This is a genomic window from Ectobacillus sp. JY-23 (genome assembly GCF_023022965.1).
Lineage (GTDB): Bacteria > Bacillota > Bacilli > Bacillales > Bacillaceae_G > Ectobacillus.
Genome location: NZ_CP095462.1, coordinates 114209 through 171879, shown reverse-complemented (window position 1 = coordinate 171879; position 57671 = coordinate 114209). Strand labels below are relative to the sequence as shown.

58 protein-coding genes and 2 pseudogenes (2 of these 60 running past the window's edge) are annotated in these 57671 nt (G+C 38.3%); 5 read left to right on the top strand and 55 right to left on the bottom strand.

Annotation, left to right across the window (positions count from 1 at the left end):
- Positions 1-87 carry the final stretch of a transglutaminase TgpA family protein gene (locus MUG87_RS00865; RefSeq protein WP_247084668.1) on the top strand. Its footprint begins 2085 nt before the window's first position, so 87 of the gene's 2172 nt are visible here — the last part of the coding sequence; the start codon falls outside the window, past its left edge; its stop codon occupies positions 85-87.
- A 139-nt stretch (positions 88-226) separates the two neighbouring features.
- On the opposite strand, the gene MUG87_RS00860 is transcribed toward MUG87_RS00865, so the two are convergent.
- The 5 genes from MUG87_RS00860 to MUG87_RS00840 form a co-directional block, all read right to left on the bottom strand.
- Positions 227-466, bottom strand: coding sequence for a hypothetical protein (locus MUG87_RS00860; protein ID WP_247084666.1), 240 nt, complete (start codon positions 464-466; stop codon positions 227-229).
- Between the two features lie 136 nt (positions 467-602).
- Positions 603-1235: an aminoglycoside phosphotransferase family protein gene (locus tag MUG87_RS00855; protein WP_247084664.1), complete on the bottom strand. Its 633-nt coding sequence runs from the start codon at positions 1233-1235 to the stop codon at positions 603-605.
- A gap of 49 nt (positions 1236-1284) precedes the next feature.
- Entirely contained in the window at positions 1285-2334 is a 1050-nt protein-coding gene (rsgA, locus tag MUG87_RS00850) for a ribosome small subunit-dependent GTPase A (protein WP_368042552.1), read from the bottom strand.
- Positions 2335-2607: 273 nt separating this feature from the next.
- Positions 2608-3282 (bottom strand): beta-phosphoglucomutase, encoded by a 675-nt coding sequence (pgmB, locus tag MUG87_RS00845; RefSeq protein WP_247084662.1) that lies wholly within the window; start codon positions 3280-3282, stop codon positions 2608-2610.
- A 117-nt stretch (positions 3283-3399) separates the two neighbouring features.
- Complete coding sequence (locus tag MUG87_RS00840; protein ID WP_247084660.1) at positions 3400-5550, bottom strand: DNA topoisomerase III; 2151 nt, start codon at positions 5548-5550, stop codon at positions 3400-3402.
- A gap of 205 nt (positions 5551-5755) precedes the next feature.
- Here MUG87_RS00840 and MUG87_RS00835 point away from each other — a divergent pair, with 205 nt between their 5' ends.
- Both MUG87_RS00835 and MUG87_RS19655 read left to right on the top strand, forming a co-directional pair.
- Complete coding sequence (locus tag MUG87_RS00835) at positions 5756-6364, top strand: YczE/YyaS/YitT family protein (protein ID WP_247084658.1); 609 nt, start codon at positions 5756-5758, stop codon at positions 6362-6364.
- Between the two features lie 92 nt (positions 6365-6456).
- Positions 6457-6546 carry a CRISPR-associated DxTHG motif protein gene (locus MUG87_RS19655; protein ID WP_368042581.1) on the top strand — a complete coding sequence of 30 codons (90 nt, stop codon included), beginning with the start codon at positions 6457-6459 and terminating at the stop codon, positions 6544-6546.
- Here the strand turns inward: MUG87_RS19655 and MUG87_RS00830 are convergent.
- Positions 6520-7077: pseudogene (locus MUG87_RS00830) on the bottom strand (HAD family hydrolase); the annotation flags it as partial. The gene MUG87_RS19655 and the pseudogene MUG87_RS00830 overlap by 27 nt on opposite strands.
- A 368-nt stretch (positions 7078-7445) precedes the next feature.
- Between MUG87_RS00830 and MUG87_RS00825 the strand changes: the two are divergent.
- Positions 7446-7847: a hypothetical protein gene (locus MUG87_RS00825; protein WP_247084654.1), complete on the top strand. Its 402-nt coding sequence runs from the start codon at positions 7446-7448 to the stop codon at positions 7845-7847.
- Between the two features lie 310 nt (positions 7848-8157).
- Here MUG87_RS00825 and MUG87_RS00820 read toward each other — a convergent pair whose 3' ends face one another.
- The 49 genes and pseudogenes from MUG87_RS00820 to MUG87_RS00600 all read right to left on the bottom strand — a co-directional run bounded on the left by MUG87_RS00820 (position 8158) and on the right by MUG87_RS00600 (position 57232).
- Positions 8158-8664, bottom strand: coding sequence for a GNAT family N-acetyltransferase (locus MUG87_RS00820; RefSeq protein ID WP_247084652.1), 507 nt, complete (start codon positions 8662-8664; stop codon positions 8158-8160).
- A gap of 103 nt (positions 8665-8767) precedes the next feature.
- Positions 8768-10726 (bottom strand): Ig-like domain-containing protein, encoded by a 1959-nt coding sequence (locus MUG87_RS00815; RefSeq protein ID WP_247084649.1) that lies wholly within the window; start codon positions 10724-10726, stop codon positions 8768-8770.
- 251 nt (positions 10727-10977) lie between these two features.
- A pseudogene (locus MUG87_RS00810) lies at positions 10978-11560 on the bottom strand (D-serine ammonia-lyase); the annotation flags it as partial.
- A 25-nt stretch (positions 11561-11585) separates the two neighbouring features.
- Positions 11586-11714, bottom strand: a complete 129-nt coding sequence (locus MUG87_RS19575) for a hypothetical protein (protein WP_281503668.1) — start codon at positions 11712-11714, stop codon at positions 11586-11588.
- Positions 11715-11784: 70 nt separating this feature from the next.
- The gene (locus MUG87_RS00805; RefSeq protein ID WP_247084647.1) at positions 11785-12765 is read right to left on the bottom strand and encodes an LLM class flavin-dependent oxidoreductase; all 981 of its coding nucleotides are present in this window, start codon (positions 12763-12765) and stop codon (positions 11785-11787) included.
- Positions 12766-12985: 220 nt separating this feature from the next.
- A complete protein-coding gene (locus MUG87_RS00800; protein WP_247084645.1) occupies positions 12986-13963 on the bottom strand; it encodes a phosphotransferase enzyme family protein in 978 nt (325 codons plus the stop codon).
- A gap of 64 nt (positions 13964-14027) precedes the next feature.
- On the bottom strand, positions 14028-14525 hold the full coding sequence (locus MUG87_RS00795) for a hypothetical protein (RefSeq protein ID WP_247084643.1): 498 nt from the start codon (positions 14523-14525) through the stop codon (positions 14028-14030).
- A gap of 54 nt (positions 14526-14579) precedes the next feature.
- Positions 14580-14936, bottom strand: coding sequence for a hypothetical protein (locus MUG87_RS00790; RefSeq protein ID WP_368042580.1), 357 nt, complete (start codon positions 14934-14936; stop codon positions 14580-14582).
- 95 nt (positions 14937-15031) lie between these two features.
- Complete coding sequence (locus MUG87_RS00785) at positions 15032-15271, bottom strand: hypothetical protein (RefSeq protein ID WP_247084639.1); 240 nt, start codon at positions 15269-15271, stop codon at positions 15032-15034.
- A gap of 102 nt (positions 15272-15373) precedes the next feature.
- Positions 15374-15694: a hypothetical protein gene (locus tag MUG87_RS00780; RefSeq protein WP_247084637.1), complete on the bottom strand. Its 321-nt coding sequence runs from the start codon at positions 15692-15694 to the stop codon at positions 15374-15376.
- A gap of 116 nt (positions 15695-15810) precedes the next feature.
- Positions 15811-17637: an ABC transporter ATP-binding protein gene (locus MUG87_RS00775; RefSeq protein WP_247084635.1), complete on the bottom strand. Its 1827-nt coding sequence runs from the start codon at positions 17635-17637 to the stop codon at positions 15811-15813.
- A 16-nt stretch (positions 17638-17653) separates the two neighbouring features.
- The gene (locus tag MUG87_RS00770; RefSeq protein ID WP_247084633.1) at positions 17654-18811 is read right to left on the bottom strand and encodes a nucleotidyltransferase domain-containing protein; all 1158 of its coding nucleotides are present in this window, start codon (positions 18809-18811) and stop codon (positions 17654-17656) included.
- A gap of 18 nt (positions 18812-18829) precedes the next feature.
- Positions 18830-19282, bottom strand: coding sequence for a lasso peptide biosynthesis B2 protein (locus MUG87_RS00765; RefSeq protein WP_247084631.1), 453 nt, complete (start codon positions 19280-19282; stop codon positions 18830-18832).
- A gap of 15 nt (positions 19283-19297) precedes the next feature.
- Positions 19298-19585, bottom strand: a complete 288-nt coding sequence (locus MUG87_RS00760) for a lasso peptide biosynthesis PqqD family chaperone (protein ID WP_247084629.1) — start codon at positions 19583-19585, stop codon at positions 19298-19300.
- On the bottom strand, positions 19582-20502 hold the full coding sequence (locus MUG87_RS00755; RefSeq protein ID WP_247084627.1) for a phosphoenolpyruvate carboxykinase (ATP): 921 nt from the start codon (positions 20500-20502) through the stop codon (positions 19582-19584). Before MUG87_RS00755 ends, MUG87_RS00760 begins: the two co-directional genes overlap by 4 nt.
- 139 nt (positions 20503-20641) lie before the next feature.
- Positions 20642-20797 carry a paeninodin family lasso peptide gene (locus tag MUG87_RS00750; RefSeq protein ID WP_247084625.1) on the bottom strand — a complete coding sequence of 52 codons (156 nt, stop codon included), beginning with the start codon at positions 20795-20797 and terminating at the stop codon, positions 20642-20644.
- 14 nt (positions 20798-20811) lie between these two features.
- The gene (locus MUG87_RS00745) at positions 20812-22746 is read right to left on the bottom strand and encodes an asparagine synthase-related protein (RefSeq protein ID WP_247084623.1); all 1935 of its coding nucleotides are present in this window, start codon (positions 22744-22746) and stop codon (positions 20812-20814) included.
- 357 nt (positions 22747-23103) lie between these two features.
- Complete coding sequence (locus MUG87_RS00740; RefSeq protein ID WP_247084621.1) at positions 23104-23460, bottom strand: helix-turn-helix domain-containing protein; 357 nt, start codon at positions 23458-23460, stop codon at positions 23104-23106.
- A 352-nt stretch (positions 23461-23812) separates the two neighbouring features.
- On the bottom strand, positions 23813-24973 hold the full coding sequence (locus tag MUG87_RS00735; protein ID WP_247084619.1) for an aminotransferase class I/II-fold pyridoxal phosphate-dependent enzyme: 1161 nt from the start codon (positions 24971-24973) through the stop codon (positions 23813-23815).
- Between the two features lie 2 nt (positions 24974-24975).
- The gene (locus tag MUG87_RS00730) at positions 24976-25617 is read right to left on the bottom strand and encodes an acetyltransferase (protein WP_247084617.1); all 642 of its coding nucleotides are present in this window, start codon (positions 25615-25617) and stop codon (positions 24976-24978) included.
- A gap of 7 nt (positions 25618-25624) precedes the next feature.
- Positions 25625-26221: a sugar transferase gene (locus MUG87_RS00725; RefSeq protein WP_247084615.1), complete on the bottom strand. Its 597-nt coding sequence runs from the start codon at positions 26219-26221 to the stop codon at positions 25625-25627.
- Positions 26222-26451: 230 nt separating this feature from the next.
- Positions 26452-26757, bottom strand: coding sequence for a class I SAM-dependent methyltransferase (locus MUG87_RS19650; RefSeq protein ID WP_368042579.1), 306 nt, complete (start codon positions 26755-26757; stop codon positions 26452-26454).
- Positions 26758-27140: 383 nt separating this feature from the next.
- Positions 27141-27398: a DUF3473 domain-containing protein gene (locus MUG87_RS19645; RefSeq protein WP_368042578.1), complete on the bottom strand. Its 258-nt coding sequence runs from the start codon at positions 27396-27398 to the stop codon at positions 27141-27143.
- A 207-nt stretch (positions 27399-27605) separates the two neighbouring features.
- Positions 27606-27845, bottom strand: a complete 240-nt coding sequence (locus MUG87_RS19640) for a polysaccharide deacetylase family protein (RefSeq protein WP_368042551.1) — start codon at positions 27843-27845, stop codon at positions 27606-27608.
- Between the two features lie 73 nt (positions 27846-27918).
- Positions 27919-30318, bottom strand: a complete 2400-nt coding sequence (locus MUG87_RS00720; protein ID WP_247084613.1) for a right-handed parallel beta-helix repeat-containing protein — start codon at positions 30316-30318, stop codon at positions 27919-27921.
- Between the two features lie 187 nt (positions 30319-30505).
- Complete coding sequence (locus MUG87_RS00715; RefSeq protein ID WP_247084611.1) at positions 30506-32059, bottom strand: lipopolysaccharide biosynthesis protein; 1554 nt, start codon at positions 32057-32059, stop codon at positions 30506-30508.
- The gene (locus MUG87_RS00710) at positions 32049-32942 is read right to left on the bottom strand and encodes a glycosyltransferase family 2 protein (protein WP_247084609.1); all 894 of its coding nucleotides are present in this window, start codon (positions 32940-32942) and stop codon (positions 32049-32051) included. Before MUG87_RS00710 ends, MUG87_RS00715 begins: the two co-directional genes overlap by 11 nt.
- A gap of 111 nt (positions 32943-33053) precedes the next feature.
- Positions 33054-34238, bottom strand: a complete 1185-nt coding sequence (locus tag MUG87_RS00705; RefSeq protein ID WP_247084608.1) for a glycoside hydrolase family 88 protein — start codon at positions 34236-34238, stop codon at positions 33054-33056.
- A gap of 25 nt (positions 34239-34263) precedes the next feature.
- Positions 34264-35451, bottom strand: a complete 1188-nt coding sequence (locus MUG87_RS00700) for a glycosyltransferase (RefSeq protein ID WP_247084606.1) — start codon at positions 35449-35451, stop codon at positions 34264-34266.
- A gap of 11 nt (positions 35452-35462) precedes the next feature.
- Entirely contained in the window at positions 35463-36650 is a 1188-nt protein-coding gene (locus MUG87_RS00695; RefSeq protein ID WP_247084604.1) for a glycosyltransferase, read from the bottom strand.
- Between the two features lie 13 nt (positions 36651-36663).
- On the bottom strand, positions 36664-37824 hold the full coding sequence (locus MUG87_RS00690) for a polysaccharide pyruvyl transferase family protein (protein WP_247084602.1): 1161 nt from the start codon (positions 37822-37824) through the stop codon (positions 36664-36666).
- Positions 37825-37840: 16 nt separating this feature from the next.
- Positions 37841-38863: a glycosyltransferase family 2 protein gene (locus MUG87_RS00685; RefSeq protein ID WP_247084600.1), complete on the bottom strand. Its 1023-nt coding sequence runs from the start codon at positions 38861-38863 to the stop codon at positions 37841-37843.
- Entirely contained in the window at positions 38856-40091 is a 1236-nt protein-coding gene (locus MUG87_RS00680; protein WP_247084598.1) for a glycosyltransferase, read from the bottom strand. Before MUG87_RS00680 ends, MUG87_RS00685 begins: the two co-directional genes overlap by 8 nt.
- Positions 40092-40104: 13 nt before the next feature.
- Complete coding sequence (locus MUG87_RS00675) at positions 40105-40716, bottom strand: acyltransferase (RefSeq protein WP_247084596.1); 612 nt, start codon at positions 40714-40716, stop codon at positions 40105-40107.
- Entirely contained in the window at positions 40716-41444 is a 729-nt protein-coding gene (locus tag MUG87_RS00670; protein WP_247084594.1) for a glycosyltransferase family 32 protein, read from the bottom strand. Before MUG87_RS00670 ends, MUG87_RS00675 begins: the two co-directional genes overlap by 1 nt.
- Before the next feature lie 27 nt (positions 41445-41471).
- Positions 41472-42539: an EpsG family protein gene (locus tag MUG87_RS00665; RefSeq protein ID WP_247084592.1), complete on the bottom strand. Its 1068-nt coding sequence runs from the start codon at positions 42537-42539 to the stop codon at positions 41472-41474.
- Between the two features lie 25 nt (positions 42540-42564).
- Entirely contained in the window at positions 42565-43467 is a 903-nt protein-coding gene (locus tag MUG87_RS00660) for a glycosyltransferase family 2 protein (RefSeq protein ID WP_247084590.1), read from the bottom strand.
- A 22-nt stretch (positions 43468-43489) separates the two neighbouring features.
- Positions 43490-44593, bottom strand: coding sequence for a glycosyltransferase family 1 protein (locus MUG87_RS00655; protein ID WP_124562907.1), 1104 nt, complete (start codon positions 44591-44593; stop codon positions 43490-43492).
- Positions 44594-44604: 11 nt separating this feature from the next.
- Positions 44605-45621, bottom strand: coding sequence for a glycosyltransferase (locus MUG87_RS00650; protein ID WP_247084588.1), 1017 nt, complete (start codon positions 45619-45621; stop codon positions 44605-44607).
- 13 nt (positions 45622-45634) lie between these two features.
- Positions 45635-46795, bottom strand: coding sequence for a glycosyltransferase family 4 protein (locus tag MUG87_RS00645; RefSeq protein WP_247084586.1), 1161 nt, complete (start codon positions 46793-46795; stop codon positions 45635-45637).
- 38 nt (positions 46796-46833) lie between these two features.
- Positions 46834-48648 (bottom strand): polysaccharide biosynthesis protein, encoded by a 1815-nt coding sequence (locus MUG87_RS00640; RefSeq protein WP_247084583.1) that lies wholly within the window; start codon positions 48646-48648, stop codon positions 46834-46836.
- Positions 48649-48978: 330 nt separating this feature from the next.
- Entirely contained in the window at positions 48979-49602 is a 624-nt protein-coding gene (locus MUG87_RS00635; RefSeq protein WP_247084581.1) for a CpsD/CapB family tyrosine-protein kinase, read from the bottom strand.
- Complete coding sequence (locus MUG87_RS00630; RefSeq protein ID WP_247084579.1) at positions 49592-50290, bottom strand: YveK family protein; 699 nt, start codon at positions 50288-50290, stop codon at positions 49592-49594. The genes MUG87_RS00635 and MUG87_RS00630 overlap by 11 nt, the downstream gene beginning before the upstream one ends.
- A gap of 306 nt (positions 50291-50596) precedes the next feature.
- Positions 50597-51565, bottom strand: coding sequence for a sugar phosphate isomerase/epimerase family protein (locus tag MUG87_RS00625; protein ID WP_247084577.1), 969 nt, complete (start codon positions 51563-51565; stop codon positions 50597-50599).
- Positions 51566-51579: 14 nt separating this feature from the next.
- Positions 51580-52596, bottom strand: coding sequence for a Gfo/Idh/MocA family protein (locus MUG87_RS00620; protein WP_247084575.1), 1017 nt, complete (start codon positions 52594-52596; stop codon positions 51580-51582).
- Positions 52593-53615, bottom strand: coding sequence for a Gfo/Idh/MocA family protein (locus tag MUG87_RS00615; protein WP_247087832.1), 1023 nt, complete (start codon positions 53613-53615; stop codon positions 52593-52595). Before MUG87_RS00615 ends, MUG87_RS00620 begins: the two co-directional genes overlap by 4 nt.
- Before the next feature lie 20 nt (positions 53616-53635).
- Positions 53636-54346 carry a ThuA domain-containing protein gene (locus MUG87_RS00610; RefSeq protein ID WP_247084573.1) on the bottom strand — a complete coding sequence of 237 codons (711 nt, stop codon included), beginning with the start codon at positions 54344-54346 and terminating at the stop codon, positions 53636-53638.
- Positions 54347-54362: 16 nt separating this feature from the next.
- Positions 54363-55373 carry a LacI family DNA-binding transcriptional regulator gene (locus tag MUG87_RS00605; RefSeq protein WP_247084571.1) on the bottom strand — a complete coding sequence of 337 codons (1011 nt, stop codon included), beginning with the start codon at positions 55371-55373 and terminating at the stop codon, positions 54363-54365.
- Positions 55374-55735: 362 nt separating this feature from the next.
- Positions 55736-57232 (bottom strand): alpha/beta hydrolase, encoded by a 1497-nt coding sequence (locus MUG87_RS00600; protein ID WP_247084569.1) that lies wholly within the window; start codon positions 57230-57232, stop codon positions 55736-55738.
- A gap of 225 nt (positions 57233-57457) precedes the next feature.
- On the opposite strand from MUG87_RS00600, the gene MUG87_RS00595 reads away from it, so the two are divergent.
- A protein-coding gene (locus MUG87_RS00595; RefSeq protein ID WP_247087830.1) for a DUF350 domain-containing protein crosses the window boundary here: on the top strand, positions 57458-57671 show its 5' portion. 173 nt of this gene lie beyond the right edge of the window; 214 of the gene's 387 nt are visible here — the first part of the coding sequence; the start codon lies at positions 57458-57460; the stop codon falls past the right edge of the window.

The window sequence follows — 57671 nt, the reverse complement described above, 5'->3', positions numbered from 1 at the left end:
CATGTACCTGCTCAAATTAAACAACATTGGGTTTCTGTTTTAAAGCAGACTACTTCTCCAATCAAAAAAGATTTAGACAAAGCCTGAAAATAGAGAATCCTACATGGGATGCTTTATTTTAATTTTACTAGCATATCTTCCATTACTTTTAATGGATACTATCATTTTTCGCTATTAAAGAATAACAGCGCCATCCTTAAGGATGGCGTTGTGTATTGTTCTTATGTTAATAACCATACTGCGAATAAGGATAATATGGCGTGTAAGGAACTGGGTACGGTGCAGGAACGGGATATGGTGCAGGATAAGCTCCGAATCCAGGTGATAACAACGCTCCTGTTGCTAAGCCTGCCGCAAAGGGTACGCCTCCCCAAAAAGGCGGACGACCAATACCAAATCCAACTGGATGACCAACGCCAAACCCAACCGCTGGATGGCCTACACCACCTACATGATAACGGTTCATACTTTAGTCTCCTTTCGTCTTTATTTGTTCTTTATTACCTTATTCATGAGTGCCATGAAGGGTCAGTTATTTGGCATACTTATACAAAATTTATCTAAAAAAGGAAAATTTACGGATTTGCTCTTTTTTACACGAATTAAAACTTGTTTCCTAATTCACTTTTAAATGTTTGTAACTCTTGTATGTACCACTGAGGCATGCATTGCTTAAAGTCATGATGATCTTGCAGGATTGTCATTAAACGCTGCTTTGTTTCCTCTAATAGATGCGGCGTATGCACAGATGACCACACCACATCAGCAACAACACCAAACGCTGCATACAAAGCATAATACAGCCAAAACTCCTGAGGAGGCTCTCCATCAAAATAACCGTGTATTTGCCCCGTTGCAAACGCAGGACTTACGTTTCTCGTAAATAAAGCAATCTTGTAAAAATCATGATAAGGGTCTCCCCATTCATACCTTCCAAAATCAATAACCGCTTCTAATTTATTAGTAGTGAGTATTAAATTGCTTGGATAAAAATCATCATGTAAAAAAACGATAGGTCGATTTTTCAATAATTGCTTATGGTTATCAATGAAATCCAAGGCATCTATAATAGGTACGAGAGATAGATTTAGCTCTTGAGAGCGTTTCGTATAGCGCTCATGCTTGGAAATACGATACTCTTCCAATGTCCTTTCGTTATTGGGTTTCACCAACGAATGAATTTGTAATAACGCTTTTCCCGCTAGCTCTGGTATACGATGCAAAACCTCCCTCATATCTATTCTCCTCGCAAGAAAATACCTCGTCTTTCGACGAGGTATTTTCCTATTTCTGTTTACCTTTTCTCATACTTTTCGTAATTTGTTTCCATTTATTGCGTTCTTCACGAGCGAGGACTGTACTTTGCTTACGAGCCGCATAGGCGATTTCTCGCTGTAGTTTATTGTAGCTGGTAAGTCGCTCTAGTTCGAGGGTTCCCTCATCTATAGCAAGACGCACTGCACATCCTGGCTCTGTTTCATGCTTACAGTCTGAAAATCGACACACTTTTGAAAGCTGCTCAATATCAGTAAATGTAGCCTCCACAGCACTGCTTCCTTCCCATAGCTGCAATTCTCTCATGCCAGGCGTGTCGATTACAAGACCACCTCCCGGGAGCAAGAACAACTCACGATGAGTTGTTGTATGGCGACCTTTGTCATCACCCTCACGAATGCCACCTGTTTTACTAACTTCTTCACCAATAAGAGCATTCAAAAGAGTTGATTTTCCTACTCCTGAAGAACCTAATAACGCGACTGTTTTTCCATCTTTAATAAAGCTTTTCAGCTCTTGTATTCCTGTTCCGCTTACACTATCAACAGCGAACACATCTACGCCAAACGCAATGCTTCTTGTTTCTTCTATAAGAACATCAACCTGTTCACATAAATCCTGCTTTGTCAGCACAATAACCGGAAGTGCTCCGCTTTCATATGCAAGTAGGAGATAACGCTCTATACGACGTAAGTTGAAATCTTTATTTAAAGCGTTTACAAGAAACACATAATCAACATTTGCTGCAACAATCTGTTCTTCGGTTTTTTCGCCGGCAGCCTGACGAGAAAACGCACTTTTTCTTGTTAGTACACCATGAATAACCGTTTTTTGTTCATTTGGAAGCTTTGTAATCCAAACCCAGTCACCCACTGCAGGATAATCACTTTTTACGCTTGCTTCATGTCGAAACTTACCTGCCAATTCCCCTAAATATTCACCGTCATCGGACACGATTCGATACATATGTTTATGCTCAAGCACAACTCGCCCAACCTCATATGCCTTCGTACGTTGTGATCCGAAATAAGCGTCCCAACCTAAATGATTCAATGTCAATATAATATCCTCCCTTTTATATGGAAGGACACGGCGACAATTATCTCGTTCGGCCCGTTCCTTCCTCACTCTTTTGGTTCATATGTGCAATTAACATAATGCATCACTCCGATCTGTTTAGAATTACTTTTAATTATATGTAAGAGAGGAAGAAATGTCCATATGTGTGTACAGATATGTTTGCATTCATTGCTATTTATCTGATATTGGTACATATTCTTATGCAAAACAAGCGAGAACATTTCAGTCCTCGCTTGTTTTGCATATGCTGTTTTATTTTGTTTGCTGGAAACGGGCAATAATTTCATCATATCTCAGCTCGCTCGTTCCAGAAACAACATAATCAGCTTTCGCCATAGACTCTGGTGTTCCTACACCAACAGCAAACATACCAGCTGCTTTAATCGCTTCAATACCTGCCTCTGCATCCTCTACTCCAATACAATTTTCATAAGGAACACCTAATGCATCCGCAGCCTTTAAAAATATTTCAGGGTCTGGCTTACCCTTTGCCACTTTTGCCGCGTCTACAATGTAATGAAAATGTTCACCGACACCAAGACGATCAATCACAACAAATGCATTTTTACTAGCCGAGGCCAAGCCTACCTTTAGACCATGCTTGCGAATATCTGCAAGAAGATCTGTGATACCTGGTAAGATATCTGCTTCTGTAATACCTTTAATCAACTCTTTATAATGTTCATTCTTCTTTGTAGCGAGCGCTTCCTTTTCTTCTGCTGTAAAATCATGTTGACGATTGCCAAGCGCTAAAATACGCTCTAATGAATCCATGCGGCTAACGCCTTTTAACTGCTCGTTAAACTCCCGATCAAACGGAATATGTAACTCTTGCCCTAGTTGCTTCCAAGCTAAGTAATGGTGTTCTGCACTATCTGTGATGACACCATCTAAATCAAAAATAAATGCTTGTACTTGCTTTGTCATATTGATTTCCTCACTTTCGGTATCCTACCATTCTATGCTATCACTTTTGTACAAAGATTGGAATGGAAACCTTTCCATAAAAGACAAAAGGGGAAACAGCTAAGACATTAGACTTTTTTATTTTTCAAATATGAATTGGATTTTGTTATCTGTAAACCCGAGCTTAGCATCAAACACTTTATCCCCTTTTTTAAAGCCCTTGATTAAGCTTGTCGGCTCCCCTTTTAGTAGCTTCTTTGCATTTGCCTGTGAGATGGTTTTACCTAGAATTTTTTTAGAAAGCGTAAAATCGCACTTTGTTTTGGTGTAATTCGAACACCCGTAAAATGTGCCCTTATCTACAATTTGTCCCTCGCATTTTTTACACGCCCCAATCGGTGTAAACTCTTTTTTGCCCGGACGCCTTGACTGATATTGTTCTTTATCAATTTGACTAAAGTCCCATGTAGCTGACTGCGTTACTGCATGCTCTACAATCTTAGCAGCCAGCTTTTTCGCTTGCTCCATAAACATTGCCGCATCCGCCTGCCCCTGGCCAATTTCACCGAGGCGCTGCTCCCAGCGTGCTGTCATTTCCGGCGAAGCCAGAATTTGATCCCCAATTGCTTCAACGAGAAGTATGCCTTTCTCTGTTGCAAATACTTGGTTCTTTTGAACTGAAATATAGTTACGATCTTTTAGCATCGTAATAATGCCAGCACGTGTGGCTTCTGTACCAAGTCCTTCTGTTTTATGAAGCACCTTTTCTAGCTGCTCATCCTCTAGTACTTTCCCAGCCGTTTTCATCAGCGTGATAAGTTGACCTTCCGTATAACGCTTAGGTGGCTGCGTTTTTCCTTCTTTGACGGTTGCTTTTTCAACGTAACCTGTTTCACCCTTTTCTAAAAGAGGGAGCAATACGTCTTCCTCTTCTTCCTTTCCTTCTCCATATAATACCCTGCGCCAGCCTTCTTGTATTTGTTGCTTTCCTTTCGAAATAAAGGTTGCACGCTCATCTACGAGGGTAGACACCGTTGTATAATCAAATATAGCAACAGGATAATGAGCTGCAATGAGCCTCTTTGCAACGAGGTCATATATTTTGTATTCATCACTACTTAGCTTTGCCACATTCGGTACCTGTTCCGTTGGAATGATGGCGTAATGATCAGTGACCTTCTTTTCATTTACATAACGCTTATTCGTAAGGATAGAAGCGATTGGAGTTGGAAAATACGACTGATATGTCGTTTGCTGACTGAGCTGCTCCAAAATATGTGGAAACCCTGCCGCTTCACCTTTTGTGACAAAGCTTGAATCAGAGCGCGGATACGACAAATATCCTTTGGTATATAGACTTTGGGCAACATCTAACGTTTTTTTAGGAGAAAACTTGAAAGCACGGTTTGCTGTCGCTTGCAGTGAAGACAGATTGAATAGATACGGAGGTTGAAACTCCTTTCTTTCAATCTCTAACTCCTCTACCCGTGCCGGCTTTCCTTGACAAAACGCAGCAATTTTTGCTGCCATTTCCGCATGATCAATGCGCGTTTCCTGTTCTTTATGCCATTTTCCTTCGTATCGCTTTCCATCTATATTAAACTTAGCAATTACTTCCCAAAACGGCTTTGAGACAAACGCAGCAATCTCCTTTTCTCGCTTCACAACTAAAGCTAACGTTGGCGTTTGCACACGCCCTGCTGAAAACACATCCGAAATGCCATGTTGTTTCATTAAGATTGTATACACACGGGAAGCATTCATTCCAACTAACCAATCCGCACATGCCCGACTGTATGCTTCCTCGTATAAATTGCGTGTTTCTTCCTCAGATCGTAAATTCGCGAACCCTTCCTTCACAGCTTTCTCTGTTAAAGATGAAATCCAGAGCCGTTTCATAGGTTTGCGGACACGTGCTGTTTGAATAATCGTTCGTACAATTAGCTCTCCTTCTCGTCCGGCATCACCAGCATGAATAATCTCCTTTATTTCTGGCCTTTTGAGCAACCCTCGAATGACGTTGAATTGCTTAGCTTTTGATTTTGTGACCTTATAGTGAAATGCTTGCGGAATCATAGGGAGCGTGGTAACGCTCCAGCGTTTCCAGGAAGCATCGTATTCTTCCGGAGCGAGTAGCTCACAAATATGCCCTACCGCCCATGTAAAGTACGCACCGTTTGGAAAATAAGAATTAGGTGACACTTCTATGTAGCCATCACGTTTTTTATAAGTAAACGGAGCCGCTAGCTTCATGGCTTGATCTGGCTTTTCTGCAATTAAAACCTTCATTACAACACCTTCCCTTTGTTTACCCTTCTATTATAACCGTTGTTATCATTGCCCTTCAATCTTGGCATGAAACAGTTGCTGCAAGCTCATACTATAGACTGTCATAAAATTTATGTTGCATTTTGAAAGCACTTTCCGTATGATTTATATAGAATTTCATCAGACGTCTGACATCAAATACATCATATATGTAAGGAGCATATGTATGAAAGAGAGACTTTCTTTTTTTACGCTTGGACTTTTAGTTCTAACCTTGGGTGTAGCACTTATTATTAAATCGAATTTAGGGGCATCTGCATGGGATGCACTTGCAGTTGGAGAATCTAAGATGTTTGGGTTAACAGTCGGAACATGTGTATTTATTAATGGTATTATTCTTATTTTCATCAACGCAGCTCTGTTGAAAAAACGTCCGGAAGTGTTGGCCGCCGCTACCATTTTTGTAATTGGTATGTTAATTGATTTTTGGCTTCTCATTGTTTTAAAAGACTTTTCGCCACAAGCAGCATTGCTGCAATATACATCCTTATTGTCTGGTATTTTAACAATGGGCATCGGTGTTGCTGTTTACTTACAAGCAAAGTTTCCTTCTAGTCCAATGGACACGTTAATGGTTGCTATTCATACGCGTTTTAACTTAAATCTGCGCACTTCTCGTATTATTAGTGAAAGCTTTGCGCTATTACTTGCTTTTTTATTTAAAGGAGCCATCGGCATCGGAACGATTATTGTAACACTCTCTCTCGGCTTCGTTGTACAGTTCTTTTATCCGATGTTTGAACAAATGTTAAAAAAGCGCAGTTTTCAGCAATAGCCCAATTTTCATTGGGCTATGCTTGTTTAAGTTTACATACCAAAAGATGATTACCCATCCTATATAGGCAACAACTGTAAAACATGTTTTAACTGATAGTCACTCATGGATTCAATTCGATGGCTGTAATCCACAAATGGCAGATGTGCCGTTACCGAGTTAGGAACAATTACACAATGTAAACCGGCTGCTCTTGCTGCCATTAACCCGTTTAACGAGTCTTCAAATGCTACGCACTCATGAGCCTGTAAACCAAGCGCTTCGTATGCTTGTATGTATAATGCAGGATCAGGCTTAACGTGTTCTACGTCTTCTTTTGTTTTCAGCACTTCAAAATAGTGAAGAACACCAAGGCGTGTCAAAAATCCTTCAATCCATGCGCGTTTTGAACTCGAAGCAAGTGCTATGCGAAGACCACTTTCTTTTGCTTCCTCTAAGTACTCTACAACACCCGCGCGAAGAGAGGGCTCACCCATTTTCATTCGAAAGATATCGTCCACTTCTTGTAGCAAAACCTCTCTTTCCACAGGCTTCTTTGTACCCTTTTCAATCATTTCATATAACTCAGCGTCATGCGTACCAATTACTTTAGAAAACTGTTCCACGGTTAAATCCATTCCATACGCTTGAAGCGCTTCGCGAAATGCTTCAAACCAAATACTTTCTGTGTCAACCAAAAGGCCGTCAAAATCAAAGATAACACCTTTTATCATCTCTCCACCTCCACCTCTATTTTACCATTATTTTCATACCGCGAATATAAAAATAGCCACCACGAGTCTGTTCGTGTCAAAAGCTGTCTTAAATAAGTGTGTCTACTTTTTCAAGTCATAAAAAAAAGACGCAATTGCATCACATTTCCTCACAAGCTTTTCATTATAACGAATCTCATAAAGTTATCGCAATAGATATAAAAATAGTCGAACTAGAAAAAAATTCTTATTATCTATCTAATATTTCTCTATAGTATTCCATAGAAAAGAGCGCTTATTCGCGCTCTTTTCTACAATCAAGCTTTTATCTCTATTGATCAGCTTGCAATAAGCTGTAACTTATTACATCTCTTCTTGCAGTGTTGCTTTTGACATCTTGTCAGCAGCTCACACAAGAGAATCCACCCCAGGCAGTCATTATAATTGGAGAACATTCCTATAATACAATGGTTGGTTCTTATTGCTGGAAGCATATATGCGCTGACACCGAGGCGCCGGCTGAACTGTTAAAAGGCAAAGCACCTATCATTATAAAGGGCAGCGAACAGATAAAGCTGCAGATTGATTATCAAGCGAAGCCTGATGAAGTCATTCTATCTAAACATGTATCCGGCTACGACTATGAAACAGTTGCAGAAAAATCAGAGTTTCAAGCGCCGATTGAAACAGGCGTATACTATTACGAAGACAGTGTGCGTTGGTTTGATAAAAAGAATGCGGAAATTCCAAAGGGCGATGTCGTGTATGCATTTGTGTTGAAGGTAAGGTAAAGTGTGACTTTTATCACTATAGAAAAAAACATATTTTACGTAAATCAGAATATAACGCTTTTACGGACAAATACAGTGTACAAGAAAGTTCACGGACTTGACTCGCTGATAAGATTTTAACCATCAGAATATCGGGGGGTGCCTATTCTAAGTTACCAAACCCATGAAGCTGCACCCATTTGAATTCCGCATACTTCCTTGTCTTGAAATCACCAGCTACAATATACGTTTCCATTTTCAAAACATAGCAACATATATGTACTCCGTGACGCTTATAAGAGAGTTTATCTACTATCTTATACGGTAATTTTTACTTAGCTATACGTACCAGCCACTTATTCCGCTTAAGCTGGAAATACACTAAACCCTCCCGCATTTCTTCAGCCCTGTCAAATCCCAGCTTTTCCAGTAAGCGAATTGACCTACTGTTACCCGGTTCCACGGTCGCATCTATAGTATGATATCCTAGCTCTGTGAATCCTCTCTGAATCAAAGCTTGTACTGCTTCATTCATGTAGCCGTTACCCCAATAGGCCTTTGCTAAATCAAACCCGATTTCAGCAGTAATGTGTTTATGCGTACTTTGGCGCAAATAGTGAAAACCGCACGTACCAATAAATACACCTATTTGGTTGTATATACCATATCGGCATCCACTGTCCATCATATGAAACCGGATGATTTCCCTAGCTGTCTCGATATCTTTGCACGGCTCAATATCCATAAATTCTGTCACTGCCGGATCTGCAAAGTGTTGCCATACATCGGCTGCATCCTCCAAAGTTAACAGACGTAACCATAATCTGTTTGTCTTCATCACAATTTCCCCTTAGTACACGTATTTTATGTAAGTTTCATCAAACTACACAATATCAGTGTAACGCAAAAATTCAGTCACACTGACTAATTTTTACTTGTATTTAATGATTTGCAATCACAATCGGCACGTTCGACAACGTTACCACTCGATTGTTTTTACCCCGCTCTCGAATTGTTAGGGTATGATTACCATTACTGAATTTTTTCGTATCCAATACAAATCGGTAGCCGGCATTTAAGTTGTTGTACTGCGGATATACTTGCTGTACGTCAAATCTTGGCTGGCCGTATACCGCGTTTCCTACCATAGCACCGTCTATTAACACTTCAACTCTTCCTACACCTGCCCGATCTAAAAACCAACCGGACACTGTGTAGTTACCGCTGATTGTTTCTTTTGCATCAGGCGCATCAATATAACTGTGTGTGTTTGTTACCGTGACAGGAGCAGCAGGAAGTGTTGTGACGCGACCTGTTTTACTTGTTTCTCGTACGGCGATGTTATGCTTGCCTTCTTTTAAAGTCATTGTATTGAGTTCATAGACGTAGCCAGCATTTCCATTTTTGGATTGTGGATATGCCCGCAATACATCTGGTCTTTCCTGCCCGTACACAGCTTGGCCAACCGCAGCACCGTCTACTAATACTTCAACCTTCGCGACACCGCTCTCATCCAAGAACCAGCCGCCGATTTTATGAATACCGCTTATTGTCATATTAGAAACTGGATTATCGAGAACACCTTTAACATTCGCAACTGTAATCGTTCGTTCTGGTAATGTTACTGTTTCCCCGTTTTTACCGACCCCTCTAATCGTTACCTTATGAACCCCCTCAGAAATTGTTTTTGTGTCTAATGCATAATGATAGCCAGCATTTCCGGTTTTATATTGAGGATACGCACGTTGTACATCAGGTCGCGCATCTCCGTACACAGCTTGGCCGACCACAGCTCCATCCACTAATACTTCAACTCTGGCAACACCACTTGCATCTAAGAACCAGCCCACGATGTTGTGAATACCGCTAAGCTGCATATTCGGTGTAGGTGTGTCCATCATCGCAATGGCATTGGATACTGTGACGGTAGAACCTGACAATGTAACCGTCTTACCATTTTTCCCCGTACCTCTTACGGTAATCGTATGCACACCGTTACTCAAACGATTTGTATCAAGAGAATACTGAAAGCCTGCATATCCATTGTTATACTCAGGATATGCACGTTGCACATCCGGACGGGCGTTTCCATATGTAGCTTGTCCCATCACTTGACCATCTACCAGTACTTCCACCTTTGACACGCCGCTTTCATCTAAGAACCAACCGGAGACATTGTGAACGCCACTTAAGCTGCTTCCTTGCGCTGGACTGTCCATCATGATTTTAGACGAACCAAAAGTAACTGCTTGTCTACCAAACTGTTCCCAGCCACGAATAAATGCGGCTTTTGATACGCGACGATTTTTCACATTTGCAAGTGGGTCATTAAAATATACATATGTACTATCATATCCCGTTAGCAATACACTGTGCTCGCGGAACGTCATTGTAAGCGGTCCGGTCGGCGTTTGAATGGTTTGCCACTCGTTCCAAGGTACGGTGTCAAAAATACTTGTCGAAATTACCCAGACCGGTTTACCTCGATCTAACTGCTTTGTTACTTCCTTAAATGATTGACCTGTTATGTCGATTGCATTGGTATACTTATTCGCTAACGCATAGATAGGGCCGTGATAAACTGCATAACCGATAGAACGCCCTGTAATATCTCCAACGAATCCAGTATTAGGATTTCCCCAATAAATTGTATTTCCCACTTTTCGATACGGTGTAAGATCTTTTGCGACTTCATGTGCCAATGTCATTTTCCCAACAGGTACACCACCGTATTGTAGCATCATGGCTAAACTCGTAACTTCGCATCCGTTATTGAGTTCCGGCTTTTGAGAAATCAATGGCGCATTTAAAAGCGTACCGTTAGCCTGTGTAGACGATGAAAATACTGTGGTAAACATCCCCACTGCTCCGAGCAACAAAGTCGCTGCTTTTATTTTCATTTTATACCCTCCCCTGATGATAAACATACCCCTAGAACTATTATAATCTAACAATATTTTTCATACATTACTAAATCAAGATAATTCTAGATTAGAGGTTTCTTTTCCTTTATTATAATACGTCTGCATCTCTTCCTGCCGTACCATACTTCCCCCTGTAGCCCAAACGATGTGTGTTTCCTGATCTGATCATTGGGAACGTGTATAGGTCCAAGCATGCCCGCCAGAGCAGACGGTTCCAAGTAAATTGATTCATATTCAATGACTGTTACACCTTTTTGACGAAGTAACTTTTTCTTCCATGCTTTGGCATCGACTGACATATGTACCGTTACATGAAAACCAAGCATTGCTCCCATTATGCCGATGCTGAGTCCTAAATTCCCCGTAGAGCCGACTGCGATGCGGTATTGTGAGAAAAATGTACGAAACACTTCGCTATCTAGACGAGAATAGCAATCTTCCAATGCCAACCTCCCTTGCCTTACTGCCAATTGCTCTGCATGCTTCAGCACCTCATAAATACCGCCCCTTGCTTTAATCGACCCGGAAATTGGTAAAGTGGCTATCACATTTTAATAATAACTTCCCTTTTACTTGCAGGTGCTTCTGCATAGTTGGTATTGCAATGAGAGGTGATTCAATAACACCATTGGTTTGCGGAAATACCTTCGCAATATATGGCTCAAATCTGCGTAAACGCTCTTCCACTGCTTTCACATTTTCCGCTGTAATACGTGCGTTGTGAATTGCGGTCGCAAACAGCAGGAGGTATGGGTTACGCCATTGCACCTCCTCTGTTTCTTTTATTCTTGCAAGCAATTCCGCTGTCATAGCATCCCCCCTATCTCACAATCTATTACTCTTGCTTTTGCGGCATTTTATATTCTGCTGGAAAATCATCAGGTGATACACCGAACCAATCAAACACGCGTATTACCGCTAAAGCAAGTAGTGCTAGCAAAATTAATTTGTAACGAACTTTCATGTGTACTTCCTCCGCTGTCTTTCTTGCTCTCTAGTATATCAAAGAAAAAAACCCTCCGGTGAGAGAGTTTTTACCTGCTTACAATTTCAGCTAACATTTCATAAGAATGTAACCGGTCATCGTGATGAAAAATGTGCGCGCTCGCAATCACTTCATCTGCACCGGTCATGTTCACAAAGTCTTCAAGCTTTGCTTTTACAGTTTCACGACTGCCAACAATTGCTGAACCAAATTGACGTTCAAGCGCTGCCTTTTCATATTCGCTCCACAAGTAATCCATGTTTTCTACTGGTGGCTGCAGCGGTGCTGTACGGCCACGAATGAGATTGAGGAATTGTTGCTGCTGCGATGTTGCAAGATAGCGCGCTTTTTCATCCGTTTCTGCCACAATCACATTGGCACCTACCATGACGTATGGTTTATCCAATACTGGTGATGGTGTAAACGTACTGCGATACGCTTCAATAGCAGGAAGTGTATAGTCAGGAGAAAAATGACTGGCAAATGCAAATGGTAAGCCCAGTTGTCCCGCTAAACGTGCACTGAATCCACTTGAGCCCAGAAGCCATATCGGTACATCTAGTCCTTCACCTGGCACTGCTCGAACATTTTCTACATCGCCGGCGAAGTACGCACGTAATTCTTCTAGTTGCTCCGGAAAGTCGTCAGCATTTCGTAAATCACGGCGCAGCGCGCGTGCTGTAAGCTGATCTGTTCCCGGTGCGCGTCCAAGTCCAAGATCAATACGACCTGGGTACATAGAAGCCAGTGTACCAAATTGCTCAGCGATGACTAGTGGTGCATGATTAGGAAGCATGATACCGCCTGAGCCGACACGAATGCGAGATGTGCCGCCTGCCACATAACCAATTACAACAGAGGTAGCTGAACTCGCAACACCAGCCATATTATGATGTTCCGCCAGCCAGTACCTGTTATATCCCCATTTTTCCGCATGCTGCGCCAAATCCAGTGTATTACGAAACGAGTCTGTCGCCGTACCTCCTTGGACAATGGGTGCTAGATCTAATACAGATATTTTTATATTCATTAACACACCTTCTTTGTATCAAATTCCATGTAAGAAAGATTCTTACAAAACATTTCATTATGTGTAATAATGAAGCCTATTATATAGTCATACCCTTCTATTCGTCTAATCATTTGCTTAGAAGCTCCATAAGTTTACTTAACGAGAAATGACTTTTTTCCTTTTTGGTAGCTCTTCTCATCCTGCAAAAAAGGATTCCATGACATATGGAACCTCTTTCTTAATAACGACGTATTTGACTAACATCGATTTGTACACAAGGTTTTTTTGCACGAATTTCTTCCTTCATGCTTGCTAAAAAACGCTTCTCCCCCTCGGACATATTGTGACCACGCTTACCAATGAGATATACATAAATACATAAGTCGCGTAAACGGATAAATATAGGAAGTTTTTCGATCCAATGAAAATCTAAGTGATACTCACTATAATAGCCTTCTAAAAAATCGTTTAAAAATTCCTCTACTGTATATACAGAATCTGTATCAGCAACAAACCATGAGGCTGCACGCACTGCATTGCCAATATCATAGGCAAACCAATGATACTGACACTCATCAAAATCAAATGGATGAATTGTACCATGATGAATGAAGAAGTTGCCGTCCTCAAAATCAGAGTGAATAATACCATAGACGCTCTCATCCTTCGGTAAAGCCTCTAGATCACGGATGAGCTGCCGCTGCACTTCAATCAAATCAGGCTCACCGTACGTATGAATCGCTGTAATATTATATTCATTCTGCCACATTGGACGCTTGGTTGTATAATCGAACAAGACTGCTGCTTTATGCATAGCACCCGTTGTTCTACCCCATTCTATAAAAAAGTCGCGCTTCCAATCATGAATATTTGGATGCCGCCCGGGCGCCTTTTCAAACACCGTCACAAAAAACTGCCCTTCTTTTGTAGGAATCTCCTCTATCACGTTACTATGTACAGAGAGAACAGGGCGTGAAGCTGGCACACCTTGTGAAATTAAGTGTGCAATCCATTCCATTTCACCTTCAATCTCTATTGCGGAACGATGGGAGCTATGTGTGATACGTAATATCATCTCTTGTCCTTGACAAATACAACTATAAATAAAGCTTTCAGATGTACTGACCTTTTCTAGTGAATTCCGTTCTATCTGAAACCGTTCAGCAGCTGTAAATAACAAATCTTCGTTAAATAAATCGTAAATAAATGCTTCCATTTCTCCCATCCTCTATTCCATTTTATATAACAGCATATACCTGCAGCATGCTGAACCTTTTCTATTATCTCTTACGCATTTGATAAAAAATAGCTCCTGCTAAAATGACCATGACACTACATAGGATCCAAAAGCTAAATAGCGTGACGTGCAACCACATGGCATTACCTTTTTCATATATCGAGTTTGCCTGAGTATGTGATTTCTTGGTAATTGAATGAACTGTACGATCTTTTACGTAGGTCTGGATATCTGACCTTGCTTGCCCTGTAAACGTGTCTGTCACTATCGCATACCATGCATTAGACTTCAAATTATTCCATGTTGCCCTTGCAATACCGCCGCTATTTACACGTTCTACTTTGCCAATTACATTGTCTGTATAGACATTTACTGCAAAATAATCTGTCGCGACTTGTTTTTTCTGCGGCGTTAAATCTAAGTTCATCACAAACTCATCTTTTGCAGGATACACATTTGTATCATAAAAATTATAGTCGTTTAGGTATGGTGAATACGTATTTACAATAATACGATTTCGTATCGTATCAAAATGCAACAAGCGCATATCCCCCTGTCCGCCCTCAGGGCCAGCTTGATAGTCGGCAAGTAATTGCTATACTTTCCGATCTGCTTTTCCATCTCCATCATCATCTATTTCATCAATAAGCTGCTGACTTTCATGATAATGACCAGAGAGTACCGCAAACACATTAGGATGTTTTAACATGATCTCTTGATACAATTTCTCTCCGAGAGGGTGTCTTGTTCCTGTCGCAAGCATATACTCATGAAAATGTAAAATTGCCTTTCGATCAGGGTGCGCAGCAAGTACCTCACTTATCCATGCAATACCATCGGCATCCATACTCCAACCTAGATATACCATGATATCATCATTGCCGCCTACTGAAATCAAATCATAATGACCGCGGTTATTTTTATACGTTCCCCCGTAATAAGACTTACTTATGTAAAATCAGAGGCTACAGCTTCTGCAGGGATGTCCGCTTGATATACAGAGTCTGTTCTTTGCATAGAAAATCTGTATCGATGTCCCTTCACTCTTTACATATAAAACAGCACGTGTAATGTCGCGCGCACTTGTCCTTTTAGCCGCATAACCTGATAAGCATTTGTAGAAAGTACCGGTGTATGTGCCACAGCCGGAGCCAGTGTATCTACAGCTATAGGAACTTGCTCCATTACAGATACATGGGATGTTTGCTTTACTACAAGGCCAAGTATGCCCCAACAACATAACATAAAAATACCTACATATAAAAGTCTCGATGTTTGATGCTTCATATGGTTCTCCTCTATGAGACAATTTTTATGAAATTTAAATTTATTATATCGTATGAAGATTCAGATAAAAAAGCTTCACTGCATGCAGCGAAGCTCATGTTCCTATTTCTTTTTTCCCCATAGCCATTCGTACCATTTACAAAACCATTCCCAGTCCCAGTTACAATACCAATCTCTCCAAATATCAATGGAATCCTTGTAATCGTCATAGCAATCATACCTGTATGTATAATGACTGTTTCCTTTTGAAGAAGAGTAATAGTTTGTTTGTTTACTAGTGTCGTAATACGTTTTCACCTGATATACGTATGTTTGATATGTGTTTTTTTGTTGATAATTATATCCTGATGCAAGGGCAGAGGTAGGAAAAGTAAATGCACTTATAAACATAAATAGAACCAGCATTTTTTTTACTACTTTCATGATCTCACCTCCTTTCCGCGTCTACACCAGGGATGATTGTAACTTTATATATAAATACAAAGACGGTAATACCGCTTGTAATGTGATGAAAATTCACATTACAAATAAGCTATAGTTTAACGATATTGTAAAACTCCAGCCACTTTTTGTTCAGTCGGCAACGTTACTTGATTACCTAACAGCTTATGAAATAAACCTTTGTCGTTTTTTGCAAGATCGGTAAAGCTTCCTGCTTGTACTACTTCTCCTTTATCAATTACAACAACCTGATCTGCATTTGCAATCGTAGATAAACGATGTGCGATTACAATGATCGTCATCTGCCCTTTTAAACGCTCGAGTGCTTGTTGAATGTGTCTCTCATTTTCCGTATCTAGAGCACTTGTGGCTTCGTCAAGCACTAAAATAGTTGGTTTTCGTAAAATAGCACGTGCTAAAACAAGACGTTGGCGCTCTCCCCCCGATAACCGAACACCCCTATCACCGATAACTGTATCCAACCCTTGTTGTAATTGTTTAACAAATACAGCCGATGCGAACTCTAAAGCATCCCATAGCTCTTTCTCGGTAGCATCTGGCCTTACAATCAATAAATTCTCTCGTATACTTGCATTAAATAAAAACGGATCTTGCGCCACATAACTCATTTCTTTTCGTAAAGCTGGTAGTTCTTGCTGTGTTAAAGGCTTGCTATCAACATACACGTTTCCAACATCCGGCTGCATCAATCCCATAATCAAATCAATAAGCGTACTTTTTCCTGCCCCCGAACGACCAGCTATGGCTGTCATGCTGTTTACAGGAATATGTAAATTTATGTTTTGTAACGCATACGTATTCCCTTCATTTTTATATTGAAAGGAAAGATTTTTACATGTAAGCCCCTCTTGTATTTGCAAAGGAACTACTTCTTCCTGATTGGCAAGATTCAATTCACGTAATTTTTCGCATTGTTGTTGAAGTTGAAACAGCGACTGAAAAACTGGAATAGTTGCTCCAACCTGCTCTAAGTTAGACTGAAGACCAGTAAACCTTGGCCATAACCTCGAAAAGATTAATACAATAAGGAGTAGCTGTGCTGGTTGCGACTGAAACATTTGAATAGAAACGTAGATGAGGAGTGCGACCAGTATAGTCGATACGACTTTATAAAACAGTTGTGAGCTATTGCTCAACCTTGCGTAAGCCAATTGCTCTTTTTGCACAGTTTCACACCATGTTTGTAGCCATGTATAGCGCGAGCATTCTAACGCATTGCTTTTAATATCTTTTACACCATTAAAGTGATCCGTTATGCCACTGAGATAATCTTTTGCAATATCAGTCGATTTACTACCAAGTGATTGTGAACGCTTAATAAAACGTCTAGAAAAATAGCTTAGTAGTAACCCCGATACAAGTACGAATAACGTAATACTAGGTGACAAGCAAAATGCAATGCCGATTTGGATACAGGTAAATAAAAAAGAAGTCAGTAGTTGTAAACATAAGTTTATACCATTTACAAAACGGCCAAATTCACTCGTTAGCAGATTAATTAAATCTGATTTTCGTTTTTTCACAAAAAAGCTCCATTCTACTTCTAACAGCGAACGGTAGATTTTTAAGCGTATAGAATTTGTGAATTTTATTAAAATCTGCATATTTCTCACATTCAATTTTTGCTGGATGATGGTTTGAAACAAAATTAAAATTACATATATCAGTAAAACAACAGGAAGTGCCCATGTTTCCGGTACTTTATTAACAAATGCAAAAAAGTTTTCTAACCAAGAAGCACCTGCCATTTCTCCCACAATCCCACTTGCCTGAATCATTGGAATTAACAATAAAATACCAGCACCTTCAAGTAAACTGATCAACACCATCGCTATCATATTTATATATAAAACTTTTCCCGAGAACATATGCAATTCTCTCATATAATATCGCAGTTCTTTCATGTATTTACCCCCTTTCCTATCGCACAATTTTCTTCCACGCCCAAATGGCCGGACGTAAGGGGAAATACAAAAAGTGCAATGATTTTGGAAGTGGCAATGTCTTCGCATCTTCTGGATATGGATACAAAAAGCTTATTAAGAACATCGTCTTTTGCATAGGAGACATTAGAGAAACCAAATGCTTTTTATGGTACACAGATACATCATGGGGCAATGGCTCTGTATGTAAATTAATCATGCTCTCTAAATAAAAAACAGCTTCCTGCGCCAAGCGCTCAGGATGTTTTCCTTTTAGCAGTGTGACCATATTTGTTGAAAGACTTGTTTTTAATAAAGAAGAGCCGAGTATGAGCGCTTGCCCCCCCACTCGTAAGTACCCATGTGCTTGCAAGGTGCGACTGACCTTTTTCCAATCTACATCCTGCTTTACAAATTGATGAATGTCCAGAAGCCAGCGCAATCTCGACCAACCATGACGAGCACCGTGTGCAACCAAAAAAAAGAATAGATCTTCTTGCCCTAAAAATGCAACATCTTCATTACCAAAACGACGCGTTCGTCTTCTTTGCCATAAATCCTGAAAACGAGGCTCTATAGCGGGGCCCGGATTTAAACGCCAGTGTACCTCAAACTTAATTCCCTTTACAGGATGAAAGTACGTAACGTGATGATGTCGCCATTTCCAATCTCCAAGTACAGTTTCAATATAGTCATCCTTTTCATATCCCTGTTCTATTAACAGTTCTTCTACCCGCTGCAAATCTGCTAATGGGACCAGTACATCTAAATCACAAGACGTTCGTAAAGATAGGTCTCTATACAGTTCCATAGCTAGTATAGGGCCTTTTAAAAACAGAGACCGGATTCCTCTGTCTGCAAGTAAACGACTCATGTATTGCATCTCCGCGCTCAAATGCAACATTTGAAAGGTATTATTTTTAAAATCTTGGTGCAACGCTTGTAAAATAGAAGCGTCTATTGGCAAATTCAACTTCTGCAACCGTCTGTATAACATAGGAAACACTCGATGATGCATTGCTAACTCTAAGAATGTATTCCAATTTATGTGTTGCAAATTTATTTCATCTACATTTCCCTCATCTTGCAGCAATATGAGTAATAGTCTTAACTCTGTTGGAACACAATTCAAGTTTAACGTATAACCTACTTGCATGCTAATCTCCCTTTATACTTAGCCCAGTTTGCGGGCAAATTTCCCTACTACACTAAATCGATGCATTTCCTCTGCTCCGGTTATATAAAACGGCCCACTTCGCAACCAGGCATGTGCAATCATCTGCCCATTCTCATCTCGCGCCGTTCCTAAATACAAGGTACTCTCAATCCCCCGCCTTTCTAGCATTTTCATTGCCGCGATGGCCCTAACTAGGCACATACTTTCCCAATATGTATGCAAACTCATAGCATGTACGGCATCTGAAATATCTTGCAGTATAATCAAGTTCGTATGACTGGCATCCGTTGATGTTTCATTCATTTGTTCGCCTAGTAATGGCACTACTTTTGCAAACGGTAGCGCTTTTAAAATGCGCGCCCAAGCCAGATAAACAAATGCCTCTCCTAATAATAAACATGTTTTAGGATGTAGTGAACAAAGCGTCTTTAGCTTCTTATAAAAATTCATAACACTCACAACCTACTACCCTACAAGTTTAACTAAATTCTCTTGCTCTAACATAGATAGAAATGAGATTACATGTGCTTCACAAATATTTCGTTCAACATCGTATTCTCTTACTAATTTTTCAACGAGTTCAGCAATACAAATAGGTTCTACAAGCAAATCCCATATCACACCGCCCATTTCCCCCAAATTATAGTATTTACCGTTCTCAATGCTGAGCATCACTTTTTCTCCGCCCATATCACTTACTAAATTTCCTTGTACTTGGACAACTGTTTGCTGTATATTCAATGTTTGATTCATACTTCTTCATACTCCTTTTTTACTGCATTTATAATAATAGCTACAAGTTCTTCTGCGCAAAATCGGGAGGTTGGGCGATGCAGCTGATACACATCAATTTTATTAACGATACTCGCAGACATTTGAAAATGCCATTCCATCAGCCCTAAACGCGGAAGCAAAAAGTTTCGATACGTATGACTAGATAAAAGCTGTAGGCCTTCAAGCGTATTCATTGCACGAAAATGTATCTCTTCATTATCTATTTTATCTAATTCAAAAATCCCTGCTAAAGGTACTTGATCTAGAACATATGAAGAAACTGGTACACTATACTTATCTTCTCGACCATATATGGATGTGTATTGCTTAGAATCCATTTTCAAGCTTCGCAAGCTATCTTGCCATAATTTTTGTTGTGGATATGAAGGTGTGACGAACGGCACATTTCCTAATAGAGATATAGCGATAACATCGTCACTTAAAAGTTGGTATCCTCGCTGTAATAAAGTAGAGGCAAGCGTCGATTTTCCGGCACCAGACTCGCCAATAAAAGCGTAAGCCTTCCCCTCTATTACAACTGCGCTACCATGAAGTGGTAATATGCGTCTTTGCATTAAGATAGCTCCCATGCATGTCCCTAACACATATAAACGCAATAACCCTTCGTCAGCATCTTCAACAGGGGAAATCATAATCTTCTGTCCTGCAGCTACAAGAAAACTCCCTACATCAGGGATGTAAAACCTTACTGTATTATGCTCTACAAAGTGATAATAGGGTGTTTCAATTAGCATTGAATCTACCTTACTATCTTCAATTATAACACTAATATCAGGGGTAGCAGAATTTGCTGTTACTAGTTCTGGTAAAGCGATTTCACTTGTAATAACAAAACCAAATGCTTTATATGAAAAAGTTTGTTGAGCTGTAATCATGAACCTTCACTCCAATACTATCTTTAAGAAAAAACCCCTATACAGTATTCACAGCATAAGGGTTTTTGACACGCATTCTACAATAAATGTAATTGACCAAACTCAGTCTGGCACAATAGTCTTTCTATGTACCATACTATCAGCTTGTAAACCTTTTCCATGTACCTGGATTGTTTGGATCAACGGGTTTGCCTGGTACATAAGCCTCATCTGTATACGGACCGTAAACTGTAGAAGCCATTGTCATGTTTACATCTAAAACTTCTAGTGTAGGTTGTTGCCATACCTTTTTCATATTCTCACCCCCTTTCAAGAAAACTGTTTCAGAAATCGATAAGTAATTACACTGCGCATCAGATTTTTATGGTTAAAGTCAATCGCATGTTCAGCCTTTGGTCCCTGTTTTGCAATATCTAAGCCCAACCGAAGTGCTTCTGGATTGACAAATGCTAAAAGATCTATATCTTTTTTCATTTCTCTTACCTCATCCATAAATCTCTCCCAATGGGGTGTCATACGATACACCCAGTCAGCTCCCTGTACACCGTATATATGTTGATTCAGTCGTACTTTATCAGGAAGAATATCTTCTGCCGCTCTACGAATAAGAGCTCGATCTAATCCATCCTGCACATATTGCTCTTCTGGAATTGATAGGCAGAAGCGTATGACACGAAGATCATTACTCGGATCACGTTTCCACACTCCGAATTGTAATGAAAGTTTAGTAGAGATCGTGTTACTTGCATTCCAATGAAACAATTCTTTAAAATGCGAATTTCTCTGTTCAAATGGATCTGACATGGAAAACCATCCTGAAGAATTCATACCGTATCCTTGCAACTTCTCATAAACACGGGTACGATGGGCGAATTCAGGGTGAATTAAACCAGGTTGTGCAGCCTCTACTGCATTGTGTCTTTCAAGAACAGGAAAAGCTTGGCGAGCAATGTAAGGTATTCTTCGTAACCGCATCCCCCCTGTACGCTTACTGTATTGGTCTAACTCTCGATATAACCTTAGCCACCTTAATCTCTTTAAAAGTAACGCATAGTAATCGGTAGCGGACCCCCAAGATATAGATAGATTGCCTCGACCACCATTTAGTAATACACCTGCACCATGAATACTAGCCTGTTCAAACATTCCTTTCATCCAAAAAGAGTTCTCAAAGAACTTATACGGCATTTCCATCGCAGTCAAAAAAGCATCAATTTCGGTATACGAATCTCTTCCCTTAAAGTCTAAATAATGATCTTTTATATTACCCACAAATTGAACGGTTTCCTTCATGTATTCCTGTTCGTTTGGCATTAAATAATGTGGTGTAAAATCAGGAAAATCACTTGTTGGTATATAGCTGAAGGCATGTAGCTGTTTATTTTGAGCACGCAACCCTTTGGCTGCGAATCCAACAATGGATCCGGAATCCAATCCTCCGCTCAACTGTGCACTTACTTCTTTATATGTGCGCATTCGTGAATTTACAGCTTCTTGGAATATGTCTCTAAATGCTTCTATGTATTCTTCATTTGATTTAAATTTAATAGATGTGTTCCGCTCTAACGTACAATACCTAGAGAATGAAACTTTTCCATTTTTAACTTTTATGCTATGTGAAGGTGGTACTTGTTGAATTCCAAGATACGGTGTAATAAACGAGTCTGCTACATCTACCATTCCTACGATTGCTAAAAATTCAGCGAGCCATTGTTCATTTAGTTTTTTTTCTATGTAAGGTAAACTGAATAACGGCTCAATGACGGTACAAAACGAAAATCGTTTTTCGTCATGATGAAAATATAATGTTCGTCCTCCTGAGAAATCTCTTGCTCCAAACAACTCTTGCGTTTTTTCATTCCAAATCATAAACGCAAAGTCACCTATTAAATAAGCGGGTAATTCTTCACCCCACTTTTCGTACGCCAATAAAATTAATTCACTGTCAGACATCAATTTCCTACGTTCGTAAGATACACCTATTCGATCAAATAATTCTTGTCTATTATCAATAATAGCATCAGCAGTAATAGCTAGCTTGCGCCTATAATCATAATACGGCAAACGCTCTCCTCTTGATTCAGGTGTAATCCACTGCGCATGGCACCCTAAAAATATATGATTTTGCACCCAAACGTCTACTTGATCAGCAGGGTAACATTGAAGACTACTCATCATCCTCTTACAGTTATCTATAGCGACTGGTTCATTTGTAGTTTGATATATGCCCGCTATCGCACTCATGTTACCCTCCTGATATACAATAAATTTAACACCGTCGCGACATCTCTAGTATCTAATCGACAAGCATAGCTGCTCGTATTTAAACAGATTCATTACACTAAAAAGAATATAAAAGTTCTTTATAGAGAACATATTTAAAGATTATCATCTTGCGAATTACTTGTCAATTATCCGTATACTAGAAATATAAAATGTTTTTGATATCAATACATAGATACTATGTATTGATAGATAATGACAAAAAAGGGCAACAATCTAAAAATCATAGTAGTGTATTCTAATCCATATCATTTATTGTTTGCGCTTTCAAGTATAATGGTCTTTTGCTAACTAGTAAACATATGTCATAGGATTTTTCTAAGAGTGAACTTTGTCTATATTCTTTTCTGCTTTCCATTTGATATACCTCATTAATGTTTTGTATTCAAGTAATTGTTCTTTATCCACCGATATTTCACGCAATTCTTCGATTAACTCTAACCACTCATTTTCAAGTTGCTGGGCATTTCCGTACATACTTTTTGTTTCTAATATCGTTTCTAATGTTACGTCAAGTACATCGCATATCTTCTCAATAATATGTATAGAAGGATTTTGTTTTAAATCCCTCTCCATTCCGCTTAAATAAGATTTGGAAACGCCTGCTTGCTCAGCCAAATCTGAAAGAGTTAATCCTTTTTGCTCACGCAGTCTTCTAATGTTTTTTCCAATCATGACGTTACCTAATCCTACCCTTCATTTTCATTTTGTTCTTCCCTATTAATTAACACTATTAGCTATTATCTTATTACAATGAGGTTTTACTAGATGAATGCTATCCTATAAACAGACAGAACACACATATGTTCATTAGAAGGCAAAAGAATATCTTAATATAGGTGATTAGTGATGTTCTTTCTTTGCACTATGGAAAGAGAGGGTTTCTTAATGAAAAAAACTGTTGAACTATTATCATACATATATGTACACCTATTATTTTGCTTTATATCGAGATTGCAACGACTCCCCTATTAAAGAAACAATGTTTGTTCGCATGAAGTGCCGCAATCTCAATCAAGCACAGTTATCAAACAGGAATCGCAAGCACATGTAACAGACATGCAATCACTCGCTGCTGCTCCTCATATGACATACCGGTTCCAGATGGTAAACAAATCCCTGAATGAAACAAAGTTTCAGAAACACTTCTATTTTCTTCATGTTTGTAATATGTACATCCTTGAAATAACGGCTGCATATGCAGAGGCTTCCATACAGGACGCGCTTCTATATTCTCTCTATTCAAATATACAATGATTTCAGAAGCTAAGACCCCTGTTTGTTCTTTCTCAACCGTCATTACTGTGAGCCATCGATTGGAGTAGGTTTCTTCTAGTTCCGGCATAAATGCAACGCCTTTGATATGGGCTAACGCAGATTGATACATGTCAAAAATAGCACGTTTTTTCTCAACCCGTTCATCCAGTACCTCTAGCTGCGCTCTTCCAATTCCGGCGAGAATGTTACTCATACGATAATTGTAGCCTATTTGACTATGTTGATAGTGCACTGCTTCGTCCCTGGCTTGTGTAGCTAAAAACCGAGCTTTCTCAATAGCTTCTCTATTACTGGAGATCAACATACCACCGCCGGAAGTCGTAATAATCTTATTGCCATTGAAGGAATAGACACCAAATGCTCCAAATGTACCGCTCGCCTTTCCCTTATAATAGGAACCCAATGACTCTGCGGCATCTTCAATGACTGGCACACCATATTGATTACATAGCTGCATAATTTCATCCATTTTTGCACTCTGTCCATATAAGTTCACAACAATGACAGCCTTAGGCGTCTTTCCATTTCCCTTAGCTTCTTGCAAGGCACGAGAAAGCGCCTTGGGCGACATATTCCATGTATCAGGTTCTGAATCAATAAACACCGGTTCCGCATTCATATATAGAATGGGATTTGCACTGGCAACAAAGGTAAGTGTGGAACAAAAGACAGTGTCTCCTTGCTGAACACCTAGTAGCTGCAACGCCAAATGGATTGCTGCTGTTCCAGAACTCACTGCAGCCGCACCATTTACTCCCACCGTTTCGGCAATTGCTTTTTCAAACTTATCAACATTTGGCCCAAGTGGGGCAATCCAATTGGTTTCAAATGCTTCTTGAATATACTTTTGCTCATTTCCGCTCATGTGAGGGGCAGATAGATATATTCTTTTTGTTTCTTCTTTCAACATTTTTAGATACCCCCAACCATTTTCGTTTTTATAACAGTGGCCGGCACACCTACTGCAATTACATAAGAAGGCATGTTGGTCACTACAACAGCGCCAGCACCAATCGTTGTCCATTCTCCTACCAACACATTTGGTAAAACCGTTGCGTTAGCACCAATATGTACGCCCTGTTTAATACATACACCACCTGCGAGCACTGCTCCGGGAGAAATATGAGCAAAATCTTCAACAACGTTGTCATGTTCAATGACAACCCTTGTATTAATAATGGTATGTTCACCTACCACTGCATCCGCATTAATAACAGCACCCGGCATAATAACTGTACCATGTCCAATCTTTGCACTTGGACTGATTACAGCTTTTTGATGCACAATAGTTGCGTACGAACTGCTTGGTAGCATTAACTTTTGCATAATTGTTTTTCTCATTCCATTATCTCCAATTGCAATAACTAGCTTTGCGTCTGGATGAACCAATAGTACTGCTTGAACAGCTGCAATTGGTCCAAAGTACATACCGCTTGTAAAGTATAAATCTTTGTAACGATCATCTAGGCAAGCAACAATCGTATGCTCTGCATTATGTGCAACATCTCGAATTACCTTGCTATGCCCCCCAGCCCCAATTAGTACCAATTTCATCTCTCTCTCACATTCCCTTCGTTCCTGTAAAGCGTTCTGTTGTTACATGTCCAACCTGGCTAATACCTTCTGATCTTACAACCTTTTTCGCTGTAAGAAATAAAATTTTAAGATCTAGCCAGATAGATTGATTCTCGACATACCAAACATCAAGTTCGAATTTTTCTTCCCATGATATCGCATTTCTTCCATTCACTTGTGCCCACCCTGTAATACCAGGACGAACGTCATGGCGATGAGCTTGCCTGTCTGTGTAAAGTTCCATATACTCCATTAATAAAGGTCGTGGTCCTACTAAGCTAATGTCACCCTTTAAAACGTTGTAGAGTTGTGGCAGTTCATCTAAACTATATTTCCTGAGGAATTGGCCGAATGAAGTTAACCTTACAGCATCAGGAAGCAGGTTTCCTGCACTGTCTCGTTTATCTGTCATGGTCCGAAACTTGTAAACATAGAATGGTTTACCGTGCAGGCCAGGTCGCTCTTGTTTAAATATAATTGGGGAACCTAACTTTGTTCGAACGAGTAAGGCAACAACGCCAATGACAATAGAACCTAGCAACAAGCCAATAATTGCAACGGTGATGTCTAGACATCTTTTCATATATATACACCTTCTCTTGTTCTTATTTCTCTGCTATAACAGCAAAATATACTGGGAAAATACCAACCATACACTGCTGTGTATCCTTACATATGCTAACCTTTAAAAAACCAATTTCTTTCATTATCTTCACAATATTATTCTCTATTAAGAATGAACCTTGTTGAATAGGTTGCTTTTTTCCTGGTAATAAAGCGTACCATGTTTGTGAGTGAAACAAAATTTTTCTATTAAACAGATAATCTAATATATATCTTGAGCCATGAACAACTCCAAAAAAACTTACCACCTTTATCTAAAGCACGATAAATCTCTTTTAAAACTTGTTTTATATGTAGATATTGTAACGCAACACGACATATAACATAATCAACTGCATTACTATCTAAAGGTAAAATATGGGCATCCATACAATACGTTATAACATGAGGATAATTACTGCGAACAAACTCTATATAATCTTGGTTCTTATCTATAGAGTAAATTGTTTCCGTTCCTAAAGAGGTTAAGTTATGAATGGTAGCACCGAACCACAACAAAGATCTAATATTCGCCGTTTACCTATTCCTTCTTTTATAAGCAGTTGATCAAATACGTTTTCTTCGTAACATTGTCGATAGTGCTCATAGCAAGCATACCCTAATTCTCTATGAAGAACAACCATATCTGATGATAATATTCTCAAAATTTGTAATGTTTTCGCTGTTTCTGATGACGGTACGCTTAAAGACTGATAATGTACACCTATTTAATAGTATGTTACACCCCTCAATAATGTATGATTGGTTAAAATATATTGATATAAGCTCATTAATATCTCCTTCATAGTCGTAACGAAAACTTTGGAAGTTATTGAACTTTCCTACTTTTTTGTGACAATGCATCATAGTAGTAAACGGAAATGCAGAGAGAAGATGTTCTACTTTTGATAGGTACTACGCACACCATAGTACATTCTTACATTCTCCATAACATTTGTTCTCCAATAATGTGGCTGACTCACATCTAATTCATACGGATGGATGTAAAAGACAAAAGGTGTTTGACTAATATGACAAAGCATTCGCTTGTATATAAAATACGGATATAATCGAAAATATCCCCCACCACCTAAAGGAATAGTATAGGGACCTATCCTTCTAAAGGGTAACATAAATTCATAGAATTGATTCCGTATCTCTATAAAATGATTATTGCTTATTATATGCGTTTCTGGTTAATATGTTTGTCTCCATGTATTAAGTACAATACTTGAATCATACATGTATCCTTCTTGCTGTAAAATATCAATAGCCCATGGTGTATTTGAAAAACATGGAGCCCGGTAACCTAATATCCGTTCGCCAATCAAGTCTTCCAGCACTATCTTTGTTTTTCTAACATCTTACTGAAATATATGAGGCTTTTGAAGATAAACCAGCTCATGCGCATAACCATGAGACGCAATTTCATACCCATGTTCATGAATACGCTTAATGAGTAAAGGAAGTTGCTTTACTATCCATTCGAGTACAAAAAAAGTACCTTTCTGTTGCGTTTTACCTAATAGGTATAGCAGCTTTTCTACATTTCTTTCTACGCATAGCTTATAATTTCCCGATTCTTCTATCTCCCCCCTTAACAATATCTGATCATTCCTATATACTTATACAAAACATTATAAACAGAAAACCGTCACAAATGTGACGGTTTTCTGTTTATAATGTGGTATTGGCAATGAATCTTGTACTCGCGCTAACATTGGAAGTAATATTATTGAAAACACAATTCGCAAAAGTTACCGTTTTTTCTTTTGTCAGCCAACGTAAGTTGATTCTAGTACTTTCTAAGTAACACTGTGCAATAATTGCAACTGCAGCAGTATCACTTTTACCAATATTAGCATTTAAAAATGTGCTGTTAGTAGTGACAACATTTCCTTCAAAGTTGACACCAACGTTTTGAAACAAGGCACCTTGTACTTGAACACGTCTAGTGTATTGTGGACTTGTAGAGCCTAGTGCGATATCTCCACCCATTCGACTCGATTTAGCTCTTATAAACTTACAATCGCTTATATTACTGCATTCTATATTCGCAGCACCTTCCATAACAGTAAGACCTTCTACTGTTATTGGCCGTCCTGCATAATTCGCAGGGGGCTTAATATCTATATCGTAGTTTTTGACGTTAATGTTTCTAATAACCCCACCCGTTAACAACAAACCAAATCCGACGGCTACTGCGTTATCATTTCTCCAATCTCTTTCCACAGTAACATCTGAGATATAGCAACGACCATAATCAAAACGGCTAATATTAAATCCCGCTTGACCAGCATCACTAATGCTCACTGGTGTACCTCCGAGCGTCTCAGAAACCTGAAAGCTTGTAGATGTTATGTTGACTGTATAATAAAGTTTATCCACACTAATCCCTGCAGGTACCTTACCAATCCACTGTTCGAAACAAATTTTTGCTCCATTTCCCATCCCATGCGGTGTGCTATAGCTAAAGGTGCTTGTCGCCACGTTTACTGTAGGCGTTCCGAAATAACCATATACACTAGATCCATAAAATACACCATTTTGGATTTGGCAATTTTGAACTACAGCACCACGTACATCCTGCATTTTGATATTTGCTTTATTACAAATTGCACCGTTTACGAAATTATCACCTTTTATCGTAAACTCACAACCTATAAATGTGTTATTAATATACTTAACATACCAGTTGTTTTGATATGAGCTGACGCCACCTACGTTAGAACCTTCAAATATGTTGTTTTCAATCACAACATGAATACCATCTGCATTAACAAAATGTCCGCGTGCATTATTAAATATATAATTATTATAAATGTAAATTCTAGTATTTAATTCAAATCCTTGTCTATTCAATTCTGGTCTCCAAGTGGGAATATTACTTTCTGACCACATTGATTCGATATCAATACCAAACATTGGTGCAATCCCATCAACAGTAACACCATCATCAGCTTTACCGATAGAATGAATCTTATTATTGAATACATATACATCATTAGCACTACATAGTGATATCCCTTGACGACGGCAATGATGCAACTCGCAATTATGAATATATACATGTGCCCCCATCTGCTCTTGCGTGTATTCTGCAGGATTTAATTTGTATTCCAACCATCCTGTTGAGATTGCATCGCCTGTACAATTACTGATATTGACTCCTTCAACCTCAATATAACTTGATCCTAGTATCTCGATACCTTGTCCCCATTCATGTGTGTAATTTTCACTATCTACTTTCGCATTGATTTGTGCAATTTGTGCGTCTGTTAATGGAGAAGATGTAATATCAATTGTAAAAATCATTTTATTTGCTGCTTCAATAGGGGCAAACCAGCCTCTTCCCGTTGGGGCACTAGGAGCAAATTGTCCGTTTGTTCGTGCTCCAACAAGCGTTGTAGCCGCAATTATATCTTTGTATTGAAAAAAACTATAATTCTTAGAAGCAATTCCTGGAATAGACCACAATCGAAATGCACGAAGAATTCCTGGGGATACATACCGATCAATGACTTCGCTACGAATGAAGTTAGGATTGTTATTCAACGTACCATCTGTATTTACACCACCACGCATAAACTTTACACCAAGTTCATATATATGTGACTTTTTATCACCAATAACAGTCCCGCCAGAAATCTTTGCATGCTTAATTCCTTTTACATCAAATACACGATATTTAGGTGCTGAGTTGGCCTCTAACTGTAAAATACAACCTTCTTCCATTTCAAAATGCATGTTACTTGGCATTACAATGCCAGAAAATGTTGTATCGTTTAATTTAATACTGTATGTCCCTGCCTGTAACTTCACATGTGTGTATCCTTGTAACTTAGCCCATATAATTGCATCATTAATCCCTTTTGTTGTTGAAGCAGACTGTGTGCCGTTATTTTTAATATTCCAACGATCAAGTTCAATGATATAAGGCTGATAGCCACCAAAATTTGAAACAAAAGGCTTCTCTGCTACCCATTTTGCTTTAGCACTATCATAAGTTAATACATCTCCATTAACTGGAGAACTTGTAATCAAATCGACATTACCCAAATCTTCAAGATTAGCCATTCTGTATAACCACACCCTTCTATTATTTCTATATATTATGATTATAAATAGAAAATAGTTTGGGTTTTATACTTTAACTTCACGTAAATTATATATATCTTATTAAAATAATATATATAGTATAGATTCATATATCAAAACTAATAAAAGGCGGCTTATGCGCGCCTTTTATTAAGAGATTTTCTATCTACATTCCAGGTTTTACTATTCCTCTGTTCTTTATTTTCTTTAAAGTCGTACCTAAAATACCTATTATGATTCCTTGTAAATATTGAAATTCCTTGGTATTTCGAAAGATTATAAAATATAAAGTATTAGGTATACATATGCAAACTATAATCCGTAAAGTCAGGCCCCCCCATCCACCTACCTCTATAAAGGTACTGCTCCAACCGGTCAATATAAAAGCAATACTACCAATAATGCCATAGAATGTGTATTTTATAAAATGCAAAGTAACGGACATCCTAAACACATGTTTGTAAACTAGATAAGGTGTTAACCAAAATGGTACAACTAAAGCACTGATTAGCGTCCCCATAAAGACACCTATTAAACCTATTTCTTTTACTAGTATAATGGACACAGCTAGGTTGATAACAGCTTGTATAAGAGGTCCATAGCGATCGGCGTAAAACACCCCAGCAGTTGTTTTTATTGTTGTGATAGCATTTCTCATCCCTCTTTCGTAAAACGAAAGCATTAATACAATTACTATACCTTTACTCAGCAAAAATTTGGAACCAATCCATAACGTAATAAACGGATCAAGAATGATACATAATAAAATGGAAAAAAAAGAATACAGCCAAAAGTTTAACAATAAATATACATTATATATATTGTAAACTTTCTCGATACTTTCTTTTGCAACTAAATTACCGATACTATGATACATGTTATTAAAAATTTGATAAGTAAAATTACGACAGATTTCAATTAGCATATAATAATTAGAATACAAACCTACAGCTGCAACGCTGACAAAAGATGAAATAATAATATTGTCTGTGCCTACAATTAAATAGTTTCCTACATTTTGTAGCACGATGGCTTTTATATTTTTAATAATATTTGTTTTTGTGTCCTCATCTAGCGTTCCTGTAACCTTCTTTTTTAAAAAAGGATATCGCTTGTTGACAAGCCTCGCTAGAATAATACTTGTAGCCACAGTGATGATGCTATCAATTGCTAAATATAAAATATAATTCTTTGTAAAGTGTAAAATGCCAATTTTCATCCCTGTAGAAAGAATTGCTGAGACGGAATACGTTATTGTAACAATATATCCCTTCTGACAAACATTTAAAAATGAATTTTTGTGTAAATAAAAATAAGGTGCTACTGTGTTAAATAAGAAAATAAGATAAATTACATGTACATGTTCCACCTTAGAATCTTTTATAAAATAATTGAGAAAAGGTAACAATGCTAAACCAAGTAAAAGCACAACCAAAGCGATTACTACATATGCTCTTTTATAAAGATGCATGAGCACACTAATCTTTTCTTGATTGTTGTCGGCTACCGGTTTATATAAACTATACATAATACTCGCCCCAATGCCGGCTTCAGCAAGAGAAAGCATCGCTAATATATTAGTTAAAAGGCCGTTGATACCTAAGTATTCTACTCCTAAAGTGTAAATAAACACAGTTCTCGAGATAAAACTTAACGAAGTGATAATAATTTGATTTACAAGACCAGTCGAAATATTGATAAGAGAATGTTTAATTCGCATAGAAACGCCATCCGGTTAACCTTTTCTTTGTCTCAGCCAAAATCACACTGGCTATCATAGTAAACAAAGATGTTTCCATGTGTGCTGCGGCCTCCTTAAGATTTAATTGGGATTTAACGAAGCTATAATATAGATTGTAATATGCCATTTTTCCTTTCAAGCCACAGTTATGAAATTTTATTTGTTGCTTCATATACAGTGCCGTCCCTCTTGGGCTTTTCGCAAATGTTTGAATCATGTTTTGTGTTAAACCATCCTCAAGATAATTACATATGTAAATCGTTTCGTTAAACCAACGTATTTTATATCCTTCGTAGGCCATTTTCTCCCATACTGTCGCTTCACTAATAAAACGTTCTCCTTCATATTCAGGAAACTTATATTTCTTTAAGACATGAGTATAAAACACTTCTGCTTTATCTCCCGTAATATGAAACTGATTTCGTTCTAATGAAGTTGCATCTATATAATCCCCTTTAAAAGTAGTACCGATAACATCTATCTCGGTACGGCCTCTATTCCCAGAAACGCCGCAAAAGCCAACTTGATTTTCAATAGTACGGAACCAACTTGCTACTTTTTCGAGTGCGGTTGGTATTAAATAATCATCTGAGTCCACTATAAAGAATACATCTCCATTTGCTAAATCTATTGCCTTATTAATTGCTCGATGCTTTCCACCGTTTTCTACTTTATAGTATCTTATCTTAAAAAAATTCTTTTCGTTTTTCCATTCCTTGAACAATTCTTCTGTATTATCGATTGAACCATCATCAATCACCAACCACTCAAAATCACGAAACGTTTGTTTTTGTAATGATTTATACAAGTTTTCGATGATATATCCTCTATTATAAGTTGGAGTAAATACTGTAATTTGCATATAGTGCACCTCCCTTTTGTTAATTCGCTATAAATACAAAACCATTAACTACTGATTAGAATCAAAAGAATATTCAATTAAATTTTAAATATTAAAATTACCAACACGTAATTAATTTTTATTGTTTTCCATAGCACTTACTGCCCTTATACAGAATCCCTGTGCAAAAGGAAGTATACTAAAGAGCGTAGAATAAACCCCAATATCCTTTGTATCTCCTTGTGAAAAATCAACCGCTCCACTTTTTCTTGTTACGGACATCAAATAATGAATAGCTTTATTATATCCTTGTAAACACTCGACCGAGATATCTTTCAGCTCTGAAGCTGCTAAAAGGAACCAAGCTAAAGTAGCAGTTGCAGAAGAGTCTGTCACAGATTCCGACCTAGTAACGGTCCAATTCCATCCCCCATGCGTTTGTTGCCAACGAAGAGCAGCTTTAGCAAACCCTCTTACATACGTCTTGAGCTCTGCTTTATCCATATGGTCATGCGGTAATTCCTTCCAAGCATCTGCTAGCCCTATTGCATACCACCCCAACCCTCTTCCCCACCCGTACAAACCAAGCGGCGCTTCGTTTTTGATATGATACGCATGAGAAGGAATATGCAAATTGGGATGCATACCAAAAGAGTTATACTCTCGAATCTGCTTTACTGCAAGAGCAACACACTCTGGTTTGTTATAAGCCAACCCGTATCTTATTAAGAACGGACAAATAAAACCAATCGTATCTACGTATCGATAATCCTTCATAAAAGTTCGATAGGCAACTGTATTGTCTTCTCCTATATGCTTTTGAATCATCTCCCAGGTAGCATCAAATGCTTTCTTATACTTGTTCGTATCTAAAAAATCTAATTTCATTACCGCATATGCCAGAATAGCACCATCTACATAGACAGGCTCTTTCACCCAATTTCCATCTGTTGTGAATGTCTTGTTAAGATAGCTTTCAATGATATATTTGTGCTTAGCATCTTGATGTGTTTTCACATACTCTCCTAGGCCCAGCAACAACGCCGCTTCTTGCCAATGCTGGATCGCAGCCTTTGTATAATTCCCCTTCAACATATCAATAACAATTAGTCTCGTATTATCTGTCACTGGGATCTTTGGTGTACGTAAAAGCCATTTGCTACCTTGCTCTATCATTTTTTTCTCCCAAGTACTCGTATTTTCATACCGACCAATATGAATACGAGAGAACCAATCCTTTAATTTTGATACTACGTCTATTATAAAAATAATACATACAGTAATGAGTACTATGCTACTTATGATGCTCCAAACCATTTTTACCGCACCTTCCTACAATAACTTATCTCTCTATGATTTCATATAACTTTTGCACTTCTGCTTCAGTGCCCAGTTGTTCTTCACTAAGGTTATGTATAACTAACTTTCTCATCTCTTGATCTTGTATAAACTGTTCAATTTTCTCTGCTACATCATGTGCGTTCATATCTGCAATTAAGCCATTCTTTCCGTCATCAATGTGATCTTTCGCAGTTTCAAAATTTGTAATAACAATTGGCTTTTGTAAAATCTTAGCTTCATCAATAGAAATAGATTTTCCCTCGTATCTGGATGTCTGGATATATATATCAGCAGCTTTGATATAAGGATATGGATTTTCTTGTAGCCCCAATAGCTTAATATGATTATGTAAATCTCGAATTGCAATCTCGTTTTCTAAGTAACTCCTCATATTTCCTTCTCCAATAACATACCAGATGATGTGATACCCTTTCTTCACTAGCAAATCTACTGCCTGTAAAGAAAGTTCTAGTCCCTTTTCTTTCGCAAGTCTCCCTACCGAAACTAATGTAGTTCCTTTTGTCGCAGGTAGATTGATACACTCCTTAGCCATATTTCGTATCATATCAACAGATACAACATTATGAATATAAGTGAATTTTTGATGTTGATTCGGGAATGCTTGCTGTAATAACCGAACTAAATCTTCTGATACAGTCACTATATCACCTAAGGTTTGAAAATAAAAACTTTCTCTTTTAAAATCAATTCCTAACTTATTATAATCGGTATGAATCCAACCAATTTTCTTCTTAGCTGTTACATTATCTACACAAAAATATATTGGGTTTTTCTCCTGAAAACCGATTGCTACATCATATTGTTTAGACGGTGTACCAACCGCTTTAGAGAGATACTTCCATAGCTTTTGCTCAACTACCGCACCATTGCGCTCTTTCTTTGAAAAATATCCTAACATAAGACGGTAAAACAAGATATCAAACTTTCGCTTCTTCAATAATGATGTTGCTGCATCCTTCACCGGCATATCAAAATACTGATAATGTTCAGGTTCTGGCAACAAATGAACTTCTCTTGGCAGCTTTTTAAGAAATATTCCATCATGTTTAAATAAAAACAAGTCTACATTGTATTTGTTATAGTCAAAGCATTGTAATAAAGAAAGAAGGGCTTTTTCAGCCCCTCCACAAACTAAATTGTTCATTACAAACAATATATTTTTTTTCATTGTGTCACCTACTAGATAATATCGTACAGCTTTTGAATTTCTTCTTCCGTACCAAGCTTTTCCTTGGCTAAATTGTATGCAAGTTGCTGCCGAAGGGTCTTATCCATTAATTTCTCTATCCCTTGCGCAATTGCCTGAGGAGTCATGTCTACAATTAAACCGTTATGACCATCCATAATTTGATCCTTTGCTGTACTAAAATTCGTCACAAGAATAGGCTTTTGTAAAATTTTCGCCTCATCAATAGCGATAGATTTCCCTTCAAAGCGGGACGTTTGGGCATATATATCAGCTTGTTGTATATACGGATACGGATTGGCCTTTAGTCCCAAAAGTTTCACATGATTTTCTAACCCTTTATTTACAATTAGAGACGTTAATTTCTCTCTTTCTTCTCCCTCACCAATGATATTCCACTGTACATTGTAACCCTTATCCACTAGAATCTTGCATGCTTCTATTGCAAATTCCAATCCCTTTTGATAATGAAGTCTACCAATAGATAAAATTTTAATTTGCTCAGATTGAAACAAGTACGTATCAGCTAAATCTTTTTTCGCCATATTACATATTACTGTAGGAGATACGATATTATATATAACGCGAACTTTATCTTGAACGTCAGGAAAACAGTCGATTAAAATATTTGCACATTCCTCAGATACAGTAACAATATGATTTACTTTCTGGAAATAAGGTCTATCAAAAGTAGCATCCATGCCTAACTTATTATAATCGATATGGACCCAGCCAATAGTTTTATGGGCTTGTACCTTATCAATACAAAAATAGGTTGCTGTTTTTTCAAGAAATCCAATGGCTGCATCATATTTCCCTTCTAAAGTTGGTAACGCATCTGCCATGTACCTCCAGCTATACTGCTCACGAACAGAAACATTTTTCCCTAGTCTACTTTGCATAGAAAATAACACCCGTTTCCAAGCCAATGAAACATTTCCCTTACTTAAAAAGTTTCGTACCGATGAAATTAGTGGTAAAGTAAATGTTTTATAAGATTCGGGTAAAGGTATAATGCGTACTTCTTTTGGTACAAAATCAACAAATAGTCCTTCATGGTGAAACAGAAACAAATCTACCTCATACAAACTGAAATCAATTTGAGACAACAGGTTTACTAAACTTTTCTCTCCGCCCCCAGCAGTTAAACTTGGGATAACAAACAATATTTTTTTCTTCATATTCATCCCCAATCTAGTTCGCCAGCTCTTGTAAATACTCTACCGCTTTATACGACATTTTTTTAATATGCGGGATACTTTGCATAAGTGTTTGCGTGAGCTCCTCTTCCTCCCTTACCATCTCATCAAACTTTGCTTTTAACAGAGCACCATTGGAGATTTGTTCAATATTGAGAACTAGCTTTTCTTCTCCAAAGATATCTTTGGCAATTCCTTTAGACTTCACACTGTACCCAAGCACCATCGTTGGAACATAGTTTGAGTAAGCAGCAATTGTTGCATGTGTTCTGGCACCAATAAAAAATCGCATTCTTGCGATATAACCCTTATATTGAATGGCATTCAAGTTATCCGGTAACAAAATGACTCTGTTGGTATGCTTAAATTCCTGATAATATGCTTGCAGTACTTCATAATCATTATTACCTTCTTGTATTACATGCGGTGTAAGCGCAATTGTTGCCTCAGTTGTATCTAAAATGTGTTGCATCAACTCTCTTACCGCTTGTTGAGAACCTTGATTTTTTTTGTATACTAAAGGACTAAAGTTTAAACCAATTGTATTGCCTTCCTGCCAGCCATTGGGTAAAGGTAGTTCTTCCTTTTCCATTGTAAAAGCTACATCCGCGCAAAGTTGCACATTAGTAATACCTTTATTAATGAGCATATCACGTGTCAATGTTTCTCTGGCTAAGATTAAATCAAAGTTCTTTAAATCTTTTAACTTGTGTTCAGACATGTCCTCTTCTCCGATAGAACAACCCCATAAAACTAGCTTTTTCCCTAAAGATTTTGCCCTTTTATTCACCTCATACCAGCCAGGTTGCTCTCCATAACAATAATTATCTCCACCAATTGATAGACAGATATCCATGTCTTTAATTGATTCAATAACTTTCCCATGAATTTTGCTTAGCGCGTAAGACTCATCTTTAAATAATTTTACCATGAATGAAGAAATAAACCATGGCACAGAATATTCTTGCAGTGGCTGAGCAGCACCATCATGGATGCCATCTAATTGCTTCAACAATTTATCAGTTTCTGGCTTATCTGATATTAGATGTACTTTTACATCTTCAATTTCCTTTTTCAATAAATCCGTTGATGAACGCACTATCGCTTCACAACCTCTATTTTCACTTCCGCCGTGCATGAACATTACAATTTTCATAACTTTTCCTCCGGATCTATTTATTTCTATATCTACTATAGGCTGTAAGAACATATAAACCTAGTACAAGTTTCTTTCGTATCATTTGCAACAATAACTGCTCATATTTAGAGGATTGTTTACTCTCATGTCTTTTATATATAACAAGTGCTTTTATAACTTCTTCGTTATTAATCATCTTTGAAACGTATGAATATCGTCTCAAAAAACTCATATCTTTTGTTGGCGTAAAGTATATATGTGTATAAGATATTACGCTCCTAATTAATTTATTAGCCTTTAACTCCTCTACTCTCTTATCCTCGCCTACTATAACATTATCATGATTATGTAAATATACTTCTAAAGCATTTTTAAAATAATCTTTTTGACTAATATTCCTTGTGGCACTTCCTTGTACTTCACGATAGTAATAGTAAGACTTTTGTACATATATTAATGATTTAGCCTTACTAAAGAAACGAAGATTAAACATTCCATCTTCACCTAAATCAATTCCGACTGGAAAACATATTTTATACTCTTCAATAACATTACGTTTATAGAGTTTATTCCAGACTTGATTTAAATCTTCATACTGCAATAAATAGGGGAGAATTTCCTTCTTTATAACACTCGCGTCAAGACATTTTTCCTGTTGAAATGGGTACGTTGTAATGACTGTACGACCTTCTATTTTGCTCTCAAAGTCCGACAAAACAGAATCACAATCACAATACTTTGCCTGCCTGTATAGTTTTGCAAACATATCCTTCTTTACATAATCATCAGCATCAACAAACCCAATATATTCCCCAGTAGCTACATTCATTCCGTTGTTTCGCGCAACACTTACACCTTGATTTTCTTGATTCAGTAAAATAATACGCTTATCAATAGCTTGATAACTTTCAATGATTTGCTTACTATTATCCCGCGAACCGTCATTTACAAATATAAATTCGCATTCAGACAAGGTTTGCTGTAGTAAGGATTCAATACATTCATTCAAATATATAGCAGAATTATAGACAGGTATAATTACACTCACTTTAGCCATATTGCACCTCCCTGCGTGTCAAAGATGATCGATTCATCATGTCATACAGCTTATTTAACTCATAGCTGTTACTGTAATCTCTACTCGTTACATAACGACTTAGCTTCTCACGTAACTCACTTTGTAAATATAAACCTTCAATTGCTTCAGCAAGTGCTCCAACACTTCCTTGGCATATAATTCCTTCCAGTTGATGCTCTAGCTGACTGTTAGCTGTAGGGTAATTTGTAATGAGAATAGGTTTGCCTAATATTTTAGCTTCCGTCACAGTTACAGCTTTTCCTTCATATCTAGATGGCTGGACGTAAAGATCACATGCTTGTATGTATGGATATGGATTTAATTGCTTCCCAAGAAGAACAAAAGAATTCTCTAAGTTAGTACCATGAATCAATTGACGTAATGCTTTTTCTTCACCACCATAGCCAACAACATACCATTTGATATTCGTATAACCTTTATTATGAAGCAATCTCAGTGCTTGAATAGCGTTATCAAATCCCTTAGCATGAGAAAGCCTCCCAACAGATACTAAATAAAAATCCCCATTCTTTTGAAGCGGTAGCTCAACGTCCTCACAGGACATATCCTTTATAAATTGAGGAGAGGTGATATTCTCTATCACCATTACCTGTTCTATTAGCTCAGGGTACGCAGTTAAAAAGGCATTTTTACATTCTTCTGAAACCGCAACAATACAATCAAACTTTGACCACATTTCCAAGTCAATAGCGCGTTGTACTTCTAAAGTGCTGTAATCGGTATGAATCCAAGCAATTTTCTTTTTCGCCTGTACTTTACTTGCTACAATATCATGGGGCCAAGCATAACTAATTGCAACATCGTATTCTTTTTGAAAATATGGAAGAACCCTCATCGCATATTTTGATACCAGCTGCATTTCAATATAGCCTGATCCCTCATGAAATCCATATTTATGTGCCATCTTATTACCTATCAACTTACTTATTACTCTAATAGCAGGTATAATCAAATAACCATCCTGAATACTTTGCTTAATAGACTTCCGAAATGTTGTGTATGCCTTAACTTCTGGCAATATATTCACTTGTGCCGGAATCAATTTCATAAATTCTCCAACATGGTGACAAATAAACAGATCAACCTCGTATTGGTCATAATCAAATGTGTTTAACATATTAATAAGACTGCGTTCAGCCCCGCCAATCTCCATATCATACATGGTAATTAGGATCCTTTTCTTCATCGCATCTCCCTTATTAGCTACTCTTTTCAGCATAATCAATGTATATACTTTCCCGTTTATTTACAAATAATGTATGAGGTGGCACATTGCCTTTTACTACACTTCCTGCAGCTATTACTGCGTGATCACCGATAACTGTATCTCTTAAAATCACAACATTAGAGCCAATCCACACATGATTACCTATTTTCACTTCACCTTTCAGTAAATGTTCAGTTGAAGAAGCTTTATAATTATGGTCATGGTCATTAATCGATACATTCGGAGCTATTTTTGTATACTTACCAATAGAAACTTTATGAATGCAATTGATATTACAATTATCATTAATGAACGTTTTTTCTCCTATTTCCAGCACTCCTTGACCATCAATACGGATACTAACGTTTTTTCTCATGAACACAAATTTCCCGATTGTAATACCAGCCTTTTTATTAAACACCTCCAGTTTGCTATTTGATTGCAGGAAAAATATAGAAGACCTTATATTTTGGAAATATAAGATCTTAAAAAAAGTACCCCGCATGGCTGCAACAACATATGATATATTCATTAATACCGCAAAATATAATCCTCTATTTTTTATTTCACTATTTAATGTACGAAATACCTTTTTTAGGATCATTACAATCGCTCCCTTAATTTAGCGATATTGTCTCCGCCTATCCATTTTGCCAGCACCTTCTTCATATTCCCCTTAATTCGAACTGTAAAAGGTAGCCAGCTCTTATAGAAATGATGCATTGCATATGTGTTTTCTGTCATAAATGTACGACAATTTATGTAATCATACGGGGAAAAGAATGTCTGTGGATAAAAAACACCGATTTTGTCTATTTCTTGGTATGTCCCATCCAAGCGTAACCCCTGTTTTTTTAAGATGTCACTCACGATAGCTACATTAGTAAGTTCATTATGACTTCCATCCTCTTTTAAGAACATCTTACTATTATATGAATCTAAAAATCTTTTGATAAGAACATTTCCTTTTGCTGCACCAATTGTGCTTGTCGCAATATAATTTGCTTGCTCAAACCCCCAAAAGGAATCGTGTATCAGAAATTGATCTAATGACTGGAATACCTCCACATCCGTATCGAGATAAATTCCACCGTATTTATACAACGCATAAACTCTCACATAGTCACTTACAAAAGCAAATTTCCCACACTCATATGCTTGTTGCACATACGGGTTACATGTCACATCAAAGTTATCTTCGTTCCATTCCATGATTTTATAATCTTGTAAAACAGAATGCCAAGAAGCTATACACTTTTTTACTATTTCAGGTTTTTCACCAAGCCCGAACCAACAATAATGTATTACCTTCGGAATTTTGTTATCCTCCACCGCTTCTCCTCCAAAATATATACTTTATTATAACGAGAAAAAATTACTCTCATATACAATTCGCAATGAAATCACTTGCTCAAAAAAGTGATACAGGAAATAAAACAATAGGATGCAGTAGTAAACTAACCTTTGGTTATTTACTGTAAATAGTTTAATAACCCATGATACTAAAATTAATTGGTACAAACCAAAATAAATCGTAAATCGAGCGAAAATCCAATTTTGCGTTGCGACAACCATGAACATAAAACCTATAAGAGCCATATTTACAATATAATCACTTTTAGGAAATAATTCTCTTAACTTTTCTCTCCCTAAGAAAACAATCAGTAATGGGACTGCATCTACCATCACCCTAACAATGTTAGCGCCACCTTCATTAAAGTTGCCGTATTCTCCATATTGTGTATCTCCTATTAAGGAGAAAAACAAACCTGAAAATTGATTAAATCCTATTACGATTAGCAAAGCGACCGATAACAAAAGAAATGTCATCTTAGTCCATGCTTTCGTACGAACAATAAAGTAAATGGGTATTAAAACTAGTGCACTCTGATGAATTGTAGAAGCAAACAGTATTACTAAAATGTATTTCTTCCAATTACCACTCAAGAGGTACTTTGTTGCAGCAAAAATAATAGCTGCTGCCAAAAACTGTCGTATACCGTTCATAGAAACTGTAAACAATCCACTAGTAATATACACATATAGACTAAGCTCCAGCATTCTAGAGTATTTATAAAATGTCATAACAATTAAAACATTTGTAATTAGAGCTGTGGTAAAAAGAAGAATTTGTGGATCTTTAGATATCTGTTGCAACAACATTTGCAACAAACCAAACCCCATATCTTTATTTGCTATGATATGTTCCCATGTAAACTCTGTATGTTCATATGTATGCATATAAAAAAAAGTATCACCAATGTTATTTCGTAAACCGGACACCAATACTAATGAAGACAAGGCAAATAATGAAAGTAGAATGTTTGGTTTAACAACATTGTGACCTACAAGTGCTGGTGCAGAAAAGTATCTGGCTAGGGAGGCAAACACGAACACAACTATTAAATTTAACCAAAGCATTGTCAATATAAAAACCTCCCTTCTTACTTTATTACGCCTTTTTCATAACCGTTTTTCGACTTGTATTTTGAATATATATGTATAATAATAAACCAATAGGTGTTGCTAGTACTGTACATACTTTACAAGGCGATTCTAATAAAAAGCGATAATTTTTACTAATTAAACTACTAGAGACATAGTGCGCACATTCTCGTAATCTATCTTTCCAGGTCGGTGCATACTGCATAGCCACTTTTCGAAAAAAGGAAAAGCCACGCGGATTCTTTTTATATTGATTAATAATATTCATGCTAGATCCATCTTCTAAATATTCTACATGACACAGTACTTCATTCATCAGTAATAAAGTATATTGCTGGTCAATTAAAATATATTTGTAACTAAGCGGACAGTATTTTTCGTTTTCAAATACGGGATACGGTGGTATTTGCTTTGTAATATCCGACCTGTAGACGAGTTTTTTGTCGCCCTTAACTCCATGAATGCTATATAGTCCCGATAAAGTAAAAGCCTTTATTTGATCGGGTAATTTTGTACCTATAATTCTTCCATCAGGCGTTGCATCTAAACCTACAATTCCTGCGTACCTGTCACTCTTATTACTTTCCCAAAAATAAACAATTTTTTCAACCGCATCATCTGGCATGTAGTCATCGGAGTCTATACAGACATTTAACTCTGTATCTATTAGTTGATAAGCTGTATTATGTGCACCATGCATGCCTTGATTTTCCTGGTAATGATATACAATAGGAATATGATTTTCATCTATCCACTTTTGTACTACACCCTTTGTATTGTCCGTAGAACCATCATCTATAATTAGCCATATAAAATCCTTACTTGTCTGACGCTTCAAACTTTCGTAGCATAGGTGTAATGTATAAGCTCGATTAAATGCAGGTGTAAAAACAGTTAATGTTGGCTTCATATATTCATTCCTCCATGTAAGTTTAACGTGAACTGTAATGACTTACATAATAGTCTGAGAGCCATTGAGACATGGTCGTTGTATCATATCCTGTCTCTTTCAAAGTACGAGCCGTCTCAAAACGATGTACAGGCATCGATAAAATATGTTGCGCCCATTTATCAGCACTCTCTTTTAAACTTTTGAATTGTACAATCCCGGTTACATTACTTTCTGTTGTAATATTATTTGAAACCACGCAAGGCAATCCCGCTGCCTGTGCTTCCACTAAAACAACCGGTAATCCCTCAAATAGTGAAGGAAACAGAAATAAATCAAACCCTTGTAAAAGATTTGCAATATCTTCTCGTACACCTAAAAACCTGACATGTTCTTCTAGACCCAAATTCCGTACCTTCTCCTGTATAGAGGGGCGTAACTCTCCGTCTCCAATCAACACAAGTAACACATTTTCATTTTTTTTATGTATAGCAGCAAAAATATCAATTAAAAATTCATGATTCTTCTGTCGATTGAATCTTCCCACATGGCCAATTACAAACTTTTCTTCTGCTTGTAATTCTGAGCGAATCTCTTCTCTTTTTAATGGATTATAACTAAATTGTGCTACATCAACGGCATTATTTAGTACTTGAATATGGGACACATGTTTCCCAAACAACCATGTACCGGCACGTTCTGAACAGGCGAAATATTGATTTGGTGCGCCTTTCATTACCATTCTTGCATATAAACGAAACGGAAGCTTGATATCAAACCCAAGATCACTCAAATGACTATGAGCAATACGACACTTAACACCGGCACGCTTTGCTGCTCGTAACACAAAACTACTATTCTCATTGTTATGAGCATGTACAATTTCATACTCGGTATGCTCTTTAAAAAATTCAGCTAACATTCGAAAATATTTACGATAATTACCAGGTTTGATAGCAGGCATACGATAAATTCTTCCGCCAAGACTTGTAATTTCTCTATCGTAATGCCCCTCTTCCGAACGATGAACCATAAAATCAAATTGAATTTTTCTACGATCTACTTTTCGATAGTAATTCATTAGCATCGTCTCCAATCCACCGCGGTTCATCACGGTTACCACTTGGAGAATTCGAATTGGCTTCAATTGTCTCACTCCTATCGTACTCTTATTCTGAGCCATTCAATCGTAATTAACATGGTGTAAAAGACTACGGAGAGTCTGTATTTCGCGCATCCATAAAAAAACTTCCAAATGATAGGAAGATAGCTTGTATCCAATTGTTTAAACGAACGCTGAATACGCGAATTTCGTAAGATGGCCCTAACTTCTAATAGTTTCTTTAAGGCTGTGGCCTTATTTGTTTTACTTATTGTATTTAACCCCAATCCTAAAACATTTAAACTAATACGATTGTCTAATGCTTGATAATACTTTTCTTCCATGTTATGAGATTTTAAAATATCTTCCATCTTATCAAACAGTACAAACCAACGCTCAATCAACTTTGGCTTGTAGCCACTTGTGACAGATGTCTCATTTCCTTTCCAATAATGATAAAACGGAGTATTAATGAAAACAAATGTTTCGGCATTACAACTTACTTGTAAGTTGAATAACGTGTCTTCATTAGTTCCTATAATTTCCAAATCAGTAAATAAAACCCTTCCGCTCTTAATGCAGTTTGCTCGATACAACTTATTCCAAATAGTTCCCCAGGCATCTATCATGTCAGGTTGTCCTATTTCTTGATGTATAGGTCCAATCAATCTCCTCACAACATGCTGTTTTACTTCATTCCCTTGGTAAATCACAGGAGAAGGTAACCGAAAATCTTTGACTTTCGAATGTGTTTCGAATTCACGTACATATGTGCACATCACAATATCAGCATGGTGTGTAATCGCTTCACGATATAATGTTTCGTACATAGTATCGTCTACCCAATCATCGGGATCAACAAATCCAATGTACGGTGCTCGTGCTACTTGTAGTCCAGTGTTTCTAGCTGAAGAAACACCACCATTCTCTTTATCTATCACTTTTATACGTGTATCAAGTGCAGCATAGTGTTGTAAAAGTGACAAACTTCCATCAACTGATCCGTCATTTACTGCAATAATTTCAATATCTTGTAATGTCTGATTTAAGAGACTGTCCATGCATCTACTCAAGAATTTCTCCATATTATAAATAGGCACGATAATACTTACTTTCGGTTCCATTTCTTCCCTCCGTATTAAACTGATCGTAAATATCACATAGTTCGTGCTTGACGGATGAAATAGCATATTTCATGATGATTTGCTGATTTTGTTTCCCCATTTCATTTACTAGCTCTGTAGATTGACTAAGCTTATAAATATTTGTTGCGAATTTCCTTACATTTTCTTCACTTACAATATATCCATTCACTCCATCATGAACAAGCTCCAAATGCCCCCGATTCGCAGTTGCCACTACAGGCAATCCGCATGCCATCGCTTCCATGATATTGACGGGTAACCCTTCTCGAATGCTGGACGCAACTGCAATATCGCAAGCTGGTAGCACTTGATCCAAGTCGTTACGATAGCCAAGGAAGTCTACATTTTCCTCTACCCCTAGTTTCCTCGCTAGTTGTCGACATTGTTCCTGCAGTGGTCCGATACCCGCTAGTAACAGACGTATATGCGGCACATCGTTTTTTATATGCGCCAGTACTTGTATAAGGAGTTGTTGATTTTTATTACGATTGAATTCAGCCGCATAAAATAATAGAAAGTCTCTCTCTTGATAGCCAAGTTTTTCACGCAAAGCAAGTTTCCTTACAGAATCAGCTGGTTGAAACCTTGTTGTATCAACGCCTACGCCATGTACATGTACCACTTTGGAAGCATGTAAGCGTTGTGCTAAAACATAATCTTCCTGATTAATGGTAATTAAACAATCCGTATAGTGAGAGAGTATCTTTTCAATCGGATAATATAATAGCCAATGCCAAAAAGGCGCCCCTTTACAAAAGTGAAAGCCGTGTGCTGTATACAACACATTAGTTCCAAATTTACGCGTGTGTCTTGCCGCTAACCTCGCCAACATACCGCCCATTGGTGTATGTGCATGAATGATTTGAAATTCGTTTGTATGTATCACTTGATGTATTTCACGATATGCTTTTATGTTTGCCAAATGAAATGGTGAACGGTGAATTGATAGATAATACCGCTTGTCCGTATATGGTAACTCCATGTCTCCTGCTGCAGCGACATGTACTTCCCAACCGCGCTCTTGAAACCATCTCATATACGGCAAATGAAATGCTTTAAAGTGAAAATCTACAGTCGCACAAAATAGTATTTTATTTGGCATTTTTATCACCCTGTTTATATATTAGGTCTTTCTGATTTTTATCCCGTAACAGACATTTTCTGCTCGCGTTTATTTGCTAGTAAAAGTACTTGTTCACGAATTTGCTCTTGAGACAACGTATGATAGGAATGAACAATGCGATGAATTTCATCAATATAAAGATTTGACGTTTTTCCTATATAAATTTTTGGATGAATTTGTTGCTCGTGCACCTCATCGGTTTGTAAAAGCTCTTCATACAATTTTTCTCCAGGTCTCATCCCACTATATTGAATCTCAATATCTTCTAGAGAATGGCCCGATAATTTAATTAGATTTTTTGCTAAATCTACAATTTTTACAGGCTCGCCCATGTCCAACACAAAGATTTCTCCACCCTTTGCCAACGCTCCAGCTTGAATTACAAGCCTTGATGCTTCAGGGATGGTCATAAAATAGCGTTCCATGTCAGGATGGGTAACAGTAATGGGGCCACCATTTTGAATTTGCTTTTTAAATAGTGGAATAACACTTCCACGACTTCCAAGCACATTTCCAAATCGAACAGCAACAAACCTAGTGGAGCTTGTTTTATCAAGATGCTGAATTATCATTTCCGCCAACCGTTTCGTCGCCCCCATAACGCTAGTGGGATTGACTGCTTTATCGCTTGAAATCATAACGAACGTTTCTACACCGCACCAACTCGCCGCTTTAGCAACATTTGTTGTTCCAATTACATTATTTTTAATAGCTTCCTCGGGGTTTCGTTCCATCAATGGTACATGCTTATGTGCAGCTGCATGATACACAACATGCGGTTGGTGTTTACTCATGACATCTATCATCTTCTTATCATCTTGAATGTCTGCAATTTCTGTGATGAACACGATATCACTGTTTTTGTACCGTTCCTTTAATTCCATTTCAATAGAGTAAATACTATTTTCACCGTGTCCAAGCAAAACAAGTTGCTTCGGCATAAACGCTGAAATTTGCCTACATATTTCAGAGCCAATGGATCCTCCTGCACCCGTTACCAAAACTGTTTTTCCTGTAACTGATGCAGATATGCTTTGCATATCAAGTTCAATTGGATCACGACCTAATAGATCCTCTACTTGCACATCACGAAATTCATTCACGGACACTTTACCTGTTACAAGATCTTCTAGCATCGGAAGGATTTGTGTTTTCGCATTTGTTTTGCAGCATTCTTTGAAGATGACATTCAATTCTCTTTTTTGAAGAGAAGGGATAGCAATTACAATGTGCTCAATATCAAAATGTTCTACTGCCATAGCAATAGAACCGACCCCTCCCACGACCGGTACACCTAAAATGTCCAGTCCATGTTTTTTTGGATTATCATCAATAAATGCTACAGGATAAAGTGTGGCATCTTTTTGATGGAGTTGTCTTGCAATCATCGTCCCAGCCGCACCGGCACCGATAATTAACGTACGCTTTGCGCTCGTTCCCTGATTCATGTAAGTATCTCGGTACATACGCCATATAAAGCGAGACCCGCCGATAAGCATAATGTGTATCATCCAAGTAATAATGAGCAGGCGAAAATGTGTTTCATGTATAAAAACTCGTTGCATAACGGCTGTCGTTAAAATAGACAAAGTAACAGCTTTAAAAATACCTAATAGCTCACCAACACTGGCATATTCCCATGCTTTTTTATACAGCTTGTATCTGAGTGCATATACATGATGACTCATCAGCAATGTAATGGCACTAATTACAATGGGCATCGTAATGACTTGCAAACTTGCGCTTACAAGAAAATGACCGAAAAAAATAGTCCCCATAACGATTGCCGAATCCATGGTAATCAGCGCGGTCATTCTTTGTTTGTACGTCATAAAGAACTCCTTCCTAAATTTGATAAAGTTTTTGCCTGCAGCACCCTGTCTCAAGGTGTTTCAGGCAAAAACTTTATAAAATACAGGGCATCGAACCCTTCCTCACGCCACACTCTCGACGATGAACGTCTAAGGTAAAAACCCACAGCATGACCGAGTGCCCCCAGTGATAAAGGTGAGGAGACATTACCTTATGTACAAAAGTATTTACTTCCTGTCTTGTGATTTAAAACTGCAATCTTGAAGTGGTGCTATGAATGTAAATTACATTTCTGTTTACGCCCTTATGTTCTTAAATAAGAACATAAGGGCGTCGTCCACTCTTATGTATTACTTATGATTTAATACAGCACCCAATAATTTGCTATTTGCAAACCCTAAGATTCGCTGTGCTTCTTTTGCAGCTTCCGCATCTGTATTGTTACTTTTCAGGACAAGGACTACACCATCACATTGATTAGCTAATACATTTGTATCCGTTACTTCTAAAACTGGTGGTGTATCAAATATAATAAAGTCATATTGTTTACGTATAATATCAATTAATTGTTTCATTGCAGACATACCCAGATGCTCCGCTGGATTATGAATATACGGACCTGCGGGTAATATATGAAGTCCTGCAATTTCAGTTTCTTGTAGCGTTACTTCATACGCTACTTTCCCTGCCAAAATACTAGTTAATCCCGTGTTATTGTCTACTTCAAAGATTGCATGCAGTTCCGGTTTTCTTAAATCTGCATCAACCAGCAACACATTTTCTCCTTGTTGTGCCATAGATACAGCAATGTTGGCTGCTACCGTTGTTTTTCCTTCTCCGTAGCTGGGTGATGTAATAATAATTGTTTTTTCTTGCTCTGCCGAAAACTGCAAGTTCGTTCGAATTAAACGATACTGTTCAGAAATCTTGGAGTTCGGCGATGTATATGACACAAGCTGTTTATTATGAGCCAATGGATTCCCCCCTCAGTGCTTCCAGGCGCTTTTTACTATGTTTATCAGATGTGTTTTGACGAGTGTTTTTAGACACACTTCCCAATACCGGTACTCCCAACAACTTCTCAATATCTCGCTCAGATTTAATCGTGTCATCAAAGGAATCTAGCAGGAATACTAAACCAACGCTAAGTATACATCCCACTAAGAGAGCTGTAATGATAGTAGAGACATGATTTTGATTAATAGGCATTGGATACGGAGACATCTCAGCCTCAGCAAGAATTTGTACGCCGCTAAAGTTCATGATACGGGCAACTTCTTCTTTGTAAATTGCAGCTGTAGCATTCACGATATCCACTGCTCTTTCGGGATTCGCATCAACTGCGGTAATGATAACGATCTGGGATCCTTGTAAATTTTCCGTGCTAATTTGCCCGCTTAACGCACCTGGTGATTGTGGTAAGTTAAGCTCTTGTGCAACACGTTGCATTACGACCGGCTCTTTAATAATTACACGTAATGTGTTCATTGCTTCCGGTGTTGCTTGAATTAAAATTCGTGCTGAAGAAGCATACAATGGCGTTTTTAGGTAGAATGTATATATAGTACCGACCAGCCCAGCTAATAGAACAAACACGGCAACAACCATTATTCTTCTCTTGATGACAGTAAACAGACTTTTTAAGTTAATTTCTTTCTCCATGGTTTCCTCCGTTTATTATTTTTGTATGTACAAACCACCAGCGTCTCCGTGTATGTTTCCGGTCGGTTTTGTTATGGTTGTAAACAAAACTGATTTTAATAACCATAATATATTCATGTACTATAATTATTTTAGTTCTTTATAGTGAACAGGTCAATATAAATTATCAGAAAAATATGTAGTTTTATAACTACTAATGTTGTATTATAAGGGCTTATTTTGCTTTCCCATTAATTCCCCCTCTTATTTTGTTCTTAGAAAAGGCATCAATTGTATATAAAAAAGAAGACACATCTGTGCCTTCTTTTACACCCACCACATTTGAGAAGGTTGTTCTTTAATTAAAACCGCAGAAAGATTGGTTACCGCTCGCTTAAAGCCCTCTTCAATGGACATAATTGGATCTTCATGTTCAATGCTCACAACATAGTCATAGCCGTATGTGCGCAGCATGCTCATCATATCGGACCATTCTTGTAGACTATGACCGCAACCGACAGAACGGAATGTCCATGCGCGTGTTTGCACACTGCCGTACGGCTGCATATCTGTTAAACCATACATGTTGACATTGTCCTGATCAATATAGGTGTCCTTTGCATGGAAATGATGAATGGCACCTTCTTTTGCCAAAATTTTAATGGCTGCTACTGGATCAATGCCTTGCCACCATAAGTGACTTGGGTCAAGGTTAGCACCAATTGCGTCGCATGTTGCTTCACGAAGCTTAAGAAGTGTATAAGGTGTATGCACTAAAAAGCCGCCGTGCAGTTCTAAACCAATTTTTACGTTACTCTTCTTCGCAAATGCACCTACTTCTTTCCAATACGGTATTAGTTTTTCTTCCCACTGCCAGCGAAGTACATCATTGTATTCGTTCGGCCAAGCTGTTACCGGCCAATTCGGATGCTTCGCGCCCTCATGGTCGCCTGCTGTTCCTGAGAAGCAGTTGACCACCGGTACTTGTAGCAAAGAAGCTAACTCAATGGTTTTTAGTAGCGTTTCATGCGATGCTTGGGCAAAGTCTTTGTCTGGTGAAATCGGATTACCGTGACAGCTGAACGCACTGATAGTTAAACCACGTTTGTCAATTTCATGCATGTATGCTTTGCGCGCCTCTTCACTTGCAAGCAATCCATCAAGGTCGCAATGTGCACTGCCCGGATAGCAGCCCGTGCCGATTTCAACCGCCTGTAACCCTGCTGCTTGTACCGTATCCAGCATGTCTGTAAATGATTTATCGGCAAATAATACCGTGAATACTCCCAATTTCAAATGATTCTCCCCCTTTACAATTCTCCTGCACTTTCATAAATGGCATCAATGATTTGCGAAACCTGTAATGCTTCTTCCGGTTTTACAACAAGCTCTGCTTTTCCCATACAAGCTGCTAAAAAGTTAGCCGCCTGCGGTATGCTTGGATCTTCTTCTCCTGGAATCCACGCCGCTTCGCTGTTAAACAGCATACCGTGCTTAGCACCGTACCATTCAAACGGAAATACGTTGAGACCGCCCGCCGTGCCTGAAATACTGATGTGCTCCGTATCTTGCTTAATATTCGCCGCCCATGAGGTCTCGAGCAATAACGAGGCGCCATTTTCAAATGTAATGTACGCTGTTACGTGATCATCTACATCAAACGTTTCATGATTGAATGAACCCCATTGATTCACCTGTCCCGGCGTTTTGCTGAGCACATTATAAGTGCGGCCATTTACCGTCACATGCTTTGGATTACCCATTAACCAAATAGCACTGTCCAAAAGATGACAGCCATAATCAATTAAGCTACCTCCGCCCTGCAATGCTTTGTTAGTAAACACGCCCCAGCCGGGTACTTTGCGGTAGCGAAGCGCTTGTACCCGCGCCACAAGCGGTGTACCGATTTCTCCTTCTTGCATAAGCTTTTTCGCAGCCTGCAATTCTCTCATGAAGCGGTAATGATATGCAATGGCAAGTACTTTACCGCTTTTTTTAGAGGCAGCAAGCATCGCTTCACACTCTGCCGCAGACAATGCCATCGGCTTTTCACATAATACATGCACACCAGCTTCCAGCGCAGCAATGGAAATTTCCGCGTGAAATTTATTCGGCGTACAAATACATACTGCATCAACTTCCGTAAACATATCCTGGTAATTTTCAAATACGTGTGGAATGTTAAATTGTGCTGCCGCTTCTTTTGCTTGCACCCTATTCACATCGCTCAGCGCCGTCACTTGACACAAGTCAGACAGCTGTAAAAAAGCTGGGATGTGGCGCCCTTTGGCAATACCACCTACCCCGATGATACCAACTCGAATCATACTGTCACCTTCACAATTTGTTTTGTTTCATTTGACTCCAATGCAGCTAGAATAACTGCTAACGATTTCATACCCTCTTCGCCAGAAATAGCCGGCTCTTCATCGTTGAGAATCGCGCCAACAAACTTTTCAATAACAAGAGAGTTTCGCTGTCCACCAGACTCATTTGTTTGAATTTTGCCAAGCTCATATTTGACCGTTTCACCCGTCGCATACTGTACAATCAAGCCATACGTACTGTCATCTTCTATGCGAAGCAGTGCTTTTTCACCATAAATAATAGTAGAGTTATCTTCGCGGCGGTATGACCAGCTTGCCGCAAGGGTACCAATGATGCCACTCTCCGTTTTTAATACACATACTGCAGTGTCATCAACATCAGCAAATTCTTTTGCAGTCGTTTCTACAAAAGCACCCACTTCTGTAAATTCTTCACCGATTACATAACGAAGTAAATCTGTTTTATGAACACCAAGGTCTCCCATTGCACCGATAAACGCTTTTTCCTTTTGGAAGAACCAGCTCTCTTTACCATCTACGCTCCATCCCTCAGGCCCCGGATGACCAAATGCTGTGCGGAAGCTATAAATTTTACCGACTTCTCCGTTTTGAATCAGCTGACGCGCTTTTTCATGAGAAGCGACAAAACGTTGATTGTGCGCAATCATAAGCTTTTTCCCGCTCTCTTTTGCCGCAGCAATCATGGCCTGTGCCTCTTCCTTCGATGTTGCCATTGGCTTTTCACATAATACATGTATCCCTGCACGCAGTGCCGCAATGGTGATTGGTGCATGTAAGTAATTTGGTGTACAAACGCTCACTGCATCTACGTGTACAAACAGATCTTCATAATTTGTGTACGCTTGTGCACCATACTTCGCCGCAATTTCTTCAGCTCGCTCTGATACAATGTCACATACTGCTACTAACTCTACTTGCTCATTTGCCGCGTATTCCGGTAAATGACGATGCTGTGCGATGCTACCGCATCCAATAACTCCGACTTTTAATTTCATAATAAATTCCCCCTTATATGTTTTTACAGCTGTTCAAGCGGTTTTGCGTTGCCGTAAACAGGTCGATTACGTTCTGTTGGCGCCGCCCATTTGACACCATTTGTAATGACGCGCTGAATCTCTTTGTTGTGATATGTCGGATATGTTTCGTGACCAGGACGGAAGTAAAAGATTTTCCCGTTGCCGCGCTTATACGTACAGCCGCTGCGGAACACCTCGCCGCCTTGGAACCAGCTCATAAATACAAGCTCGTCAGGCGCCGGAATATCAAAATGTTCACCGTACATCTCTTCCTGTTCAAGCTCAATGTATTCATCAATTCCATCAGCAATTGGATGAGAAGGGTCAAGCACCCACAGACGCTCTTTTTCACCAGCTTCGCGCCATTTCAAATCACAACTTGTTCCCATTAATGCTTTAAAGATTTTTGAGAAGTGACCAGAGTGAAGAACAATCAATCCCATACCATCTAGTACGCGTTGTTGGACTTTTTTTACAATCTCATCAGACACCTCTTCGTGCGCGATATGTCCCCACCATACGAGTACGTCTGTAGCTGCAAGTACCTCATCTGTCAAGCCGTGTTCTGGCTCATCAAGTGTTGCTGTCCCTACTTGCATACCCTCTTCTTGTAAGAATGACGCAATAGTTGTATGAATTCCTTGTGGATATATTTCTGCTACAAGCGGATTTTTTTGTTCATGTCGATTTTCATTCCATACTGTTACACGCATATAAACACCTTGCTTTCTATGTATTTGATGATTCTCTAACAACGAGTTCAACCGGCAATTCAATATGCTTTGTCTCTTGCGGGCGATCTGTGATGACATCAATTAATGTTTGAGCTGATAGCGCCCCTTTATGAAATACATCCTGCCGAACGGTTGAGAGCTCAGGTGATGTATAACTGCTTACCGTCAAATCATCAAACCCCACAACCGCAATGTCTGTCGGCACTTTCTTCCCCCTATCTTGTAGCGCTTTCATAATTCCGAGCGCCACCAGGTCAGAAGAAGCAAATACAGCCGTGACATCGGAAGAACTAAGCTTTTCCCCCAATTTATATCCTTCTTTAAAAGTACTGTATTTTGCCGTTAAATGCAGGGCTTCTTTTACGTTTCCACGATACAGTGCACGTTGGTAACCAATATAACGTCTTGCATCAACAGGGCTATTTTTACTATGGGCTACATAGGCAATTTTGGTATGCCCTTTTTGCAACAAGTGCTGTCCCGCTAAAAATCCGCCCTCTTCGTCAGCGATACGAATGGTATGAAAATGATCAGCGTATTCCTCATACGCATCGATAAGTAGAATAGGAATAGATAACGTTTTCATTTCTTCATGTAAATGCTCAGGAAACATACCAAGAAAGATAATGCCATCGAGATTGCGTTTAGCAATCCAACTTTTACACTCTTCCGCTTTATTTACACCAGTAATTAAAAAGTCATACCCATTTTTACGAGCGATATATTCAATACCGCTAATAAATTCACTATAATATGAATTCTCTTTAAAAATGGGTGCGAGTGTATCTTCAATAAGCGGCATAACCACACCAATCATATACGACCTGTTTTTTGATAAACTGACGGCAGCGAAATTGGGCTGATATCCAAGTTCTGCAATGGCCTGCTGTACACGCTCCTTTGTTTCCTCAGATACCTTTTGGATACCATTCACGACATATGAAACACTGGCTACGGAAACGCCAGCATGCTTCGCAACATCTCGAATTGTAATTTTCTTCTTCATAAAACCTCCGGTTAAACGGTTAACTTAACTACATTCATATTATAAATGAAAGCGTAATCATATGTCAAGGTATGTCTGCTTTTTATTACTGCATGCTGCAGGATAAGAAAAGTGAAGACACTTCTCTTCATGAATGAAAGGCTCTTTGATTTAGGCTGTTTTCGCAAACTTTGTTACTATATAACAAATAGTGACGAGTGGTTGATTTCCGCTCCAACCAACCTGAAACGAAGAAACCTATCTAAAAACAACAATCTTTTAGAAAAGAGCCTTGATTTAAGAATCTAGTCACTGAAACTGGATAATATCTAACATGTTGCTAATCAAAAAAGACCGAACATGTTCGTGTTCGGTCTTACTGTTTAGCGCGGCGCCACTTCTGCGCCTGTTTTTAAATCAATGATATTTGTGCTACCTGCAGGTGCTGTAATCGTCTGGCTATCCGGTGCTTTTTTCTTATTTTCAACCCAATCTACAAGAAGATCAAACGATTGGTATACATATGGCAATAATGGCTGCATTTCCTTTGTTCCGTCCACAGCACTCCATACTAAGCTGTCAACGTGGTTTCCTTTTTCAATAGTATACAGGCGGTGAAGATGCTCTTTACCAGCCCGTTTCACAAGGTCACGATATCCCTCGGCATGAACAGACGGATATATGAGTGCATCCCATGAACCAGTAATGCTAATGAGGGGCACATTGATGTTCCCTGTATTTTCAATACGCTTCACATCTTTTTCCACAAGATTTAATCGACTCATAAAGTCATAATTTTGGAAAATGTAGTCATAGCTGCGATCACGTACACCATTGATGAAACTAATATAGTTTCGCCAGTCAATATGTCCCGGCGCTGTTGGATCAAGTTCGTCTCGATATGTGTTAAGTGTTAAAAACCAATACACTTGGTCGTGATATGCCCAAAGTTTTTCACTTCCTCTTGGTACACCAGCCGCATACATATTTTGAATTGCTCGTTCTTTCTCTTCTCCTACCCCGTAAATTGCTTTTTCAGCATTGTTTACAGTTTGTGTTAATGACGTAATAAGATTCGGGTCCTTAGCACGCCACATCACACCTTCCCAGTCCAAACCACCATCAAACAAAGGAAATTCTTTCGTAATGTTTGGTTTATCATGCTCCAGGGCATACCGCACAACATAACCGCCATTAGAAATTCCCAGAGCATATGTTGGAACACGATGGAATGGTCTTACCAGTTTGGCTGCCGGATTTTTATCGCTTGGTGAAATGAGTTTTTCTTCATAATGGTTCACTAAATAATTTTGTGCTGCTTTTGTCACCTGGCGAAAGCGCTCGTTCCACTCTACGATACTATCATCCTCACTAACAAGCGCATTTTTAGCTTTGGCCAGCGGATCTGTCGGGTCTGTATCACCTGTCGTTCCTTTATCAATTGCGGCAAATGCATAGCCTTTTTCCAAGACAAAGTCACTAAACAGCAGATCGGTAGAGGTTTCATTTCTTGTACCTGGTATCCCTGCCACAACAAGCTTACCATTCCAATGGTCCGGAATGCGAAGTACAAAACGGGCATCATCAAATGCACCATTTACTTGTGTTCCTGTTACTGCTGCAGGCTTGTACATGTGATACCAGCCTGTTCCGGCTTCCTTATTGCCCCAATTATATGGCACTAATCCAACATTACCGTTTCCTGCTGCGACTTCATATTGAACTGGATTTTTTGTGGTTAACCAATTCCCGTTTGCTCCGTCAAATACCGTTACTTTTATATCATGCGCACCTCTAATCGTCGCTTCACTTGCAGATACGCCTCCAGCTGGAAATAACAAAGCTACAGATGTAGCCACCACCAACAATGTTTTTTTCATCAATAGACACTCCCGAATTCATAATTATTTATTTAGTTGCACTCTAATCATTGGTATATGCACTTATCCACTCCCTCTAAAGGGGCATTTCTTTTATGAACAGCCTTCATATATTTACATATGAAGGGGCATATACTGAAATTATGAAAAATATTCTTTTTCTTCCATCTACTATGCTATGATAGTAGTAAATCAAGAAAGGAGTTCTTACATACTATGGAACTAATTTTAAATTTTCTCTCTTATGCAGGTATTGGCATTGCAATGTTATTTGTTGGTTTACTAATGTTTGAAATTACCACATCAACAAAAGAATTTAAACTTATTGGTAAAGGGAATCAAGCAGCTGCAATGTCACTTGGAGGTAAACTCCTTGGTTTGGCGTTTGTTCTAGGTTCAGCCATTGCTAACTCTGTTTCCATTACAGATATGTTGCTAT

Excerpts from the sequence above, each read along its gene's own strand:
- MUG87_RS00780 (WP_247084637.1), bottom strand. The coding sequence starts at position 15,694 with ATGAAAGTAGTAAAAAAAATGCTGGTTCTATTTATGTTTATAAGTGCA.
- MUG87_RS00685 (WP_247084600.1), bottom strand. The coding sequence starts at position 38,863 with ATGGCTAAAGTGAGTGTAATTATACCTGTCTATAATTCTGCTATATAT.
- MUG87_RS00720 (WP_247084613.1), bottom strand. The coding sequence starts at position 30,318 with ATGGCTAATCTTGAAGATTTGGGTAATGTCGATTTGATTACAAGTTCT.
- MUG87_RS00605 (WP_247084571.1), bottom strand. The coding sequence starts at position 55,373 with ATGAAGAAGAAAATTACAATTCGAGATGTTGCGAAGCATGCTGGCGTT.
- MUG87_RS19575 (WP_281503668.1), bottom strand. The coding sequence starts at position 11,714 with ATGAAAGTTCGTTACAAATTAATTTTGCTAGCACTACTTGCTTTAGCG.
- MUG87_RS00640 (WP_247084583.1), bottom strand. The coding sequence starts at position 48,648 with ATGACGTACAAACAAAGAATGACCGCGCTGATTACCATGGATTCGGCA.
- MUG87_RS00835 (WP_247084658.1), top strand. The coding sequence starts at position 5,756 with ATGAAAGAGAGACTTTCTTTTTTTACGCTTGGACTTTTAGTTCTAACC.
- MUG87_RS00660 (WP_247084590.1), bottom strand. The coding sequence starts at position 43,467 with ATGAAGCCAACATTAACTGTTTTTACACCTGCATTTAATCGAGCTTAT.
- MUG87_RS00775 (WP_247084635.1), bottom strand. The coding sequence starts at position 17,637 with ATGAAAGAACTGCGATATTATATGAGAGAATTGCATATGTTCTCGGGA.
- MUG87_RS00740 (WP_247084621.1), bottom strand. The coding sequence starts at position 23,460 with ATGATTGGAAAAAACATTAGAAGACTGCGTGAGCAAAAAGGATTAACT.
- MUG87_RS00750 (WP_247084625.1), bottom strand. The coding sequence starts at position 20,797 with ATGAAAAAGGTATGGCAACAACCTACACTAGAAGTTTTAGATGTAAAC.
- MUG87_RS00765 (WP_247084631.1), bottom strand. The coding sequence starts at position 19,282 with ATGAATTTTTATAAGAAGCTAAAGACGCTTTGTTCACTACATCCTAAA.
- MUG87_RS00760 (WP_247084629.1), bottom strand. The coding sequence starts at position 19,585 with ATGAATCAAACATTGAATATACAGCAAACAGTTGTCCAAGTACAAGGA.
- MUG87_RS00725 (WP_247084615.1), bottom strand. The coding sequence starts at position 26,221 with ATGAAAAGATGTCTAGACATCACCGTTGCAATTATTGGCTTGTTGCTA.
- MUG87_RS00755 (WP_247084627.1), bottom strand. The coding sequence starts at position 20,502 with ATGATTACAGCTCAACAAACTTTTTCATATAAAGCATTTGGTTTTGTT.
- MUG87_RS00745 (WP_247084623.1), bottom strand. The coding sequence starts at position 22,746 with ATGAGTGCGATAGCGGGCATATATCAAACTACAAATGAACCAGTCGCT.
- MUG87_RS00860 (WP_247084666.1), bottom strand. The coding sequence starts at position 466 with ATGAACCGTTATCATGTAGGTGGTGTAGGCCATCCAGCGGTTGGGTTT.
- MUG87_RS00690 (WP_247084602.1), bottom strand. The coding sequence starts at position 37,824 with ATGAAAATTGTAATGTTCATGCACGGCGGAAGTGAAAATAGAGGTTGT.
- MUG87_RS00680 (WP_247084598.1), bottom strand. The coding sequence starts at position 40,091 with ATGAAGAAAAGGATCCTAATTACCATGTATGATATGGAGATTGGCGGG.
- MUG87_RS00820 (WP_247084652.1), bottom strand. The coding sequence starts at position 8,664 with ATGAAGACAAACAGATTATGGTTACGTCTGTTAACTTTGGAGGATGCA.
- MUG87_RS00700 (WP_247084606.1), bottom strand. The coding sequence starts at position 35,451 with ATGAAAAAAAATATATTGTTTGTAATGAACAATTTAGTTTGTGGAGGG.
- MUG87_RS00735 (WP_247084619.1), bottom strand. The coding sequence starts at position 24,973 with ATGTTGAAAGAAGAAACAAAAAGAATATATCTATCTGCCCCTCACATG.
- MUG87_RS00610 (WP_247084573.1), bottom strand. The coding sequence starts at position 54,346 with ATGCGTGTAACAGTATGGAATGAAAATCGACATGAACAAAAAAATCCG.
- MUG87_RS00630 (WP_247084579.1), bottom strand. The coding sequence starts at position 50,290 with ATGGAGAAAGAAATTAACTTAAAAAGTCTGTTTACTGTCATCAAGAGA.
- MUG87_RS00770 (WP_247084633.1), bottom strand. The coding sequence starts at position 18,811 with ATGCAAGTAGGTTATACGTTAAACTTGAATTGTGTTCCAACAGAGTTA.
- MUG87_RS00705 (WP_247084608.1), bottom strand. The coding sequence starts at position 34,238 with ATGGTTTGGAGCATCATAAGTAGCATAGTACTCATTACTGTATGTATT.
- MUG87_RS00600 (WP_247084569.1), bottom strand. The coding sequence starts at position 57,232 with ATGAAAAAAACATTGTTGGTGGTGGCTACATCTGTAGCTTTGTTATTT.
- MUG87_RS00800 (WP_247084645.1), bottom strand. The coding sequence starts at position 13,963 with ATGGAAGCATTTATTTACGATTTATTTAACGAAGATTTGTTATTTACA.
- MUG87_RS00730 (WP_247084617.1), bottom strand. The coding sequence starts at position 25,617 with ATGAAATTGGTACTAATTGGGGCTGGGGGGCATAGCAAGGTAATTCGA.
- pgmB (WP_247084662.1), bottom strand. The coding sequence starts at position 3,282 with ATGACAAAGCAAGTACAAGCATTTATTTTTGATTTAGATGGTGTCATC.
- MUG87_RS00815 (WP_247084649.1), bottom strand. The coding sequence starts at position 10,726 with ATGAAAATAAAAGCAGCGACTTTGTTGCTCGGAGCAGTGGGGATGTTT.
- MUG87_RS00715 (WP_247084611.1), bottom strand. The coding sequence starts at position 32,059 with ATGCGAATTAAACATTCTCTTATCAATATTTCGACTGGTCTTGTAAAT.
- MUG87_RS00855 (WP_247084664.1), bottom strand. The coding sequence starts at position 1,235 with ATGAGGGAGGTTTTGCATCGTATACCAGAGCTAGCGGGAAAAGCGTTA.
- MUG87_RS00785 (WP_247084639.1), bottom strand. The coding sequence starts at position 15,271 with ATGAAGCATCAAACATCGAGACTTTTATATGTAGGTATTTTTATGTTA.
- MUG87_RS00620 (WP_247084575.1), bottom strand. The coding sequence starts at position 52,596 with ATGATTCGAGTTGGTATCATCGGGGTAGGTGGTATTGCCAAAGGGCGC.
- MUG87_RS00805 (WP_247084647.1), bottom strand. The coding sequence starts at position 12,765 with ATGAATATAAAAATATCTGTATTAGATCTAGCACCCATTGTCCAAGGA.
- MUG87_RS00645 (WP_247084586.1), bottom strand. The coding sequence starts at position 46,795 with ATGCCAAATAAAATACTATTTTGTGCGACTGTAGATTTTCACTTTAAA.
- MUG87_RS00710 (WP_247084609.1), bottom strand. The coding sequence starts at position 32,942 with ATGCAAATTACAGTATTTACTCCAACTTATAATAGAGGATATATCATC.
- MUG87_RS00675 (WP_247084596.1), bottom strand. The coding sequence starts at position 40,716 with ATGATCCTAAAAAAGGTATTTCGTACATTAAATAGTGAAATAAAAAAT.
- MUG87_RS00840 (WP_247084660.1), bottom strand. The coding sequence starts at position 5,550 with ATGAAGGTTTTAATTGCAGAAAAGCCAGATCAAGCCATGAAGCTAGCG.
- MUG87_RS00695 (WP_247084604.1), bottom strand. The coding sequence starts at position 36,650 with ATGAAGAAAAAAATATTGTTTGTTATCCCAAGTTTAACTGCTGGGGGC.